We start from the raw sequence: 47,804 nt of genomic DNA, 5'->3' as shown, positions 1-47,804 counted from the left end.
CACGGGCCGCGAGACCGTCGTGGTCGAGGTCGGCGGCAAGCGCCTGGAAGTCTCCCTCCCCTCGTCGCTGGGCATGAGCCTGGCCCGCACCGGCCTCGCGGCCGGGGCCAAGCCCAAGCGGCGCGCGGCGAAGAAGTCCGGCCCCGTCGCCTCCGGCGACAGAGGGCCAGGAGGTCAAGGAAGGCGACCTGATCGTCGTCCTGGAAGCCATGAAGATGGAACAGCCCCTCAACGCCCACAAGACCGGCACCATCAAGGGCCTGACCGCCGAAGTCGGCGCCTCCCTCACCTCCGGCGCCCCCATCTGCGAGATCAAGGACTGACGGGACCGAGGCCGAGGCGCGGGGGAGCGGTCAGTTGGGTACCGCTCCCTCCAGGTCGATCAGGAGCGTGCGCAGATCGTCGTTGAGCCGCTGCTGGGTGGCGAGGTCGAGGGCGGACAGCACCCGCGCCTCCGTCTCCGTCTTGGTGCCGAAGACTTCGAGCGCCCGCTGCTCCCCCTCGTCCGTGAGGCAGACCAGCACCTGGCGGCGGTCACCGGCGTCGACCTCCCGGCGCACCCACCCCTTCTTCTCCAGGGCGGCCACGCGCTTGGTGACCGCGCCGGTGGTCAGCTGCATGATGTCCTGCAGCGAACCGGCGGTCACCTGGTGCGGCGGTCCGACCCGGCGCAGGGAGGCGAGCAGCTCGATCTCCCAGGGTTCGATGCCGAAGACGGCCAGTTCGCGGCGGAGCCGGGTCTCCAGATGATGGGCGACGCGTTGAATCCGCTGGCAGAGTTCCTTGGACGTCAGGTCGGGTGCCGTGGAGACCTGCGCGACTTGCTTCATGATCACGTCGACGCGATCGACGGCTTGCTGGCGATCACCCATGGGTCTACCCTAGCTGCTGCCATTATCTTCCTGGTCGTTTAACTACCAGGAAGCGACGCAGTCGAAGGAAGGTGCCTTGCCGATGACTCGTAGCGTCTCCGCATCCGGCCCGCTGGAGGGCAGGATCGCGCTGGTGACAGGCGGCAGCCGGGGGATCGGGGCCGCGACGGCCACCACTCTCGCCGGGCTCGGGGCCGACGTCGTGCTCACGTACCGAAGTTCGCTGGCCGAGGCAGAGGCCGTGGCGGCCACGTGTGAGGAAAAAGGTGTAAAGGCCACGTTACTCCGGGCGGACCTGGACGCGGCCGACGGCGCCGAGGAACTGGTCACCGCCGTGCGGGAGCGGGTGGACCACCTCGACATCGTCGTCAACAACGCGTGCGCCTCGTACCCGCGCGTGCCGCTGTCCGACATGGACCCGACCGCGCTCGGCGACAAGGTCCGCAACGACGTCGTCCTGCTGCACCGGCTCACCACCGCCTTCGTGCCCGCGATGTGCGAGCGGGGGTACGGGCGGCTTGTCGTCATCTCCAGCGGCTCGTCCTGGGGTCCGACCGCGCCCGGTCTCGCCGCGCACGGCGTGACGAAGGCCGCGCTGGAGGGCTATGTGCGCTACGCGGCCGACGAGTTCGGCGCCGGTGGCGTCACCGTCAACGGCCTGGCCCTGGGCTTTGTCCTCACGGACGCCTCCTCCGTGGTCCCGCAGCCGGCGCGCGACGCGCTGGCCAACGCGACGCCGGCCGGACGGCTCGGCACCCCGCAGGACATCGCCAATGCCGTGTCCCTGCTGGCCCGCCCCGAGTCCGAGTGGATCAACGGGGCGACCCTGCCCGTGACCGGCGGCCTCAACTACCCGCTGAACCTGTCCCGCGTCCGCGGGCACTGACACCGGCGCGCCACTCCGGCTTGCGCGCCGTTCACGCCCGTACGCCCGTACGCCCGTACGCCCGTACGCCCGTACGCCCGTGACGTTTTCGCGCCGCGCGCGGCCGCGTGCCACTCCCGTGCATACGCGCCGCGCGCGCTCGCATAACGGGGACCGGCTGCGCGCCGTGCGCGCCCCTACGCCCGCGCCGCTCACGCGCCGTGCGGGCCCGTACGGCGCTCTCGGCCCGCGTGCCCTGGCGTGCTTCTCTCCCCCCACCCCTCGCCCGTACCGCACCGGAATCCGTGATGCAGCGATCCTCCTCAGAAGCCGCGGCCCAAGCCGTGCCCCCCACCTCCGACTCGGGCGGATCCGGCCCCGGGGACGTACGGCGTCCCGGTCCGGCCGACGACCGGCCACCGGCCCGCTGGGCGCACCGGCCGGTGATCGCCTACCGGGTCGTCTCCGTGCTGTTCACCGTCAACACCCTCGTGCAGGCCGCGCTGGCCGGGCTGTTCGTCAACGGCGACGTGGGGCTGCTCACCGCCCACGACGTCAACGCGCACGTTCTCACGATGATGCTCGTGGCCGAGACGGTCGCCGCCACCGTCGCCTGGAGGGTGCGCGCGAACCGGGTCTGGCCCACGGTCCTCGGCGCCGTCCTCCTCGTGCTGATCGTCGTCCAGCAGATCGCCGGGTACTCACGCGACCTGCTGCTGCACATCCCGCTCGGTGTCGCCCTGTTCGGCGGCGCGTGCACGATGACGGTCTGGGCGTTCACCCTCACCCTGCCCGTCCGGACGCTCAAGGCGCTGCACCGATGACCGCCCCCGTACCCGCATCCGCCCCCTCCCGCCGCGGCTTCCTGCGGCTGGCGGCGCCGGCGCGGTTGCGCTCGGCGGGCTGGCCGGTTGCGGCACGGACCGCCCCTCGACCGGTGTCCTGCTCGCCAGCGACCCGGAGGTGGAACTGCCCCGCCCGTTCACCCTGCCGCTGACCGTGCCCGCCGTGGCGGAGCCCACGCACGGCACGCACGGCACGCACGGCACGGACGTGTACGAGGTGACCCAGCGGCGCGCCTCCGTGGAGATCCTGCCCGGCACCCGCACCGAGATCTGGTCGTACGACGGCACCTTCCCCGGCCCGACCTTCCGCGCCCGCTCCGGCCGCCCCGTCCGGCTCCGGATGACCAACACCCTCCCCACGCCGACCGCGACCCATCTGCACGGCGGTGTCACCCCGCCCGGCTCCGACGGCTACCCCACCGACCTGCTGCACCCGGCGGGGCACCGCGCGGACTCCGCGCACCCCATGCGGGGGATGGCGGGCACGCACGGCGGCACGATGTCCGAGGGCGAATCCGCCACCGGCACGCGCACCTACACGTACCCGCTCCAGCAGCGGGCCGCCACCCTCTGGTACCACGACCACCGCATGGACTTCAGCGGCCCGCAGGTCTGGCGCGGGCTCGCCGGGTTCTTCCTCGTGGACGACGACGAGGAGGACGCGCTGCCGCTGCCGAAGGGCGACCGCGACATCCCGCTGCTGCTCTGCGACCGCTCCTTCGACGCCGACGGCGCCTTCCGCTACCCGTCGCTCGACCCCACCCTCACCCGCACCCCCGGCGTCCGGTCCGGCTACATGGACGGCGTGCTCGGCGACGTACAACTGGTCAACGGCCGCCCCTGGCCGTACCTGGAAGTGAGCGCGGCCCGCTACCGGCTGCGGCTGCTGAACGCGGCCAACGCGCGCCGCTACCGGCTGGCGCTCACCACCTCCGACGGCCGCCGCCTGCCCTTCGTCCAGGTCGGCAGCGACCAGGGTCTGCTGGCCCGCCCGCAGACCCTCCACTCGCTCACCATGGCCCCGGCCGAGCGCTACGACGTCGTCGTCGACCTCTCCGGCTGCGCGCCGGACACCACCGTCACGCTCGTCAACACCCTGGCGGACGGGGCGATGCGCGACGTGATGCGGTTCCACGTCACCAGCCGGGGGCGTGGCCGCGACGACAGCAGGATCCCCACCCGCCTGTCACGGCCCGAGACGCTGCGCGCGGAACAGGCCGTGACCACCCGGCACTTCGACTTCCGGCTCGGCTCGGACGACATGTGGACCGTCAACGGCCATCCCTTCGACCCGGCGCGCACCTGGGCGACACCCCGCCTGGGCACCGTCGAACGATGGCGGCTGACCAGCGACTTCCACCACCCCGTCCATCTGCACCTGGCGCACTTCCAGGTGCTGTCACGAGCCGGCGGAGCCCCCGACGCGGGCGACCGCGGCTGGAAGGACACGGTCGACCTGCGCCCGTACGAGGTCGTGGAGATCCTCGCGCGGTTCGACGGATACCGGGGGCGCTACATGCTCCACTGCCACAACCTCGAACACGAGGACATGGCGATGATGGCGAATTTCCGCGTGGTGTAACGGAAAACGATCCGGAAGGACGTACGCAATGCGCAAGAAGCAGAGCACCACCACCATCGGCGGACCGACCGCGCGCCGCGCCGTGGGCGTGGCCCTGGCCGCCGGGTTCCTGACGCTGGCCGTGGCCGCACCGCAGCCCGCGCTGGCCCTGACCGCCGCCCCGACCGCGACGACGGCGAAGTCCGCGCCGGCGACGGAGTCCGTGACGGCCACGACACCCGGGACGGCCACCCCGGCCGCGACGGCCACCACCGTTCCCTCCCCGGTGGGCACCTGGTCGGTGACGACCCAGGAGTCCGACCACCCGGCCTCGACGGGCACCCTCTTCTTCTACGCCGACCACACCCTGCGGCTGGAGGCGCACCCCGGCCCCGACGGCAAGCCGGTGTTCATCGGCACCGGCGAGTGGCACAGCGGCTACGGCGGCACACTCCACTACGAGTTCACCCACCCGCTGCCGGGCACGCGCACCGGAACGGCCTACGTCGAGCTGGACGGCGTCCTCACCTCGTCGACCGGTTTCTCCGCCTGCGGTCTGACGAAGCGCGTCTACGACGACGGCGGGACCGAGACGGTGACCATCGTCATGACGGGCACCAAGACCGCCTGACGGGCACCGCGAGAAGAGGCCGAGGGGAGGCCGAGGGGCGCCGGAGCCGCTCGGCGCCCCTCGGGCCACGGAAGCCGGCGTCGGCGGGACGCGACACCGGCGGACGCGCCGCGCCGACGGGACACGGCGTCCGCCCGGTGCGGGCGCTTCCGGTCAGCGCCGGCTCATGGCGCGGCGGCCGGGCGGGACTCGACGGCCGAGCGGACTCGGCCCGCGAGCGGGACCCGGCGGCCGGCCGGGGAGGAGCCGGGCGCTGTTCACGTCGTCCATCGAAGCCGTCCCGCGCACCCCGGGCAAGCCGGAACGGGGACCCCTGACACATCCCTGACGCGCGTGTACGGCTCCTTGACGGCGAGTCGGCACGGTCACCCGGGGCCGCGCGCAACGGCTCCGGGGCGGTGTGCGCCGGCGTGGTGCCGGACGTACACCGCCCCGGAGCGGGACGCGTCAGCGGGGTGGCCGCTACTTCGGTTCGCGGGTGAAGAGCGAGGTGGACCAGACGTAGCCGAGCACCGCCAGTCCGACGCACCAGGCGACGGCCAGCCACCCGTTGTTGCCGATCTCGGTGCCGAGCAGCAGTCCGCGCAGGGTCTCGATGGCCGGCGTGAACGGCTGGTACTCGGCGATCGGCTGGAACCAGCCCGGCATCGCGTCGACCGGCACGAACGCGCTGGACAGCAGCGGCAGCACCATCAGCGGCAGGGCGTTGTTGCTGGCCGCCTCGGCGTTCGGGCTGGACAGGCCCATGCCGACCGCGATCCAGGTGAGCGCCACGGAGACGAGCGTCAGCAGGCCGACGGCCAGGAGCCAGTCCAGGGCGGTGGCGTCCGTGGCCCGGAATCCGATGGCCACCGCGACGGCCCCCACGAGCACCACGCTCATCACGCACTGGAGCACGCTGCCGACGACATGCCCGACGAGCACCGACCCGCGGTGGATCGCCATCGTGCGGAAGCGGGCGATGATGCCCTCGGTCATGTCGGTGGCCACGGACACGGCGCTGCCGATCGTGGTGCCGCCGATGGTCATCAGCAGGATGCCCGGGACGAGATAGGCGAGGTACGCGGACCGGCCCGTCCCGCCGTCGCCGATGCCCGCGCTCATCACGTCACCGAAGATGTAGACGAAGAGCAGCAGCAGGACGACCGGCGAGAGCAGCAGGTTCAGCGTCAGCGACGGGTAGCGGCGGGCGTGCAGCAGATTGCGGCGCAGCATCGTCGAGGAGTCGCGCACGGCGAGGGACAGGGAGCTCATCGGACATCCTCCGTGGACAGGGCCGGCTTCTCGGCGCCGGCGGTGAGGGCGAAGAACACGTCGTCGAGGTCGGGGGTGTGCACGGTCAGCTCGTCCGCCTCGACCCCGGCGGCCTCCAGCCAGTCGAGCAGGGAGCGCAGTTCGCGCTGGCTGCCGTCGCTGGGGATGCGCAGCGCCAGGGCCTCGTCGTCCGGTGTGGCCTCGCGCAGCGCGGAGGCGGCGGACCGGTACGCGGACGGGTCGGAGAAGCGGAGCCGTACATGGCCGCCGGGGACCAGGCGCTTGAGCTGGTCGGCGGTGCCCTCGGCGGCGATCTTCCCGCCGTTGAGCACGGCGATGCGGTCGGCGAGCTGGTCGGCCTCCTCCAGGTACTGCGTGGTGAGGAAGACGGTGACGCCGTCCGCGACCAGCTCGCGGACGATCTGCCACATGGTGTGCCGGGAGCGCGGGTCGAGGCCGGTGGTCGGCTCGTCGAGGAAGATGATCCGCGGGGCGCCGACGAGGGTCATGGCGATGTCCAGGCGGCGCTTCATGCCGCCGGAGTAGCTCTGGGCGGGCTTCTTGGCGGCCTCGGCCAGTCCGAACCGCTCCAGCAGCTCGGTGGCCACCCGCCGCCCCTCGCGCTTGGGCAGGTGGTGCAGGTCGGCCATGAGGAGCATGTTCTCCTCGCCGGTGATCAGGCCGTCGACGGCGGAGAACTGCCCGGTGACCCCGATCGCGGCGCGCACGGCCTGTGCTTCGGCGGCGAGATCGTGGCCCGCGACCGTGGCCTGCCCGGCGTCGGCGGTGACGAGCGTGGAGAGGATCTTCACGGTGGTGGTCTTGCCGGCGCCGTTCGGCCCGAGCAGCGCGAACACGGAGCCGGCGGGGATGTGCAGATCGATGCCGTCCAGGACGGTCTTGTCGCCGTAGGACTTGCGCAGCCCGGTGGCGGAGATGGCGGCGGCGGACCGCCCGGTGTGGGACGTGGGATTGGACGTGGGCATGACAGGCATGGCGGTGGAGCCCTCCCGTTCGAGTCGGGTAAGTAAGGGGGAAGCGGAGGTGTGGCGGCGGCGAGCGGGGAGGCCGGCGGGCCCGTGGCCCGGTGCTCAGCTCCGGGCGCGGCGGATGTCGATGTTGCCGTAGCGGGTGCGGGCGCGGACCTGGACGGTGTCCTCGGCCGTGTCCGGGGCGCCGGAGGCGGTGAGCGTGTTGCGCACCTGCCCGGCGCCGGAGCTGACGTCGAGCCAGGCGGCCGTGCCCTCGCGGATGCCGAGGTCGATGGCGCCGTAGGAGGTCTCCAGCTGGACGCTGCCGCGGGCCACGTCCCCCACGCGCACGGTGCCGTGGGCGGTGGTGGCGGTGACCGAGTCCTCCGCGCGCCGCACCTCGATGTCGCCGTTGGCGTTGCTCACCCGCAGTGCGCCGGTCGCGACGTCGACGGTCGTGCCGCCGTGCGAGTTCTTCAGCACGGCCGGGCCGTCGAGGAGGCCGACCCGCAGACTGCCGGTGCTGGTGCTGATCTCGGCCCGCCCCTCGACCCGGTCCACGGTGATCGAGCCGTGCGAGGCGGTCAGCTCCAGCGGGCCGGTCGCGTCCAGGCGGACATCGCCGGACGAGGTCTTCACCCGCACCTCACCGAGCCGGCCCTCGCCGAGCACCTGGGTCCAGGCCCCGGTCATGTCGACGCGGGAGCCGGCGGGCAGCTCGACCGTCACGTCCACGACGCCGGTGCGGCCGAACAGGTTGGACTTGGGCGTCCGGATGGTCAGCGTGCCACTCGCGCAGGAGACCTCGGTCTGGTCGGCCGTCCGTACGTCCAGGTCCTTCTTCGGGTTGCGGGGCCGCACCTCCACCACGGTGTCGGGGCGGTCGCTCGCGGTGAACTGGATGGACCCGGCGTCCACCCGCGCGGTGACCGAGATCGGTTCGGGAGTGTCGAAAGAAGGCATGGCTGTCCCGTCCTCGTGGGTCTTGGGAACGTCCCCGCAGGTGGGACGTGGTGTGAGTGAAGTGAGGTGAAGTGGAGCGAGGTGAAGGGGAGCGGGTGGGGCCCGGTTAGCGCACCCAGCCCGTGAAGCGCTGCCCGACGGTCTGGGTCTTCTCCGGCGTACGCGGCCGTGCGCCACCGTCCACCGCGGCCGACACGGCCCGCACCAGCCAGGCGTTGACCGACAGCCCCTCGCGGCTCGCGGCCTCCTCGGCCCGCGCCTTGAGCTGGGCGGGCAGCCGCAGATTGACGCGGGCGGTCCCGCCCTCGTCCCCTTCGGCCGGCGCCTTGAAGGTCTCGACGGGCACGGCCGCCGCCTCCGCGGGGCCCCCGGCGTCGACGGCCGGCAGCGCCACCACGAATTCCGGGTCGAGCCCGCGCAGCCGCACGTCCACCGACCCCGGGGCGAGCTCCCGGGTGACTTCGTCCATGGCGGCGGACAGCACGTTCAGCATGGTCAGCCGAGCCGCCGACTCCAGCGGAGCGGTCAGCCGCTCGGCCAACTCCCGGGCATTCTCCCCGCCGGCTTCGGCGGCCACCGCGAGTTCGCGGCGAAGGGTTTCGACGTAGGGCGTGAGGTCCATGACGCCATCATGGCACCATCGTGGTGCCATGGGCAACCCCGTGGCACCACGAGGGGTGCCACGCATGCCGGGTCCTCCGGATATCCCCAGGTCAGCCCCGTTGCGGAATGCTCCGAGAAATCTCGGCATCGACGCCAATCCGCCCTATGGGGTGGCGCGCCGCCACAACGCGGCGCCACGGTGACACCATCTGGCACTACCTGACGCCACCATGGCGCCAAGCGCACGGCAGCCCCAGCCGACGCACGGCTGGGGCTGCGGAAGGCGGTGACTCAAGGTGTCGGCGGACCACACCCGCCTAGCGACGGCGAGCACATGGGTCGGCGCGGGTCAGCGGGCTGATGTCGTTGGTCCAGCCGGCGCCGCTGTTGGCCTTGCCCGCGAAGGGGTTGCTCTCGGTGGCGGCCTGCGGGGTCCAGGACCCGCTCAGGCTGGAGGCGGTGAAGGAGCGGAAGTAGCGCCCGTTCGCCCCCAGGAAGTTCCCGATCGGCATGCTCGCCCGGTAGATCTTGCCGTTGTCACCGGCGAAGAACAGGTACATGTTCTTCTCGTCGGCGATCAGGGTCTGGTCGAGCGGGGCGCTGTCGGGGATGCCGCCGGTGAACAGCGGCTGCGGGGCGGACCAGCCGTCGGGGTCGGTGGGGTCGCTCGACGTGCGGTAGATGAAGGGCGAGGCACCCCACTGGGAGGCCAGCACCCAGATCTTCTTGGGCGCGAAGTAGAACAGCGTGGGCGCCACCGCGGACTGGCTCATCCCGGTCTGCCCGGCCGTAGCCATGTCCGGCCAGTTGGTGAAGGGACGGAACGCCATCGAGCCGTACGACGTCCCGCCCGACACGTTCGAGCCGTACACCAGGTGCTTGCCGTTGTACGTCACGGTGGTGAAGTCCTTCAGCGAGGTCCACCCGTACGCCGGCTGCGCCAGCGCACCGGTCGACGTCCACCGGTAGGCCGAGGGAAGCGCACAAGCCGACCTGTCCGCGCCGGAGGGCGGCTGGTTGGCTCCGCCGTGGCAGTCCCGGACCGACGAATTCGTGCCGTCGGCCTGGCCGGCGTCCGGCACGTCGGGACACCGGCCGGAACCGACGCCGCGCACGGTGCCACTGGTGGCCGCCTGAGCCGGGCCGGCGACGAGCAGCGCCGCCAAGGAGGCCAGGGCCGCGATCACGGCGGCGAACACCGCGGGCAGACGCCCGCGGCTGAACTTTCCTAAGTGCATGGGAACCTCGTCATCCATGAGCCGGCGATCCCGGCGTGTTCGCTATATCGAACAAGGGTCGAAGAGTCGAGCAAGCTGGATGATGAGAGAACCGGAGAACAGCGTCAATACCTCAAGCACTGTTCTCGGAGCGCATCGCGCCGGCGCCGGACCACGCACCGGCGCCATGTCGACCGGGCGACGCCATCGGCAGACGTCAGCCGTCGAGGAGACGCTGGAGTTCGTCCAGCGACAGACGCGCTTCCCGTGCGGCGGTGTCTCCGTCGAAGCGGACTCCCTCGGCGGCCAGGATGTCCGCCGGGGTGTCCGTACGCGTCGGGTCGGCCCAGCGGAAGTTGGAGCTGACACGTCCAGCGGCGTTGAGGACCCGCCAGGGACTGGGGCACCGGTCGCAGGTGGCCAGGTGGGTGCCGACGGGTTGGGCGTGGCTGCCGATGACGGTGGCCACGTCGCCGTACGTGGTCCAGCGTCCGGGAGGAACGGCTCTCAGCAGCGTGTGCAGGCTCGTCCAGTCCTTTCCCGCGCCGCGCAGCCGCCTGGCCAGGGACGCGAGATCGGTCCCCGCCAGTGTCGCCCACTCGTCCGGGTCGACGCTGTCCGGGACGTGGCCTGTGTCGACGTCCCACCAGGTCGTGCCCTGGATACCGTCGGCCTTCCTGCCGGTGACGGCGGTGAACACGTGCTCGGCCAGTCCGCTCGCCGAGTACGACGTGCCGTCGCCGTCCCAGATCAGGGGCTTGGCGGTGTTGTTGCTCCAGGTCGCTGTCGCGCGGCTGGGATCCTCGCCCACCCAGTCGACGATCGCCTCGCGGATGGACTCGGTCGTGCCGTGCCGTGGCGTCAGCCGCAGCCTGGTTCCGTCCGGCAGCAGCCCGGCGTCTCGACGAGTATGTGGACCGCATTGCGGGCCCGCGAGCGCTCCTCCAGCTTCTTGGCGGCGGCTTTCGCCTCGTCCCGGGCCGGCGCGAGGGTGAACTCCTCGACCTCCGGCGTCGGGTAGACCTTGGTGAAGCCGGCGACCAGGTGCCCTTCAACTTTCCACAGGCCGACCTGGACGAGGTCGATGTCCAGGTTCATCTCCGACAGCCACACGACGGTGTGGGTCACCTGCTTGGGGAAGCCGGCGGCGATGATGACCTGCCGGGGGCGCTGAAGCAGTTCCGGGCTCCACTCCCCGTCGACGTGGTCGAGGAGTCGCTGCCTGCACGCCTCCAGGCCGACGTCCTGCCCTCGGCCGGCGAGGAAGTCACGGTGTGCCTGGGCCAGGGTGCCGAGGTCGAAGCGGGACACCAGCGCGGCGTACGTGATCGCCTGAAGGTGGACGTCCCGGTCGGCGGTCCCCCGCTTCAGCTCGACCACCACGAGGCGGCCCGTGGCATCCAGCCCCAGCACGTCCAGCCGGTCCCGCGCCGGTATCCCGTCCGTGTCGGCCCACCGGTCGAACTCCGCGGTGATCACCAGCACCGACTCGCCCAGGATCTGCGGATTGCCGATCACCCACTCCTGAAGGTGCCGCCGCTCGAGCAACCCCTCCGCGGCCAGCCCGGTCGGTGAGACCGGCATCGCGGTCGCCCCCGAAACCGTGAAGAGATGATCCACCCTGCCCCCTCCTCCACCCGACGCCACAAGCCGAGCGATCAGAGCCTACGGCGAGCACGACTCCCGACACACTCATCCTTCAGGACGGCGGCCGGCTCTCCCGCGTGCAGGCAGCGTTCAGAACCGCTTATCACCTCCCGCGGGTCGGCTCCATCGCCGTGGGCACCGACGAACCGAACCACCTGGGGGAACTTGTTGGAGCGCTGGCGGGCCAGGTGGAGGAGCGGACCGTGCAGGAATACCGAAGGCTCCTCCGCGACCGCTCGGGTGATCAGTCCTCCTGAAGCTCCTCGATGACCTGCCCGGCCATGCGCCGCGCGGGCTCCAACCGGGGATCCTCCGGGTGCGCGTACGGCCCCAGGATCTTGGAGCAGACGAACAGCGTCATCAGCTTGCCGTCCCGGCTCTCGAAGTCCCGCCGACGCTCCTGCCGTACACGATCGGCCAGAGACGGGACGGCGAGCGAGCTCCTCCACAGGGAGGCGGAATCCAGCCCCTGTGGGGCGTTCCCCCAGTCCTCCCAGTCGAAGAGACTGAACACCGGCGCCGTCACGTTGGCCCAGTTCAGGTCGGCGTGGGCCGGCACCCAACGCTGGACGGTCGTATCGAAGTCGCCGGAGAAGACAGCTCGGATGGACTCGGTGACCGACGCCTGGGTGATGGTCTCGGTGTCAGGGGTGGCGACTCGCCTCGTCTGGTGCGCTGCCAGCGCGTCCAGAGAGGCGTTCAACCCATCCCACCACTCGTCCGGGAGTTCCGGGGCCTCGCTCAGAATGGCGTTTCCGACGGGCGCGGCCGGCAGGAGGTCGGTTTCGTCGGCTCGCCACATGACCGGTTCGTTCGTGTCCCGCCAGACGACGCACCCCCGCCATGTCGGCTGGGCGACGCCATCCAAGCGGGCGGCGCATTCCGCGCCGTTCCATCCTTGATCGGTGATCTTGCCGAGCAGGCGTCGCTCGATGCGGACCCAGGTCTCGCGGTCTGTCCGGGCTCCCACGGACCGGCGCTTGCGTACCACCGTACCCGGGAGGAATCGCACCTGCAGAGACCGCGCGACGCGATCCAGAACCTCGTCAACCGGCTGTTCGCGTAGGTCAACAGCCTGACTCGTGCAGACCGAGAGCGTCATACACGCGACCGTAGCAGCGGGGCAGCGAGAGGTAGTCCAACAGGAGGCACCAACGATTACGGTCCGACTCCGGGCTCGTCTGCGGAAACCACTCAGGGGCCTGATCCACTAACTGGATCAGGCCCCTGACCTGGTACTACGGCGTCGGGGTGGCGGGATTTGAACCCACGACCTCTTCGTCCCGAATGAGGTTCGGTTGGGGAGACTGCCAGCAGCGACGGCATTTCCGCAGGTCAGATGGGTGGGATCGGTTGGTGTCGGGTGGCCTGGAAGGGGTTCGGGGAGCGGGTTGGCTCCCAGATGGCTCCCAGGCAGGGGGGTAGCCCTGGCGCCAGGGCGGGGCGACCCCCGTGCCTACGCGTTGCCCGTGGCGCGACGCCGAAGGTCGTCAATGTAGTCGGGACGGAGAATGTGGCGGCATCGCGGACGCTTCCCCGCGTTGATGTCCCTCACGTACTTGGCGAGACGCTCTGGGTTCTCGCCCGACCACCCATGCGCGAGAGCCCACCCCTGCATGGCTTCACCGTCCATCCGGATGCCGGCGTCGTGCAGAGCCAGAAGACTGCTCACGACCACGTCCTTATCGCGGCCGGCAGAGATCGTGTTGTTGTGGTTGACGGTCAGCGTTAGGCTCTTCAGCGCTTCGACGACGATCGGGTCGAGTGCCGGCGTCAAGTCTTCCCACGCCGAACCGTCGCCAAGGATTGATGGCCTGACGGCTGTCACCCACGGCCGGATCTCGTCTTCGTTCCACGTGATCACGCAAAGCGCGCGAATGCGGCTGCCACCGTGCTGAACCAATTTGCCGATGTCCGTCATGTCTGGCCAGGCCATGAGTACTGGACCGTTTCCACGGACGGACCCACCGCCCCGGCCGGTAACGTGCTCGACGTTGGGGTGCCGGGCCACAAGCTGTTCCAATTCGGAGCAGTTCCTCAGGTTGGACCTGAGGCTGGTCCAGACAGTGAGTCTGTCGCCGTCCTCCATGTGCTCGTAGCACCAGTCGACTGCCGCGTCCACACCTTCGGCGTCATAGCTGGCGACAGCGCATGGAAAGTTCACGTCGCGATCGAACATCCCTGCTCCCTGCTTCTCGGGCCGGACAGGGCTCACGCTACGCGCGGGCACTGACAAACGCTCACTTTCCCCAAGGCTCAAGTGCGGGGTCCTGGCAGCCTCCGTTGGCTGGCTGGACGGCGGACGTCACCTGGTTTGGGTCGCCAGCCGACGGTGTCACCGCTTCTCCGTTATTGGGCTACAGGGTTCCGTGCTCCAGGATGTCGTCGAGGGCGTCGCTCTGACGGCGGATTACAACTCGTCCGTCACCGTCGCTGTACACAACGACGGCGGTTCCCGGATCCAAGCCGGCCTCGGCGAGTACGCCCAAGGGGATCTCAACGGCACCGGCTTCGGACACGACCGTTTCGGCTGGCTCCCTAATCATTCCGCCAGTCTGCCACCCTGGGTGCGGCCGTCGTCGTGTCACCCTCACGACCTGGTAGCACTTGGGTGCTTCCGCGAGGGAGAGATGCCTCGTCAGCTCACTCGCCGACCATGGGCGGGTCGGTTTCTACGAAACCCGCTGGATCCGCCTCGGGTACGTCCTCGATGCGCTGACCACCGCGGTAGTACCGCCAGGCGCTCTTGTAAGTTCGAGGACTGTCGTCATACATGATCACGTATCCCATGAGAGCGGTGATCTGCCACTGGTCCGGTATCTCCGCGGAGATCAGTTGGAAGACCTGGTCAGCGGTCATTGACTCCGAGGGGACAGTCACATATCGACTCTTGAAGCCGTCATGCTTCCCATAGCGGAAGTTGTAGGGCAAACCGACCTTAACCGCTTCCAGGAGCTCCTGCAGTGTCGTTTCCCCGGCTCGTAGGCCCTCGACCGGTCGGTCGAGGTCGATGGGGAATAGCACGTCAAAGTGATTCCGCTTTAGTACGGTGCTGTCCCGCTGGCGCCCGGGGTCCTTATTGCCGAACCCGTTGTTGTTCCAGGGAATGTCTCCCATGCCCTTGTGGTGGCTGATCAGGAGCTGTTCGGGGGCGAGTGCCGAGAAGTCTTCGGCCACGTAGAGACAGGAGAAGGCCATCTCGTCGAGCGAAATCCTCCGACGCCCCGAGATCTTGCGCTTATGGTTGCGGAGCCGCGCGGGCAACGACCTATCAGCCTTGCCGACGTAGACGAAGCTGCCGTTCAAGTAGAGCTGGTAGACGCCGGGCTTTTCCTTGAGGGCCGCGATGCTCCGGTCCGTCAGGGGGGCCCTGTCTAGCCCGTCCAGAGCCGCTGCCAGCTGGTCACCGAGCGCCTTCGTGATGCTGAGAGTGAAGTCCTTGTGGTACTGCGTGCCATCGTCGGGGCTCACCACCGGCGCCATCCGTCCCGCTCCCCTTGGTCGACCTGATCCCCCGCAGACCCTATCGGTGCCCCTGCCATGACAGGAAACCTCCTCCCTGATATGGCTTGATGATCGCTAACTCCGCGGTATGCTTTTGGAATGGCTGAGCTGCAAGAAGGATCTAAGAGGGATCGCACGGGCGTTGAGCTGTTCGCTGGCGCTGGCGGTCTGGCCATGGCCGTTCACCGCGCGGGCTTCCGTCCGCTGCTCTTCAACGAGTTCGCCAAGCGGGCGTGCGAGACCCTGGAGGCGAACGTTGCCGTGCGGGTGCCCGCCAGTGAGAGGCCGGCTGTGCCTGGCCCCGGGGAGAGGGTCCCTCTTGTCGCGGGGGACGTCCAAGAGCTGGACATGAGGTATCTGGCGGGCCGGGTCGACGTGCTCGCTGGAGGGCCGCCCTGTCAGCCGTTCAGCCTCGGTGGTGTCGCCAAGGGCGACGAGGACAAGCGGAACATGTTCCCGCAGATGTTCAGGGCTGTGCGCCAGATCCGCCCGAAGGCGGTCATCTGCGAGAACGTGCGAGGTTTGCTCAGGCCGTCCTTTAAGCCCTATTTCGACTATATTATGCGGGAGTTGGAGCTCCCCTTCGAGGAGCGGGCAAAAGGGGCTACCTGGCAGCAGCACGACGCTTACCTGCTGGAACGACTCAAGCGGGAGCCTGATGACCCGACGGAGCGCTACGACATCGTGATGATGCCGGTCAATGCTGCGGACTATGGGGTTCCCCAGATCCGCAACCGCGTGATCATCGTCGCCTTCCGTCGGGACCTGAAGGTCGACCTGGCACTGTTCAGGCGACTCGTTCAGCCGACGCACTCGGAGACTGCCCTGATGCGGTCCATGGCGGACGGCGGTTATTGGGAACGGCATTCGGATGTTCCTGACCATGTGCGAGAGCGGGTCATGGCCCGTCTCCCGGCGACCCTGCCCATGGGCGACGGTCTGCGGCCCTGGCACACTCTGCGAGACGCGATCGCGGGCATCGGCGACAACAAGCCTCTGCCTGAGGTCCCTGACGAGTGGTTGGATCGGACCGAGCACCTTCTTGGCGGCTTCACGGAACACATCGGATGGCCCGGAGCTCGCATCTACGATGGGCATACGCCCAACGAACTCGACCGCCCCGCGAAGACCGTAAAGGCTGGCGTGCATGGTGTTCCGGGTGGTGAGTCGGTGATGCTCCTGGATGAGTTGGTCGCCGACAGGGATGCCCCCGACGGAGTCAGGTATAAGCACCGGTACATGACTGTGCGGGAGACGGCGCGAGTCATGACATTTCCCGACTCCTGGATCCTGAAAGGTCCCCGCGGGGAAAAGATGCGCCAACTGGGCAATGCCGTACCCGTTGCCCTTGGGGAAGTCTTCGCGAGAGCTGTAGCCTCTGTGTTGGATGAAGCGGAGGAGCGTAAAAAGTGACTGGGCCCACAAAAAGGGCGCAGAGTGGCTGGAACCAAGCTCTACCCTCCGACCGGGCTTGGAAAGGGCGCCCAAGCAGAAGCCGGACGGCTGTCGCGGCGGAACAGGACCGGGCCGCCGGCGGACGCCATCGACGATTGGTAGACCTCGGCCAGGGCCGAGTTGCTCGGGCCTCTGTGGAGTTGAAGGTCCTTCCGGGTACTCGACGTATTCGCGCGTACCTGCGTTGGTCTGACAGTGGGAAGTCGCCAGCCCGCTACCTCGGACAAGTCGAGCACGAAACCCGCGCCGAAAACCTCGCCGAGGGCTGGAGGATGGCCCGGGAAAAGGGATTGCTTACTGAGGAACCGGTCGCAGAGGGATCGTGGGCTTCTTCGTCTGCGGTTCGGGCCTCAATGCGAGGTAATCGGAACAAGGACACTAAACCTGAGCTGCGGCTACGGTCATTGCTCCACCAACAAGGTCTTCGCTACCGCGTCGCGACCCGGCCCCTACCCGATCTGCGGCGTACGGCCGATATCGTCTTTTCTAAGGCGAAAGTCGCGGTATTCGTTGATGGCTGTTACTGGCACGGCTGCCCGCAGCACTTGCGTCCCGCGACCGTGAACGCCGGATTCTGGAGCGCGAAGATCGAGGGTAACCGGGCCAGGGACGCGGAGACGGACCGGCTGCTGCGAGAGGCTGGGTGGACGGTCGTGCGTGTGTGGGAGCACGAGGACCCAGTGCAAGCTGCTGCTCGCGTAGCCGGGATTGTGCGAGGTGCGCCTGGTCCAGCCGCCTGAGTCCTCAGGCGGACGTGGAGGTGGCTTCGTCACGTGGACGACGCCCCCCGGTCCGCTCTCGGCTGGGGAGGCCACGATGCGAGGCCGGCCTGTCCACCGCGGGTGAGTATCATCCCGCGCATGGCACCTAGCCCCGACGACAAGACACCCACGCACTTCAACCCTCTGGACATCGATCTCCTCAGCCGGAACCTCCGGGAGGAAATGGACGGACGGCCAAGAGTCTCCTTGGACTCGGTCAAGCCGTTCCCCGGGGCAGGGCTATACGCGCTCTATTACACCGGCGACCTCAAGATCTACGAGCGCTTGAGAGACGCCGATGTTCCCATCTACGTGGGTAGGGCCCAGGCCGGGAGCAGTAGTTACGGAGAGCCTCCGAACGAGTCAGAACCGAAGCTATACAAGCGCATAACCAACCACCGCAAAAGTATCAACGAGGCGGAAAATCTCAGCGCCTCTGACTTTGACGTCAGGTATCTCGTCCTTGATGATGTATGGGTCATCTTGGGCGAGCGGGCTCTGTTGCGCACATATAGGCCAGTTCTGTGGAATAGTTTGATGACTGGCTTCGGTTCCAATCATCCCGGGGGAGGGCGTAAGAACGGTCGTTCTGTCTGGGATTCCATCCACCCAGGCCGCAAGCGTGCCGCAGCGCTTCTGTGCAATCGCAGGTATAGTCGTCCCGAAATGGATCAGCTCATCGCGGATGCGATTGATATCTCTTTCCAAGAAGAAGGAGATCAGCGTGAGCTGGCGTTGACGGAGTTGAGGAATCGGCCAGTTAAGACCATCTGGCGGCAGCCTGATGAGGGCGGAGACCCTATTCTCGTATTTCGGGAAAACGCCTTTGTGGAAGAAAATGAGCGTTTCGGGGTTGACATCAGCGGCATCGAATGGGTTCACGCCGACAACGTGGAGATCACGACGACTGAGATGGCGACATCCGACGCCTCCGAGGACTGACTTCCGACACCTTGCCAAGCTCTAAAGTCACGCAGCGAATCGCTCACCGCTCGGCAATGTATCGGCCGGCGAGGTCGGCGAGGTGCAGCTGGGCCGGGAGGCGGGTCGGGACGGTGGTGTGCAGGTGGGCGGTGCGCAGCGAGTGGACGTACAGAGCCCAGGCAGCCGCGTCGGTGTCTTCTGGTTGAAGGAAGGGCAGGGCGATTTCGAGGGCTCCGGGGTTCCAGGCTCGTTTGGCGGCGGCGCGGGGTTGGGCGGGGTCGAACTTGTCGAGACCGATGGGTGCCTTGGCCTGGACTGGTTTGGGCGCCAGGGCGTAGTAGAGCCGCTCGTGGATCTCGAAGAGCCCCGAGGTGATTCCGTAGGGGCGGTCGTCGTCCTGGGCGAAGACGTGCGGTACTTCGCGAGCGCTGTCTCGGGGGATGACGCGGGCGATCCGGAGGCCCGGGCACTTGCTGGGCAGGCGTACGCCGAGTCGGGCCAGTGGCTGCTGCACCGCCATGTCCTCCACGGTCAGGTCTGCGCTCTCGCGGGGGTCCGCGCCGGGCAGGACTAGGACGTCGCGCCGCATGTGCTGGGTCTGGAGCCAGGCCCAGCCGCGGCTTCGCAGGTTCCGGCCGCCGACGAGCAGGAGCCTAGGTGTGGGGTCGTCGAGGATCAGGGCTCGGCGCAGGAAGTCGGTGTACTCGCTGTCGGCTCCCTTGCCTCTGGGAAGCCGTCCACGGCCGGTGGCGAGTGACAGGTGCAGGGCGCTGTAGGGCATGGGGGGCATGCCGGGAAGGAGGGTGGTGAGAGTGCCGTCAGGGCGGTGGCGGAGCAGGATGGGGATGGCGCCCCCGCGGACGGGTTCGTACCACAGTGCCCAGACCTCGATCGGTACGCCGGCTGGGGAGGTGTGCGGCGCCGGGACGTGGCCCAGTTGGCGCAGGGCGTCCCGGATGGCGTTGGCAGCTCGGGGCAGGTCGCGGTCGGCGGGTGTCTCCTCGGTCTCCTCCGGTGGGAGCTGGATGTCGAGGTCCAAGTCGTCGTCCGCGGCCTGGGCGGCGTTGACCACGTCATCCGCGTCGAGGAGCTCCTCGTCGTTGATCTCCTCGCTGGCCGCGGTGTTCGTGGCGGTGACAGGCCGGAGGAACTGGGTGACACGGTCGCCGTGAGCGAAGCCCTTTCGCAAGGTGGTCTTCGGGTCGGCGATGTCCTTGCCGGTGAACGCCCGGGGACCGTCAAGTTCGATGAGGGCCGCCGTATGCCCTGTGCAGGGAGGAGCGCTTGGCGTATCGCGGTGTGGCAGGGCCGCGAGGCGGGTCCGGATCTTCTCAAGGCGCTGTTGAGCCGCGATGGCCGTCCGGGCGGCTTTGCTTTCCTGCCCGTCGGGCAGGCGCAGAGCGGCGGCCAGTTCGCCGATGTCGTGGAAGCTGACCGACAGGGCCAGTGATCCGTCGTTGAAGGACCGAGTGGGGCCTTCGGCTGTTGGTGCTGGGGTCAGCGCGAGGCCGTGTTTGTTGTCCTGGAGGGCATTGAGCAGCATTCGGCGGGTAGTGTCCGTCTGGTTCCAGAACTCCAGCTGGTAGCGGCGCCCTTCCGGGGCAAGGCGCGGACTGGTGCTCCGGCCACGTGGCCGCCGACGTGAGTAGGTCTGGGTGGGGGTCACGCCAACGGGAGCGAGCGCGTTGGTGACGGCCTCGAAGAGCTGGTGGTGGTTGATTGGCATGAAGCCCGGGTTCACGGGGTGATCACACGTCTTGGCGTTCTGCCGGCGGCCGTCAGGAGGTGGCGGGGTTTCAGCGCGGAGCATCCGCATGCCGCTCTGATACTGGATGGCAGCGTAGGGCAACCGATCGCCTTCACCGTCAGAAGCGCTGTTCGGCTCGCTAGAAGCGCTGTTCGGCTCGCTGTCGTGGGGCAGGTACCGGAGCGGGTCGCCGAGGACGTCAGGGAGTGCGGGGTGCGGGAGCTGGCCCAGGCGGGTGAGGAGTTGTTCGAGGCCGTTGGACCACGTCCAGCGGCCGCGCCAGGTGCCAGGGACGCGCAGGAAGGTGGGGCGCTCGCTGGGACGAAGGATGCCCCCGGGGCTCAGCAGCCAGGCGTGCAGGTTCAAGTTGGGGGAGTAGCTGAGCGGCAGGTGGAGCCAGCGGTGCAGGACGAGATCGATATGGATGCGCGGCTCGGACTCCTGCCAGGCGGTTTGGGCGCCGATCCGTACGCCGAGCGACCAGGGGGCGTCACCGTTGCGGTCGGGCATCCACCGCGGTGGCCACTCCACAGCCTCTCGGGGGCCGTCGAGCGTGGGGCCGAGCACCAGGTGCCGCGGGGACGACTCGGGGTGCAGCAGGGGCAGGCCGGCCTCGGCGAGGTGCGCCGCGAGCATGCCCGGCAGAACTTGGAAGAAGCCGCGCGTGGGTGCCGCTGTTCCGTTGGGCGCGACCGTCCAGGCGGTGACGGGGACGTCCTCCGTGTCGCGGGTGCGTTCGAGGTCGTCGGGGTCCAGGAGCTGGTACCAGTCGATGTGCGGACGGTCGGCGGTGACGAAGACACCGGCCCAGGTCGCGACGACAGTGTGGACGACGACCGTGGGTACGGCCTCGGTGGAGGCGATCCAGTACTTGTCCTGGTCGTCCAGCCCCCAGTTGGCCACGTCCACGATGTTGCGGTCAACGGCGCGCAGGAGGTCGGCGAGAGCGCGGACTGGCAGGTCGTCCCGCGTGTGGCGCGGGCGGTACTGGCTTCGTAGCAGCCGCAGCCAGCGGGAGGGAAAGCGCAGCGTGTCCAGCCGTCGTGGTGGCAGCGTGCCCTGCTCGATGGTGCAGGTCATGCAGGCGATGCGGGGGTAGGGTTGCGGCTTCGTCGTGACGGTCACTGTTCCCAGTCCATGTTCTCCAGGCACTGCAGCATCAGCTCGTAGAGCACCTCGGCGGCAGCGCGATCACGTTCGTCGACCGGCTCGCTGGGCCGGATCTTGTCGCGCAGGGCGCGTTCCATGGCAACGAGGATGCTCGTGTTCGCGGTATCCGCAGCGGTGTCGTGGCGCGCGTGTCGCGGCGCGAAGGCGGGATCACAGAAGTACACCTCGACCGGTTGGCCACCGCGGATGCACCGGCAGATCGTCTGCCACATCGAGGTGATCGAGTTCCACACGAACGCGCGATGGGCCCGGCCGCGCAGGCGGCGGAAGACCACCGGCCGGCCCACAAGGAGGTGCCAGTCCATGCGGCTCTCTTTGCGCAGTTCCGCGGCTGCTCGGGCGATCGACGCGGGCGCGAGGGCGGGATGGAGTAGCTGGGCCATTGAGGAGCGGTTGGACAGGCCCATGGCCAAGTCCAGCTCGTCGGGTGGCGGATGCTGCCGGCTGAGGAAGAACTCGGCGCCGAAGGCGGCCACACCGTCGGCGTTGAGCACGTTGACGGCGCGTTCGATCGACAGCTGGGCGGCCGTGAGGACGTCGTGCTCGCTCAGTCCGAAGCGGTGGACGTCACGACGCTGGATGCCGTGTGGTCCCGGCGTCTCCGCGTCCTTCACGACGTGCTGGGCGGTGAAGGCGGTGCCGCGCACCAGGTACTCGGCCGTGGTGCGCGCGTCGTTGCCGCTCTGAGCGACCAGCAGGGCCTTACGGCGTTGCTGGGGTAGCCGTTCCAGCACGCTGCCGAGCAGTCCTTCCCGGCCGCCGGGCGGGGCGACGGAGGCTGCGACGCCTCGTACGGCTTCCTGACGCTCGTCGCCGAGGCGTCCCGAGGGTGAGACCAGCCGTCCGTCCGGGGTCCGGGCGGGGCGGAAGTAGAAGTGGCTGCGTGCGATCGCCTCGCGGTCCTCGTCGGGCTCACGCAGCAGGAAGTCGACGGGAACGTCGACGTGGTAGGTGGCCGAGTCTCCCGCCCAGCTCGTCGCCGAGAGCAGGAGAACGTTGGGTCCCTCGATGCCTTCGGCGGCCAGCAGGTCGTGCATGTGGTGTAGCAGCCAACGGCCCACACCGCGGACCCAGAAGATACGCAGGTCGCCGCTGCCGACCCGGTTGTCCAGCCACTGGAAGGCGAGCATGTTGCCTTGCAGGGCCTCGGGCACGAAGGCGTCGTAGTCGCTCGGCGGCCGGCTGCTCCAGAACTCCTCGTCCCGCGAAAGCCCCAGCAACGGCTCCACCGCTGGGCGGATGGTCGCCATCCTGAGATACGAGCTTCCCAGAAGCGAGGTGTGATAGGCGGCGCGCAGCAGGTGGCGCGCGAACGGCAGGTTTCTTCCCAGCTTGCTCTCCGCTTCGGGGCCGCCCGCCGCCCTCGCGTGCTCGATCAGCCAGGCATCGACGCGCTTGCGCAGCTCTTCGTCCGAGAGCGCCGGGTTCTCCAGGTCGGGGATGATGGCCTGGAGAGGACCCGTCACCGGGTCAAAGGTGTGGAAGACGAACGTCTCGAAGTTCTTCCGGTAATAGTCCAGCGCCTTCTCTTCCTGCGCCTGCGGTCCTTCGCCGTTGGGGCTGAGGCCGTGGAGCAGCCGCGCGAGGTCGTTGAAGAGGGAGTGGCCGGAGAAGTAGGTCTCGTGCAGGTGTTTGCGCAGTCGGGCGCTGCCGCCGCCCTTGTCGGGCTCCAGCAGGGTGTTGTACAGCAGATTGACCTCGTCGTCCGCCTTGCCCTTGAACCGGTAGTACTCCATCGCGCGGCGGTCTTCCAGGGGTCGGCGGCCGGTCGCGCGTAGACTGTTCTGAGCCGTGATGACCTCCTGGTCCCACCAGCTCCCGCCCTGTGCCACCAGCACCTGGCTCTGTAGGAACTCGTCATCCAGGGTCTGCTGGACCTTGTCCGCCTCGTCCACGATCAAAAGGTCGGCCCAGTGCTGCACCGCCTCCAGCCAGCGCAGACGCGCGTGGACGGGTTGGGCCCAGCTGACCAGCAGCGCCTGCGGGGTCGTCAGCCACACGTCCGCGCCAGCCATTTCCTGCTCGGCCCGGTGGACCGGACAGATAGCCAGCAGTGGGCAGTTGTACTGCTTGTCCTCCGCGTCGAGCAGCTTCTCCCGGCAGGGGAAATCCTTGACCGGTAGCGGCGGGCGCTTGCCACCCGGCGCGTCGCGGAACGGCTCCAGGAGACAGTTGCACGACACGTAGTCCGCGGCGACATCGACGACACTCGGGAAGGCAGGCGCGTGGTCGGCGAGCACCCCGCGCCAGTATCCCGACGCGTGCGTGAAGCGGCTTCCCGCTCCGAAGATCGGAACGGCCTTGACGCCGAGGGCCCGGAAGAGGGCCGTCTTCTGCAGACAGTCGCTCACCGATGGCAGTACGAGGACCACGGTGTGCCCCCGCCTGACCGCGGCGTACGTACCGATCAGCGCGTAGCTCGTCTTGCCGCTGTTCGGCAGGCCGATACCGTGCACCAAACCGCGCACGCTGCAGCCGGTGGGCTTGGTGCGGAACCTCGACATCTCAGGCGACCACGGCTGGAAGGCGACCTTCCGCAACCGACCCGCGAAGTTGCGTTCAGGGATGTCCAGCCGGTTCGCCAGCACGCGATCCATCCTCTGTGCCGCTTGACGCAGCATCCTCGGCGTCAGGCGCACCGGGCGTCGCCGTCGTGCGGTGAGCAGAGGCAGCGAGCGAAGCTCTACCGGGATCTCGAACTTCGGGATGGCGACCACTTCATCGGAGCCCGTGAAGGAGTTCGTGAACCGGTACACCTCCCCGGGCTCTGCAGCCCGGGTGACTCGCGGAGGCGCGTAGGGCACAGGCCGGTCGAGCACCGCTCTGTATAGCTCGAAGCGGGTGGCGAGCGCCGCGGGATCCCGCATCCGGTACCGGACCGCTGCCGCCTCTCCGTCTTCGCTCTGGCCGCGTATCGGCAGCCTCCGGAAGGCACGCAGCCGTTCCGACAGCTTGTCGTACTCCCCGAGGCTTCGCAGCCAGCGGCTCCCCGACCGGTACCGTCCCAGCAGCAAGCCCAGGCGGTGCAGCCGGCCGGCCATCACGGGGTCGCCGGGGCGCGGGACGATGTAGTGGGACAGCATCGACCACAGACAGTCCACTGGCTCGTCGGGGAAGTGATCCGCCATGAAGGTCAGAGCGAGCTCGACGTCGAAGAACTCGCGTTTCTGCAGCGGCCGGACGGCGTCCTGCGAGATGCCCTCGGCTTTCGACAGGTCTTCGTACCAACCCGTCACCTCGCGCATGAGCCACCGCCTTGCCGAGCCAGTGCGCGCCTGATCTCCGTCAGCAGCTGCTTCTCGGTGACCACCTTGAAGGGGCGTGCTGGATCCGTGCGGCCGGCGAGCTCCGTGCGCAGGTCCGTCAGGTAGCCGGGGACCTGGGCGCGGTGCTCCGGCACCACGAGAAACCGCCGATCACATTCGGGCTCGATGGGCCACTTGAACGACCTGGCCAGAAGAACCGGGCTGGCCCAGTCCTTCTCGTCGGTGCCCCACAGCTCGCTTCGCTTCCCTCGTGGGACGCGAAAGGACACATCCAGCGCGTCGGGCTGGTCCGTGCCCAGCCACAACTCCGGCTCCAGCCCCAGCGCGCGTACCTTCTCGTAGACGCGCAGTTCGAACACGCCGGGGTCATGGACGAACCGACGGGCACCGCGGTGGAGCACCCAATGGAAGCCCAGCGTGGGCAGATGCAGGATCTTGGGGCTGGTGTCACAGTTCGGTGTGCCGCAGCTGTGGCTCCGGCTCCCCCCGCCAGGGGGCAATGGAATGCCGCACTGCGCGCACACGGTCAGCGTCACGCCGTTCTCGGCCGGCCGCCGCTCATATGCTGTGCGCACGAAGTCCATCACATACGGTTCGCCGGCCGTCGGCCCTGCCGGTAGTTCCTGCTGCAGCGCCCGTACCTCCAGGTCGCTGATCACCGGCCGCTCGATCACCAGGCGGCGCATTCGCACGTAGATCCGCCAGGTGTCGCGTCCTTCGCGGGCATTGGCCTCCGCCACGAGCAGTAGCGCTTGGTGCACGCGCTGCTCGGCGATGTGAGCCTCTGGATCACCCCAGGCGCCCCGCACAGCCTCCTCGGCGAACTCGCTCGGCTCGTCGTCATCCAGCAGACACACGTCGGCGTCGGCCGACGAGAGAGTCATCCGCAGCGGCCACCGGCCCAGCGGTACCCGGCACAGCTCTAGCACTGCGTAGTCGTTGCGCGGTGGCTCAAGCCCTGCCCAGAAGAACCGCCACCACAGACGAGTGACCGCCTCCTGCCAAGCTCCTGGCAGACCGGTGTCCCGCCTCTCCGCCCGGGACAAGGAATGACGTGGCTCTCCGAGGCTCGCCAGCCGCCGCTTCATCTCGACGAGGCCGTGAGAGAGCAACGCGAGCAGGATGTAGTCGTCCTCCCACACGGCCGCGCCGCGCTCTGGGCCGACTTCGTCCACGCTCAACGCAGGCACGGAAACCCCCTACCGCCAACACGTCAAGTAACATCATTGTCGCAAAGAGTGGCAAACCCCGTTGCGGTCGTCCGGAACTCCTCCCAAAGGGTGACGCGGGCCCTGAGTTCATCGTGCGTCCCACTCCCCGCTTTTCGCACGCCCACAGCCTCATCGCGCGGCGGCGGAGGCAACACCAGGCCAGCCGAGCTTTCGCGGTGCAGTACGGCCGAAAAACGTTGGCGCGGCGGCGCGGAGAGTGGTCCGAGGCGTAGGTCCGGCGTCGGTACCCTGGAGCGCATGTCTACTGCCCCGGTTCGCGTTCGTTTCGCCCCGTCCCCGACCGGCATGTTCCATGTCGGTGGTGCACGGTCCGCTCTCTACAACTGGGCGGTGGCGCGACAGTCCGGCGGCAGGTTCGTGCTGCGGATCGAGGACACCGACGCGGCCCGGAACAAGCCGGAGTGGACCGAGGGCATCATCAGCGCGCTCGCGGCGATCGGTATCCATGGCGAGGATGCGGCTTTCGAGGGGCCGTACTTCCAGTCGCACAATGCCGAGCGGCACCGGGAAGCGGCTCAGCAGCTCTTCGCGGCCGGCCGGGCGTACTACTGCGACTGCACCCGGGAGCGGCTGAAGGAGCGCACGGGGTCGGAGCACCTCGGGTACGACGGGTTCTGCCGGGACCGGGGGCTGGCCTTCGAGGAGGGGCGGGCGCTGCGGTTCCGGACGCCGGACGAGGGGGAGACCGTCGTGGTCGACCTGGTCCGCGGGGAGCCGGCGTTCCCGAACAGCGCGATCGAGGACTTCGTGATCGCCCGTGGTGACGGGTCCCCGGTCTTTCTGATCGCCAACGTCGTGGACGACCTGGACGAGGGAATCACGCAGGTCATCCGAGGCGAGGAGCACCTGTCGAACACCCCGAAGCAGCAGCTCCTGTGGGAGGCGCTCGGTGCCAAGCCGCCCGTGTGGGCGCACCTGCCTGTGATCGTGAACGAGAAGCGGCAGAAGCTGTCGAAGCGCCGGGACAAGGTGGCGCTGGAGGACTACCTCGCCGAGGGCTTCCTGCCCGAGGCGATGGTGAACTACCTCATGCTTCTCGGCTGGGGCCCGGGTGACGACCGGGAGATCAGGCCGTACGAGGAGCTGGAGCAGCTCTTCCGGATCGAGGACGTCAACACCGCGCCAGCCTTCTTCGACGTGAAGAAGCTGACGGCGTTCAACGGCGAGTACATCCGCGCCCTGTCGCCGGAGCAGTTCGCCGCCGCCTGCGCGCCGTGGCTCGTCGCCCCGTACGCGCCGTGGCGGCCGGAGGCGTTCGACAAGGACGTCTTCGAGGCGGCGGCTTCCCTGGCCCAGACCCGGCTGGCGCTGCTTTCCGAGATCACCAGCTATGTGGACTTCCTGTTCCTCGACGAGCCGGTCGAGGACGAGGCGTCGTGGAACAAGGCGATGAAGGCAGGCGCCGGCGACATCCTGTCGGACGCCCGCGCCGAGCTGGCCGACGTCGCGGACTGGAAGGCGGACGACCTGAAGGCCGTCCTGCTCGCCGTCGGGGAGAAGCACGGGCTGAAGCTGGGCAAGGCCCAGGCGCCCATCCGGGTCGCGGTCACCGGCCGGACGATCGGACTCCCGCTGTTCGAGTCCATGGAGCTGCTCGGCCGGGCCCGCGTGCTGGCCCGTCTGGAAGCTGCCAGCAAGAAGCTGGTCGCGCAGGCTTAGCCGCTGGTCAGGCGACCTGCGTCAGGAGGTTGCCCCAGGCGTCGCCGAAGTAGTTCAGATCGAACCGGGCCAGGGCCTCGTACCCCGCCTTGGCCTCGGTGTGGCGTGCCGCCGCACGCTCCCGGACCTGTGCCGGGAGACGGCGGAGGTCCGGGGCCGGCTGGCCGGCCAGTGCGGCGAGGTCGCCCAGGCCGGCCACCGGACGGATGAGGCAGGGCAGGCCGAGGAGTAAAGCCTCGGCGGCGCAACGGCTCCAGCCCTCCCGCATCCGTGGAAGGAAGACACCGACGTCACAGGCGCGCAGCAGACGCAGGTACCGCTCGCGTTCGACGTCGTAGTGCGCGCTGTCGAGGCCGATGGTGTTGCTGCCGCTGGTGATCACCCGCAGTCCGGGAACGCCGGCCAGTGCTGCGGAGACCTCCTCGGCCCCCTTCCAGTGCACGGCCTTGCCCGCGTAGACGCCGATCACGTCGGGTTGTAGGCCGAACTCGGCGCGGCACTCGGCCCGGTCGTAACCGCGTGCCTGCTCTACTTCGGCCATGTCGAAGGCGTTGTAGATCACCCGTACGTTGCGGACGCCTCGGGCGCGAAGCTGGTCGGCCCAGTACGGGGCGACGCACACGACGGCGGCGCACTGCGGCAGAACGCGGAACAGCCGCTCCCAGAGCATGGCCTCGATGGGGGCGGAGTCATGTTGGAGCGGCTCGTAGTGGTGCAGGAGGAACACCGTGCGGGCGCGCATCTCGGGCGTGAACAGCAGCAGGCTGAGGTCGTCCCACACGAAGGTGCCGGTGGTGCCGTGCAGCGCCCGTATGGAAGGTGCCAGGCGGGCGAGGTGGCGGAGCTTTCGCCAGCGGCGGACCCGGTAGGTCCGCTTGTGGTCCGGGACCGTGCGCCATTCCACGTCGTCGGCCGTCACCTCGTGGAGCATCCGTAGGTAGACCCGGCCGCCGGTCCGGCCGACCGGCTCCATCGAGTAGACGACCCGTTTCACGGACGTACCTCCTGTATGTGGTGGACGTACTCGGCGTGCAGGCGCGCGTGCATGGTCTCCAGATGGGGGCCGAGGTCGCGGGCGGCGTCGGCGAGGGGGAGGTGGAAATCGCCCAGGGTCTGGAGAAACCGTCGGCGTCGGTCGAGGTTCGGGGACGCGGCGAGGTCGCGCAGGTTGTGCAGGCGGTCGGCGAGCCGGACGAGGAGCTCCTCGGGCGGGAGCGCGGCCTGCTTCGCGCGCCAGCGGGTCTCGTCGCCGACGGACTTCGTGCGCTGTTCGAGGCGGTGGTCGGCCGTCATGGCACGCAGGCGAGCGGTGAACGGGCCGCCGAGGTGATGGACGAGCAGTGCCTCCGACTCAGGGGACACCTCCAAGGCGTCATGGAGGAGAGCGAGGAGGAGGGTTTCGGGGCGCCGGATGCCGATCTCCGTTCGCAGAAGCCTGACGACCGCCAGCGGGTGCTTCAGGTAAGGCGTGCCCTGGTCGCGGGTGTGGCCGTCGTAGACCGTGAGAGCGAGGCCGGCGGCCACGCGGGCGCGGGACTGCTCGTTCAGGCTCCACGCCGCGGCACCGAGCACGGTCAGGACGTGGTCGAGATCGATGGGATCCATCCGCCTCACCTCGTACGAAGGGACGCGGCACGGGGATCGGGGACGTGGTCGGCGAGCAGCAGGGTGTCCCCGACGGCGAGGGCGTCAAGGCGCAGCTCCACCGTCGCCGCCACGGCCTGCTCAGCGGTCCGCAGGATCGGGGCGCCTTTGCGGTTGAAGGATGTGTTCAGCAGCAGCGGCAGTCCAGTGAGGTCGCGGAACTGCTCAAGGAGATCGCGCAGGCCCTGGTGGTCGGCGGCGACGGACTGGACGCGGGCGGTGCGGTCGTGGTGGGTGACCGCCGCGACTCGGTCGGCTCGGCACCGTCGGACGGTGGCGACACGGTTCATGAACGGGTCGCCCGCCGACATGAACCATTCCGTGGCGTGCTCGGCGAGGACGGCCGGCGCGAACGGGCGGTACGCGGCTCGCTTCTTGATCGCGTTGAGTCGGTCCCTCGTGGCGGCGTGACCGGGGTGGGCGAGGATCGAGCGATGGCCGAGGGCACGCGGCCCGAATTCGAGCTGCCCCTGCACCCAGCCGACGATGCGGTGCTCGGCGAGCAGTGCCGCCACTGTGGCCGGCAGTCCGAGCCCGAGGTGGGGCAAGGCGTGATAGCCGGGCGGCACCGTTATCGTTGGCAGCGCGCCCGGGTTCGGGCCCCAGGCCGCGTCGGTCGGCGCCGGCAGGCGCTCCTGCCCGAGCTGGTAGTGCCAGCCGTAGAGCGCGGCACCAACGGCTGTGCCGGCGTCGTGCGGGGCGGGTGCGACGAAGAGGGTGTCGAAGCCGCTGTCGGCGGCCAGCTGGCCGTTGAGGTGGGAGTTCAGGGCGCATCCGCCGGAGAACACCAACGTTGAGGCCCGGGTGAGTCGTTGCAGGTGGCGGGCGATGTGGACGACCGATTCGGCGAAGATCTCCTGGACGGCGGCGGCCAGGTCGGCACGCTTGTGTTCCGGCTGTTCCGCGACGTTGTCGGCGGTCCAGGCCCGGCCATCGAGCAGCAGCGGTGTGCTGCTGTCCGCCGAACCCCACGGATGATCGATGCGGACCTCGCCCTCGTCTCCGAGCCGGACCAGTTCGCGGACGTGTGCGCCGTAGCGCTGGGGATCGCCGAAAGCGGCGAGCGCCATCATGCTGCCCTCGGGCTCGTCGTCGGGTGGGATCACCCGCCGGGCGAGGTTCCGGTAGAAGTGCCCGAGGGAGGAGTGGACGCGCCGAGGCCCGACCGGGCCCGGCACGACGGTCGGCATGCCTTGGTGGAGGCGGTCGATGCGATCAGGCCACAGGTCGTACCCCGTGATGCGCTCCCGGCCAGGGCCGAAGTCGGATCCCAGGGAGGAGCCGCCGGCGTCGATGACGAGGCCCGCGGCGTGCTCGTGCCCGGAGAGCAGGTAGCCGGAGAGAACGTGGGCCGTGTGGTGGGAGAGGAGGCGGAGGTTTTCGCCGAGCGGGGCGGGCAGGAGGGCGGCGAGTTCCTCCCGCTCCTCGGCCAGCCACCAGCCGGCTGCGGGGTTGGGACGCATGGAGGCCGCCCAGACGGCGTCCACGTCCTTCGGTTCGATGCCGGCGGCCTCCAGGCACCACTGGAGTGCGCGGGTAGGGGTGGTGAGTGTGCCCTTGCGGGTGGGGTGGTTGTGCTTGACGCCGCTCCAGCGCTCCTCTTCGGCCGCGTAGATGCGGCCGTCGACGACTAACGCGGCGGCCGTGTCGTGGTGGAAGTTCAGTCCGAGGACTGCGGGCATGGTGGTGTACCTCCCGATCAGACGGTGAGGGCGGGGACGAGTGCGGCGCCGGAGTCGGTGTACTCGTGGCAGCGCAGGCAGAACCGGAAGTGGTGCCTCCGGGGCGCGAACACCTTGGCCGCGAAGTCCTCGTCCCAGATGCTGAACTCGCTGTCGTCCTTCGCCATGGCGTTGAAGCAGCGGTAGCAGGATCCGTCCATCTCGATCATCAGGTGCTGGTCGAGGTAGCGGTCGCAGAGGCCGCGCAGCGCGTTCGCGGGCTGGCCGACGTCGACGTGGTGCACGTGGTTGGTGACATGGATGGCGCCGTACTTCTCGCACAGCGTCCCGAGCTGCGTGAGCCGCGTGGAACTGATGCCTTCCAGGACGCTGTTGACGACCACGGTCTTGCCGGCTTCGCGGAGGCGGGGGACGACGGCGTGCACCTCGTCGTAGTTCCCGTGTTCGTCGTCGCAGCCGATGAGGATCTGGTCGTAGGAGCGGAGGGTCGCTTCCATGATCGGCTGGTTGCGGGCCAGGGTGATGGCGTTCGTGCCCAGGACCATGACTTTGTCCGGCAGTCGCGTGCGGGCGGCGTCGCTGAGCGCCGGGAAGTCCCGGTGCACGGTGGGTTCGCCGCCGTTGATGTGCAGCTGTTGGAAGGGGATGGTCTCCAGTCGGGTCAGAATGGTGGAGAACAGGTCCAGGGGCATGTTCTCGCCCTGGGCGCCGTCGGCGAAGATGCAGAAGTCGCAGTGCCGGTTGCACTTCGTGGTGATCTTGACCTTGGCCGTTTTGAGGGTGCGGGGCACCGGCGCACGCGGGGTCATTGGCGAGACTCCTTGGGTCAGAGGTGGACGTCGTCGGGGGTGAGGCTGAGGAAGTCCTGGACGGTGGACTTCTGCTGGTGCCAGCGCGCGAGGGCCGCGCGCAGGGTGTCGGCGGTGGTCGGTCCAGTGGGGATCAGCGCCGCCATCCGGGCGGCCAGCTGCTGGGCCGCAGTCGCCTCGTCTGCCGCGAGCGCGGTCAGCGTTTGCGTGGCGGAGTGGAGTTCCTTCGCCTCCCGCCGGATCAAGTACTCGGTCGCTACCCCGGGTGGTGGATCGAGGTAGTACAGCCAGCGGGCGATGCGTACACGGAGCATGCCGGCCGTCATCACCCAGTCGGTACGGGCGTGATCTTGGCCTTGGCCCCCTGGGCGGTCCCCGCTGGGAACGCGGTGCATGGCCGCCTCCAGGGCGACATGGGCCGCGCGGAGCAAGTGGCGCAGACTCCGTGGTCGGACATCGGAGCGGTTCTCCGAGTGCCGAAGGAACAGCTCGGCATATCCGTCCAGTCCCTCCGGCCGCCACTGGGTGAGGGCCGCCGTCTTTCCGGGGCAGCGGGTCCGGGTCGCGAGTGCGGCGGCAGCGAACCAGCACGGTGCGAGGTAGTGCCACGCCACGCAGTGGCGCCGGTACGCGGCGATGCCCTCGACCACGTTGTCCGTGCTGTCCGCAGCCAGCTGGTATCGGCCGCCCATCCGGGCCTGGAGGATTCCCCGATAGAAGCGCTCGTCCACCGCGCACCAGGGCGCCATCTGGGCCCGGGACTTCCAGCGTTGGAAGTCCCGCGCGCTGCCGCTGATCAGTGACCAGGTCGCGAGTTCGGGCGCGGACACGAGCCGCCCGTCCGCCTCGGTCACGGTGAACACGAAGCCGGGCGGGTGCTCCAGGAGGCGTCGATGGGAGACTTCCCGGTCGACTGCGGCGGCGTGTGCGGCGGCTAGGCGGTGGTTCCACTCTTCCCAGTCCGCAGGCGCCTGGCGCAGGATGACGCGTACGTCGATGTCGGAGTGCGGAGCCAGCAGGTCGGCCGGCTGCCACTTATGGGTGAGCATCACGGCCCCGACGCCGTGAGCGTCCAGCTCGCCATCGTACAGAGCGCCGAGCTCCTGGTAGAGAGGCGGCGCGTCGACCACGACCATCACCGCTCCCCGGTGGAGGCGCGGGCGCAGGAGGGGCCGGCCGCTCCCGTGGGGAGGACGGGGAGCAGGGGTAGGACCGGAGTTCCTTCGGGGCGCTCCATCCGGTCCCAGCGCAGGTCGTAGTCGACGTAGTGGAAGCCCTGCCAGGCGTCGTTGGTGTTGCGGTCGAGCATGGCCTGGAAGAGGTGGGCGAAGGCGTCGCCGAGGGTGCCGTCGGCGAGGTGGGGCTTCAGGGGGATGTCGCGGTTGTGCAGGATGCAGGGTCGCGCCACTCCGGTGGGCGTGATTTTGATCCGGTTGGCGTCGGAGCAGGTGGCGCAGCTGGAGTTGGAGATGAAGCCGATCGACCCCGCCCAGCCGTCGGGGCGGAGGTACTGCCCGGGGCTGCGGACGCCCAGCTGGTCCCGGGGGACTTCGCCGGCGTTGGTGAACCACTGGTGGAGGCGGTCGCGGACCTCTGCCTCGGTGATGAACTCGGTGTCGAAGAGCGCCTGGGCGGGGCCGATGTTCTGGAGTTCGATCAGGCGGACGGCGATGGGCAGGTCGCGGGCGAGTTCGGCCACGGCGAAGGCGTCGTCCAGGTAGGTGCGCTGGAGAACACAGTTGATCTTCACTCGCAGGCCGAGGGAGAGGGCGGTGTCGAGGGTGCTCCGGGTGGTGCGCGGGTCGCCGCCGCCCATGATCGTGGCGGACCGCGCCGGGTCGAGGCTGTGGAGGCTGAGGTTGAGGTAGGTCAGGCCGGCGTCGTGGAGCTGTTCGACGCTCAGTCCCCGGCGCAGGTTGCCGTGGCTGGTCATGCCGATCGCGGCGTCGGGCCCGAGGCCGTCGGCGAGGCCCGCGATGACGTCGAGGATGTCGGCTCGGAGGGTCGGTTCACCGCCGGAGCAGTGTGCCTTCCTGATCTTCCAGGCCCCGGCCTCGGTGGCGATGGCCGCGTAGTCGGAGGCGGTCAGGGGCCGGTCCTTGTGCCCGTAGTCCGGCATGCACCGGGGCTTGCAGAACACGCAGTCCAGGTTGCACAGCGAGTTCAGGGTGAAGGCCAGGTAGGGGTGGTTGCGGCCTGCGGCGGCGAAGGCGGCGGCCAGGTCGTCGTGGTCTGCGGTGGGCATTGGTCAGCCTCTTACGAGTGGAGAGCGGGTGGCGGGCGCCTCGGCCAGGCCGTTGAGGGGCTGGCCCGAGAGGTAGCGGTGCAGGTTGTCGGCGAAGAACGCCACCGCCTCGTCCATGTACGCGCGGCAGAACACCGAGCTTTTCGGGGTGAGTACGACCCGGGGGTGGAGCCGAAGCGGATGGCGGGCGGGCAGCGGTTTCGGATCGAACACGTCCAGGGCCGCCCCGCGCAGGTGGCCGGTGTCGAGGGAGGCCAGGAGGGCCGACTGGTCGACGGTTGCCGCGCGGCCGAGGTTGAGGAAGAGAGAGCGGGGCTTGCACGCCGAGAAGAGGTCGTGGTCGAAGTAGCGGTGCGTGCCAGGGGTCGCGGGCAGCAGATTGACCACGACGTCGGCGACGGATACCGCCTGGTGCACTGCCGTCGTGTGCACCCATGTGATCCCGTCCTCGGAAGCCGCAGGTGGTGTCCGGCGCACTCCGATGACGTTCATGCCGAAGGCCCGGGCGGCCTGGGCGAGGTGGCGTCCGACGCTGCCGCAGCCGACGATGGTCATCGTCGCCCCCGCCAGGTCGAAGAACTCCTCGGCCAGGTCGTCCTTCCACCAGCCACGGTTCCGCTGGACGCGCTGGCTGATGAACAACCCGCGGGAGAAACCCAGGACCAGGCCCATTGCATGCTCGGCCATGGGCCTGCCGTGGAAGCCGTACGAGCGGGTCAGGGCCACGCCGACGGAGTGCGCCTCGGCGACGGGCAGATGGTCGGTGCCGGCGGCCGGGGAAGCGATCCACTTCAGATGTGGCGCGGCGAACAGCCACGAGGGCGCGAATCGCCATCCGAAGTAGACGTGTGCGTCGGCCAGCTGGTGCGGCACGGCCCCCTCGGTCGCCCTGCGGAACTCGACGCCTGGGAAGGCGGCGGACAGCGCACACTCGTGCTCGGAGGACAGCCGCCAGAAGGAGTGCGGGGACTCCAGGCTGATCAGCACCACCGGCTGGTTCATCGCGCGCGGCCCTCCACGGTGGCTGACCGCGCCAGCGCCCAAGGGGCGATGCGGTCCATGACGGAACCGATGCTGGCCTCGTAGTCGTGGCGGGAGCGCACCAGGGCCGCCCCGGTGCTCCGGAGTCGATCGCGTTGTCGGGGCAGGACGGTCAGGGCCCGGTGCAGGGCGGATGCCAGGGATCTGGGGTCCTGCGGTGCGGCCGTGAAGCCGGTCTCGCCGTCGATGACGGTCTGAGCCAGGCCGCCGGCCGTGGTTGCGACCACCGGGCCCGCACCGGCTGCGAACGCCTCCAGGGGTATCCGGCCGAAGGGCTCCTCGCGAGAGGGAACGATGACCGCGCGTAGGGCCGGGCTGTGCAGCCAGGCACGGATCGCGGGGGTGAAGCGAGTGATCAGAGTCGCGTCCAGATCGTGCGCGCGGATGTGTACCGCCAGGTCCTGCTGGTACGAGGAGGGGTGCTTGTGTTCCTCCGAGGTCACGGCAGCCAGCAGCAGGTGAGGAACGGGGACACCGCGTTCCTTCAGCAGGCGCAACGCCTCCAGGAGGTCTTCGAAGCCTTTCGTCGGGACTGCGCGGCCCATGGCGAGAAGGAATCCGGCGCGGGCCTTGAAAGGCAGCGGCAGAGCCGTGGTCGGCCTGACCATCTCCTCACGGATCAGTCCGTTCGGGATGCTCACGATGCTTGACCGAGGGACGGCGTAGTTGACGACGAGGTGGCCTCGCATGTGGGAGGAGATAGCCCCGACGCGCGCACCTCGGAGTGTCGCCGCTCGCAGGGCGTCTCGCTCCCAGCGGACGCGGGAGACATCGTTGGGCCGCGTCAGCGCGGTCGTGGAGCGGGGCACGAGCAGCAGGTCCGTGGTCGGCGACGTGTAGGGCGCGAGCCCGAGGAACGGGATGTCGAGGCCGACGAGGAGGCACCGGCTCGCCCGCGCGGCGATGCGTATGGCCGCCTCGCCCGCCAGGTCGCACAGCTGAACCGAGCCGCGGACCGAGTCCGGCGGCGCGTTGACCTTCGGGATCGTGATGACCTCGGCTGCGGCCTGCCGCAGCATCTGCCGCACCTCGCCGGCCCACCGCTGATCGTGCGCTCCCGCGGCCTCGGGCACGTGCGGGGTGATCACTGAGAGGCGGCCTGCCGGCAGGAGCCGGGCCAGTGCCGTGAGGAAGGCGCGGTTGCTGAAGCCGGTGCCCGACTCCGCGCCGTAGAAGCCCTCGTGGAGAGCGACGACGACCCTGGGCTGGCGAGCGGCCTCCGGCACAGCCGTGAGTGAGGGTGGGGAAGTCGCATGGTCGATGCGCACTGTGTGGTGCCTCCTTGGAGGACGGGTTTGGGCAGGCGTGGACATCAGGCGCCGGCAGACGAAGGGCACGGCCTGTGGGTGAGTCGGCACCAGGCACGAGAGCCGTTGGCGCCAGTCGTCAGCGACCAGGCATCGGCCAAGGCATCGACGATGACCAGTCCCCGTCCTGATTCGGCCTGCTCGTCGGGAGCGGTAGGAGAAGCGGGTGCCGGGCGGGAACAGCCGCCGTCGGTGACGGTGATCTCGATCTCCAGGCCGCCGCTGGCCAGACTCCTGCGGTCGACGCACAGAACCAACGGAGGACTGCCCGAGACGAAGGCGTTCGTCGCGAGCTCCGACCCGATCAGGCGGGCGTCAGCAAGTACGTCCGTCTCAGTGCCACGCAGCGCCAGCGTCACGGCGCCCCGGGCGACCTCGGCCGCTTCCGGTCCGTACGGCAGATCCGTGATCAGGGTGGTCGTGCCGTCGCCAGCGACGAGCCCGCGTCCGGGGGCGGAGGTTGGTCGTCCGACGTCACGGTCCAGCACATCGCCCGGTCGGCCTGGGGAGGTGCTCGTGTGCTGTCTCAAGGCCCACCTCTTTCTCCGTCGGCTCGGAAGACGGGCGCCTCCGCCGGGATCCAAGAACACAGGAGGGGGACGGTCAGGCAGGACCCGATCAGTGGGTCAACTCGGTCAACTTCCATGCGGCGGTGGTGAATCGTCCGTCCAGGGGCATCACCATTGGGCTCGCGAAGTGATGGACGAACCACTGGAGCGAAGGGTGGTCGCACGTGGCACCGCAGACAGGCGAGCCCAACGCCGTACTGGCGGAGTGCCTCGACGAACTCGGGTGGAGCCCGAAGGCGCTCGCTCGCAAGCTCAACCGGGTCTTCGGCGCGGGGACGGTGGCCGAGTCGGCGCCGTACCACTGGAGGGACGCCGGCTCCCTGCCGCGCTCGCCGTTGCCGATGATGGCCGCCTACGTGCTCACCCAGGAGCTGGGTAGGAATGTCTCGGTGGCCGAACTGTGGCAGGGCCGTGTGGGCGACTCGTCAGCGCTGGTCCCCGCGGACACGGATCTCGCGCGGCCTTGGACCGCGCAGGGCATGGAGGCGATCGTGGAGGACTGGGTGATGGGAGGGCTTGTCGACCGTCGCCGGTTCCTCGCGATCTCGGGCGCGGGACTCCTCGCGATCGTCGCCCAGTACCTCGACGGCACCGCGGGACGCGGCCAGTACACGCCTCGAATGACGTCGTCGCTCGGCACCGATCCACTCGTGGACCAAGTGGAGCAGCATCTCCCCATGCTCCAGTTGCTCGATGACGAGCACGGAGGGGCACGTCATCTGCCCTACGTTGGAGCGCAGTTCCGGGCTGTCGGACTGCTGATTCGCGAAGGCGGCCACCCTCCGGCTGTCGCGAGCCGTCTGATCCGCGCGCTCGCGGAGATCGGTCAGCTGGCCGGCTGGATGGCCTTCGACGCGGCCGACCACGGACTGGCGCAGCGCTACTTCGTCACGGCGCTTCGGGCCGCGCATCAGGTCAATGATCTCCCTCTGTGTGCCCACATCCTGGGCGACCTGTCCTTCCAGGCGGCGAGTCGAGGACACCCCGCGGACGCCATCGCCCTCGGTGAGGCCGCCCGCCGTGCGAGCGACGCCGCCCCGCTGGCCGTCCGGGCGTCCGTCCTGTCCCGGCTCGCCTACGCGTACGCCGCCGCCGGCCGTGACAACGACTTCGCCCACACTCGTGGCGCTGCCCGTGAACTGATCGCAAGCCGGGACGGCCGCCAAGAAGAGCCCCGCTGGATGTACTTCCTCACCGACAACCACCTGGACTGCCAGGCTGGTTACGGCCTCATCCAGATGGGTCGTGCACAGCAGAAGGCGGAGAGCGGAAAGAAGAGCCGTCGCTTCCTCGCCCAGGGGACCGAGATGCTCAGGTCCGGGGCGTACGACGTGCCGCGCGGCGACCCAAGCCAGCGCCGAGCCATGTTCGAGGGAGCCTGGCTGGCCCTGGGACACAGCGCGCACGGGGACCTGGAGGCAGCCTGCGAGATCGGCCAGATCGCCGCCGACCGCCTCAATGTCGTCCGCTCGCCTCGCAGCGCGGCGCTGCTCCACCAACTTGCCGCCGACCTCCGTCGCCGACAGCGCAACCCTCATGTGCGCGGCTTCCTGCCAGCCCTGGAGAACGCCCTCGCCCAACACGCCCCATCGAGGCAACCCGGCCGTTAGGGTCAGGTTCATGACCGCAGGGGAGCGCGCTGTCGTTGTCGGGGCTGGGGTGGCTGGACTCACCACGGCCGTTGTTCTCGCCGAGGCCGGGGCTTCGGTGCACGTGATCGCCCAGCAGGTGCCGGGGGTCACGTCGCTGGCGGCCGGGGCGATGTGGGGGCCTTACTTGGTCGAACCGAAGGACAAGGTCGACCAGTGGGGACAACGGTCCCTGGAGATCTTCCGCGAGCTGGCCCAGGACCCGGCGACGGGCGTCCGGCTCACCAGTGGCATCGAGGCGTCCCGCACGGCCGAGGCCGCGCCGGACTGGGCCACCACTTTGCCGGGTTTCCGACCGTGCGAGCGGGCCGAACTACCGGCCGGGTTCACGGCGGGTTACCGGTTCACCGTGCCACTGATCGACATGCCCACCTACCTCGACCACCTCCTGCGCCGACTCCGCGACGCCGGAGGTGTGGTCGAGCAGCGACGGCTGACCTCGTTCACGGACGCCGGTCCCGCTTCGGCAATCGTCAACTGCGCGGGCCTCGGGGCACGCGACCTGGTCCCGGACCCTGACCTCCGGCCCATCCGCGGTCAGCACGTCGTCGTCACCAACCCCGGGCTGACCGAGTTCTTCTCCGAGGACACCGGCCTCTCCCCGGACCTCCTGTGCTTCTACCCCCACGGCGACACCGTCGTCCTGGGCGGCACAGCGATCGACGGCGAAGGCGATCTGGCCCCCGACGACAAGGCGGCTGCCGGCATCCTCGCCCGCTGTGCCGAGGTCGAGCCCCGCCTCGCCGAGGCCCGTGTCCTGGAGCATCGGATCGGCGCTCGACCGACCCGCGCCACGATCCGTGTGGAGAGCGACCGGTGGGAAGACGGCACCGTGGTCGTGCACAACTACGGGCACGGGGGTGCCGGCGTCACGCTGTCGTGGGGATGCGCCGAGGAGGCTCGGGCGTTGCTCTCCGCCAAGTGATCTGCATGTGGAAGAACAGACGTTGCGATGTCCGCAGCGCGGGATCGCTCAGGGCGCCCCGACACGCTTGTAGCCGAACCACAACCGGCCACCGGTCTGTCCGAGCACCTCGTCCACGACGGCCACGAGGGTCTCTGCTCTCCCGTCTAGTACCTCCTGTAGGCCGTGGTGGAGGCGTGTGCTGAGCCCTGGCGCGGTCGTCTCAAGACGGCGTGCCAGCCACTTCCCACCGCCACCCCACGACCCGCCAACGGCCAGTGCCAGCTCACCGGTGCGTCGGACCAGTTCGGTCGCGATGAACAGACGCTCGCTCTGGTCGTTGGTTCCCGCTAGGTCGTCGAGGAGGTCGGTGATCGCGTAGCGGCGGTCGTCGATCTCTTCCGCCAGCACCGGGGCGGTCCCGCGGCGGTCAGCTTCCGGGCCTGTGCGGCGAGGCGGGCTCCGAGTCCGTCGGTGTCGAAGAGCAGGAGCCCGTCGGCACACATCCACAGCAGCGGTGATCTGCGCTTGCGTAGTTCCCGTTCGGCGTAGGCGTGCCACGTCGCCTCGGTGTGCACGAACATCTCCACCGGCCAGTCGGCGTACTGGAGGCTAGCGCGGTAGGGGGCGGGGGTTCCGTGGAGCAGGGCCACGATGTCGAGGTCCGATGTGGCCGTTCGGCGGCCGGTCACGACGCTGCCGCCCAGGAACGCGGCGCGCGCTTCGGGGTGCTGTTCATCTACGACGGCGCGTGCGGCATCGATCGCATCCATGCGGCAACTATCAGCACTGCCCCCACCGCGCGCACGCAGTTTTCCGCAGTTGGACCGTGATGTCGGGCGCTCTGAATCTTTAGTTCGCCGGGGGCAGACAGCAAAGATCCACGAATGACTGGTCAACGCCGCAGCGGCATGTGAACCTGGACGACCTTCTCGTAAGACGGACCAGGTCAGAGAGGTGATTGGCTGTGACTGCGGCACCCCAGGGTCCCGGATTCTCCACCACGGTAGAGGCCCTGCGGCTGCGTGAGTGGCTGCTCGGCCCGGGCCAGGCCACGGTCGTGATGGATCAGTTTTCCGCCGACGACTTCCACCTGGTCGTCGACGACCGCGCGGACGTACACGTCAACTCGAAGGATGGATCCTTCTATCTCGGTTGGTTTCCATCTGGCCGCCCTGGTACCGACGGCGAGGGTTGGAAGATCGCCGTCACCGGTACGGCCAAGGTGCGCGGCTACCAGATCTCCTTCGACACCGAGACGCCGGCGGACGTCGTCGCCGCCGCAGTCGCTCGTGTGCTGGAGACGTCCCAGCGGGTGTGACAGCCAGAGGCTCGAGTCAGCGCTCTTGGGGGAGCCCGTCGTCTGATCTGTCTGTTGAGGGAGAGACGGGCGGCCCGGTCGTCTGCCACCCGAGGCCGCCGCGAAGCCGGCCCGACACCTCCATCCAGTCGCACGCACCGCTGGCGGCATCAAGCCTCCGGCCCCCAACCTCTTGGAGGCGTACCTGCATTCCGATTTCCCGATCGATCCACCTGCTCTGGCTGGTGTCCCGTCCGCGTACTGGGTCGGTCCCCGGCACCTGGCCGGTGACGACGGCCGCCTGTACGACGCCGTCGCTGACACGCTCGCCGGCCTGGGTTGGACGAGCCTGACGATCGTCCGCGGGCGCCAGGAGCCGGACGAGGCGCCGGAGGACCGCCAGGTCCTGCGCAGCACCGTCCTGCACATCAGCCCCGACTCCCTGCGGTGGGCGCAGTGGGGCCTGCCGGACGAGCCATTCCACCTGGGGAACCTGCCGATCGCCTGGCAAGTGTCCGCTCGTACGGACCCGAGCAGCCCGCTCGCCCAGTGGTCGGCCTACTTCACCCCCGAGGTCCCGGGGGAGATCATCGCCGGCTTCCTTGCCGCGCTCGACGCCCGCGATCGGCCCGCCCTGCCGTGCGGTGGGCCCGAGCTGGTCCTCGACGCTGTTTCGGCGCACGGGTGGCTGCGCGACGTCGACCAGCCCGGCACAGGCGCGGTGGATCCAACGTTCGCCTCCCACGTCCGCCTCGGTGAGGTGCCGCCCCTCATCCAGGACGGCAACCTCCTGGGGCTGGTGGCTGAGGCTGACGAGGCGGCCTTGGCCGGGTGGCAGGCGTGGGCCGAGCCGGTGCTCGGCGCGGGCTACCTGTGGGCCGCGTCGTTCAGCAGCAGCGTGCCGCACGACCTCGTCGCCGCCTTCGCCGACTCCCTCAGCTCCAGCGCACCGGTCCTGCGGCGGGTGCTGCCCGAGAGCACACGCGACCGGCTCCTGCGCGCTCCAGCCAACTGAGGGCCATCCAACGCATGGAAGCCGGGCCTCCCCTCGGGGAGGCCCGGCTACGTGCTGCTGTGCCGTGGCTGGCGTCACCGTGGCGCCACGGTCCGCGGTTACAGGGAGCGGTTCGTCACTGCGCGCCCCGTGCTTCATTCGCGGCAGCGCGTTGGGCCGGCTACCGCCTGAACTCCCATGGCTCTGTGTGTCAGAGGCTGGCTCCGTCTTGGGAGCGGAGCACCGCCATGTTGGTCCTGTGAACCCTGGCTAGAAGGTGTACGGGGCGAAGGGATGGACTGGTTCGACGATGAGCCCGAGGAGGTGATCGAGCTCGGCTCGCTCCTCCTCGTTCATGAGCTCGACGGCGTTGCCAAGCTTCTTCTCGGTGAGCCGCTCCATGAATGGGGCCAGGAAGCGCTCCAGAGCATCCGGAGCTTCGTCCATCGTGCGCCGGTACTCCCGGTATCGCTTGAACTGCTCCTGAATCTCTTCGAACTCGACGCGGGTGGCACTGAGGACCAGGGCCCGTTCCTCCTTACTGAACGGGCGCCCGTCGAGGTGGTTCCACGTGTTGGCTTCACGCTTGCGCTTGATGTCCGCGTCGCAGAGCAGGACGACGATCTCGGGCCGGGCTTGCATTGTGGGCATACGGGTGCTCCTCACAGGAGTGGGGTGGGTGGAGGCATCAATGATCCGGAGAATCGGCGGTTTGCCCAACCGGCGATCGTCGGCTATGTTCCGCCGGCTTTTCGCTGGTCAGCGCCGACGGCTGGGGTCGTTCAGGCCGCCCTGCGTCGGCAACGCGCGGGGCGCCGAGGACCCTTGGCGCCGACTGCCTCGCGCGGGTGTGTCGTGCGGGGACTCGGGCAGGGCGGGCAGGTAAGCGCTGCGCCGCAGACGCCATACCAGGACGTCGCTGATGGAGGTGGCGGTGTCGAGCTCGCGCCGTCCGGCGGCCTCGGTCAGCAGGGCTGCCGGGTCATGGCCGGCCTTCCGGGCGTCGTCGAGGGTGGCGGCAAGGGCGGGCCAGCCGGGCTCCGCCTGGACCCGTGCGGCCAGATCCGGCAGCACCTCATGCAGGAGGTCGGCTTGCCGCTGCCGAGCACGCAGGGCCAGACGTTGGCCTCGCTGGCGGAGGACGGCCATGGACTCGGCCGCAGCGGCTTGGTAGGCGGCGCGCAGGTGTTCGGCCGCCTGCTGGGCCGCTGCGGCCTGCTGGCTGTGATGCTTCTTCGCGTGCCAGTTCGCCGCGGCGATCGCGAGGAAGAAGGCCATGTCGATGAGCATGGCGGTGGTGGCGCCGTCTTCCCCGCGGCCCAGGGCGGGTCCGCTGTGGACGAGGTCGCGGGCGGCCTGACGCAGGGCGCGGTCGTGCCCGCGTACAGCCTTCACGTGGGAGCGGCTGGCACGCTCGAACACGAACGCCGCCTCGCGCAGCTCAGCGCGGGTGTGGGCGGCGGAGGTCTTGGCCAGCGCGTCCAGGACCTCACCCGCCGCGGCGATCTGGGCCGCTGCTGCACCGTCGTCACCGTTATCGATGATCAGCAGCGCCTGCCAGGTAGCGGCGGTGGCCCGACGCCGCGCGAACGCGGGACCTGTCACGTCCGGCAGGACCGGCTGCTCCGGCCGCGAACCGTCCGCCGAGGCTGCGGCCTCCCCGGGCAGGGTCCAGCGTTCGCGGATGCGGGGCAGGGACAGATCGGCTGCGAGCGTGGAACCCGCGTAGAACACCGGCTCCTTCTCACCGTTGCGGTCATCGGGCAGCGCGACCTTGTAGCCGAGCAGATCACCTGAGGGCGCGACGCGCTTGCGGATCAGCAGACCGGCGGCGGCCAGGCGGTCGAAGAACTCCTCCTCGCTGCTCGCGCCGGCCACCGCGCGCCGTACGGTCTCCCGCAGCTCCTCGCGTGCAGGGCGCTCCCTGCCCTGTCGTTCGGCCTTGTGCCGTTCCGCGCTGGTGGCCCGCTTGGCGGCGGTGCCGTCCCCGGGCGCGACTTGGTGCAGGCCGAGTTCCTTTTCGATCAGGCGGCACTCGGCCTGGGCGCGTTTGCCGGAGCGGTGGTGGTCGGGGCGGCGGCCGTCCTCGCGGACGAGGGTCGCGATGATGTGGATGTGGTCGTCGGCGTGACGGACGGCTGCCCAGCGGCAGCCGGCGCCGTCGCCGGGGTCGATGCCGGTGGCGGCGACCATACGGCGGGCGATGTCGCCCCACTGCTCGTCGGACAGGATCGGATCGTCAGGCGCGGCGCGCACCGAGCAGTGCCAGACGTACTTGTCGGGACGCCGGTCCGCGTCGAGCAGGGACAGCGTTTGGTCGAGGAGGTGCTGGAGGTCCTTCTTCGTGACCGAGGGGTCGCGGCCGGGGTCGGGGGCCATGCCGTCGAAGGAAGCGACAAGGTGCGGATCGATGTGCTCCTCGTGGGTGCCCTTGCCGTACAGGTAGTGCAGGAGCCCGAGGGCGTTGCTGCCCTGCTGGTGGATCCGAGGGATCAAGCCGCCTCGCCCTCCTGCCCGTTGGCAACCCTGTCGGCTGCCCGCTGGACGGCCTGTGCGGCACGCTGCAGATCGTCGAGGGCAGCGGCGAAGTGCGGTGCGTCGGCACCGGAGTTGAGGGCCTTGGCGATCTGGTTGACGTTGCCACCCGCCCAGCCGAGCTGACGGCGCACACCGAACAGGGCAGTCAGGATGTCCCGCTCGGTGGCGATGGCCGCTGCGGTGCGGGACTGGTCGCGGGCAGCGGCCAGCGCGGAGTGGGCCATGAACCCGGCCACGCTCATGCCGACGTGGTCGGCGCCGGACTGGATGATGGCGAGTTCTAGCTCGTTGAGGCGGACGCTGTGAGCGGGGCGCTGCTTCTTGTCACGCGGACGCGACTTCCCCCTCCTGGCCTTGCCCTTGCGGCTGGCCTTGCCTGGCTGCGGTCCGCCCCCGGTCGCAGCCTTCCCGTCCGGCGCCCCCTGGCGCCGGACGGGCCCCGCCACCCCCGGGGCGGGGTCAGGCTCGGGCGCTCCCCCTGCGGGGGAGTGTCCGGACCTCCAACTTGCTCCGCCTGGGGCAGGGGTGATCGGCAGCGATTCACCGTGGGTGGTGGGGTCTTCGTGGTGAGGGGTGTGCATGGGGCCTTTCGGGTCGGGGTCTGGTCGGGAGTGCTGGTGCTGCGGGGATCAGCGGGACGCAGTACCGGCTACGGCTTTGAGGTGGGCCTTGAACTCGCGGACGACTCGTCCGACGCCGTCGCTGGAGACGGTGTAGCCGACGGCGCGCAGGGCGTCCTCGACCCGGTCGCGTCCGACGCTGCCGGTCTCCTCGTAGATGCGGCGAGCGTGCTTGAGGATGACCTCGTCGGAGGCACGGGCTTTGCCGACGTCACGTTTCTTCCGGGCAGCCGCCTTCCGTTCACGCCTGCCCGACCCGTTGCCCGCGCTGTTGCCCGTCGGTGCTGGGCTGTCTTCGGCTTCTGCGCGGGCGGGCAGCCCGGGAACCGGGCGGGCAGGCTGCGGGCGGGCAGCCGGAGGGAGCTCGTCGTCACCCGGATCTGACGGGTGCGGGCGGGCAGTTTCCTCTGCCCGCGGCAGTTGTGCCGTGCGGCCGGAGCGCAGGCTGCTGTGCCCGGATTCCCGGGCGGGGTTGGAGGCCGGGACTTCCCAGCGCGGCGGGAGCGCGATGGAAGCGAGGCCGAGGGCCTGCTTGCGGGTGGCGAGCTTGCGCAGCAGCAGCTTGTCCTGGAGCGGGTCGCTGTCGACGTCGGCCCGCTCCAGGGCCTCGTGCAGGCGCTCTGTCAGACGTCGGCCCCGTCGCTTGCCGCGCTGGCGGTCGGTCATCGACTCGGCGCGCAGGATCAGGGCGACGGCTTCGCTCAGCGCGCGGTCGCGGATGAGGCGGGCGGCATCGGCGTCCTGGTCGGCGATGCCGAGCCGGGCCAGGAGGCGTTCGCGAGCCTGGCGAACGAGGATGGCGGCCAGGCCGCGTGAGGCGGCGTCGGGGGCGCGGTGGCGCAGCTCGATGCCCATGGCCAGGTGCCACAGCATCGCAGCCATGACCGGGCCGACGAAGGCTCGCACGGTGCCGCCGACCAGTCCGGACTCGGCGTAGGCGGGCAGAACCTGGACTGCGGTGATGACCCAGGTGAGGGTGCCGGGCAGGCCGGGAGCCTGTTTCGGGCCGTTGAGGTTCTGCCGGGCCATCAGGGCGGTGGCGAACAGGGCCAGCTCGGCGGCGGCGAACATCGCGACGCGCTCGGCGGTGCCGCCCATGTCGAGGTAGTCGGCGGCGAACCGCCAGCTGGTGTCCGCGCTGTAGGCGGTGCAGCCGAGGGCGGCCACGGCCGCGACCGGCACCGCGACAGTCCCGCGCCAGCGGTTGGTCTGATGCTGCCGGCGGCGCTGCTGGCGGATCAGCCACACGGCGAGCAGGACGAGCAGCACGGGCGGGATGAGGAGCGCCACGGTCATCACCGGGGAGGTGGCCCAGTCAGGGAGGAGCGGCGTGCCGCTGATCCGTATGGCGAGGTGGACGGGGCTGTGAGGAGGCAGGAGGGGGCTCCAAGGCGTCAAGGATTGAGGGCGAAGGGCGAATCGACGGAGCGTTGAGCACCGCCTGCGCGAGTGGCTGGCGCGGGCAGGGCTGGTGTGAGCGCGGGTGATGCGGCGGGGTCGGCCAGGAGAGGGCGCTGAGGCGGCCAGTCAGGCGGCGGGCGCTGTGCGGCGTCGTCGGTCGGGGCCGTCGAGGATGACGCGCTCCGTCATCTCGGCGAGGCGGGAGGCGACGCGGTCACCGAGGGTGACGCGCAGCTGCTCCATCGGAAGGTTGGTGGTGATGAGGGTTGGGAGCATGTGCTCGTACCGGTGGTTGATGAGCCGGTAGGTCAGCTCCTCGGTCCATTCGCTGGTCTTGGCCGCGCCGAGGTCGTCCAGGAACAGCAGCGGACAGCGCGCCAGGGTCTGTAGGTCACGTTCGGCGTCGTGACCGGCGCGGGGGCGCAGGCGCGCGTGGAAGTCGGCGGTGGTGGTCGCTTCCCAGCGCAGACGGACCCCTCGGGCGAGCAGGGTGCGGATGGCGCCGTACGCCTGGTACGTCTTGCCGGTGCCCGTGGGGCCGGCGATCAGCAGCGACGGGCCTTCGGCGATGCCCGGCCCGCCGGGGCCGGGGCGTCCGGCGCGGGCGATCTCGTCGGCCCAGGCGGTGACCTTCGAGTGGTCGGCCAGGGCTCGGCGGTAGCGGGCGGGGATCCTGGCGTCGGCGAGTTCCAGCGCGGTGACGGGCTCGGCGTGCCCTTCCTCGACGGCGGCGGTGGCGAGGTCGATGCCGCGACTGGCAAGGATGCCGTTGAGCCGGTCGGCGAGCGGGCCGACCCGGTGGGGCTCGCGTGTGAGGGTGGCGGTCAGAGGTCACCTCCGTAGGCGGCTTCGACATCGGCGGGGTTTGTCCACGACCTGTGGACAACCGGCACGGTGGGGGTCGCGTTCATGGCCTCGTGCACGAGGCTCGGCAGCGTGCTGGGATGCAGGCCCTTGGCACGGTGCCGTTCCAGGCCGGCCCGGATGTGGGCGGGGGCGATGCCCTCGCCGAGCAGCTTGCGCACCTCGCGAGCGAGATGGCCGAGGACGTCCTTGGGCGGACGGTGTGTGCAAGCGGCGGCGTACTCGGCGATGAGCTCGTTGGCCGAGACGGCGTGGGGTGCGGGGGCGCTTGCGCCCCCCGAAGGGGTATTTCCTAGATCCATGATCCTAGGTCCTAGATCCGGACGCTGAGGAGTCACCGCTCCCTCACTGAGCCCTCCTCGCTGCCTCACGGAGGGCTCACTGAAATCGCCCTGACCTGCTGTTTCGTCATCGGTGACCGGATTCACCGCAGGCTCGCGTATTCGCCTGGAGCCCTCACGGAGGGCTCCGTGAGGCTGCGGTGCGGGCTCCGTGACGCCCACTCCTGCAGCCGACGCATCGACGCCAGGCGCGGTGCGAGCCTGCGTGTCGTGGTGCGGGCAGGCTGGAAGACGGCTCGCGCTGGGGCGATTGATCTTCTGATGCTGCCGCCAAGTGACGATGTGCAGGTAGCGCTTGTCGCCCGGACCCTTGTAGCGGCATATCAGCCCAGCGTCGGCGAGCTGGGCGAGGTCCTGCTCGACAGCGCCAGGCGTGTGTTCCGGGCGCAGAACCCACAGCTGCCCGGCGATGATCGCGGCGTGGTCGCGGTGGCGCCCCTGGTCGTCAGCCTGGGTGAGCAGGCCGAAGAAGGTGCGCTCGGCGGTCAGGGAGACGGCGGCCAGGGACTCGGAGACGAAGGCTTCCGGCTTGATGGTGCGGATTCGTGCCAAGAGGGGCGGTCCTCACTCGGTGACCGGTGGGCTGGGTGCCCACGGTTCACCGTCGGTCGGGGGCGGGTCGGGCGTGAAGGGCGGGGATGTCGGGCCGTTGACGCGGGAGCGTTGATGGCCGCTTGCGCTTTCCGAGGTGTCGTCAACATAGCCACACCCACAGCGCGCAAGTCCAGCCCTATCTGGCGCAATCTCTC

At 69.5% G+C, this 47,804-nt stretch carries 40 protein-coding genes and 3 pseudogenes; 13 read left to right on the top strand and 30 right to left on the bottom strand.

Translation table 11 applies throughout. From position 1 onward, the window contains the following. Positions 1-323, top strand: a pseudogene (locus IH25_RS39275) (biotin/lipoyl-containing protein); the annotation flags it as partial. 30 nt (positions 324-353) lie between these two features. Here IH25_RS39275 and IH25_RS0110735 read toward each other — a convergent pair. Then, positions 354-872: a MarR family winged helix-turn-helix transcriptional regulator gene (locus IH25_RS0110735; RefSeq protein ID WP_030606538.1), complete on the bottom strand. Its 519-nt coding sequence runs from the start codon at positions 870-872 to the stop codon at positions 354-356. An 82-nt stretch (positions 873-954) separates the two neighbouring features. Here IH25_RS0110735 and IH25_RS0110730 point away from each other — a divergent pair, with 82 nt between their 5' ends. From IH25_RS0110730 to IH25_RS0110715, 4 genes are all read left to right on the top strand, one after another. Continuing rightward, positions 955-1,758 (top strand): SDR family oxidoreductase, encoded by an 804-nt coding sequence (locus tag IH25_RS0110730; protein WP_051753871.1) that lies wholly within the window; start codon positions 955-957, stop codon positions 1,756-1,758. A 323-nt stretch (positions 1,759-2,081) separates the two neighbouring features. Next, a complete protein-coding gene (locus IH25_RS0110725; RefSeq protein WP_051753870.1) occupies positions 2,082-2,561 on the top strand; it encodes a hypothetical protein in 480 nt (159 codons plus the stop codon). Between the two features lie 139 nt (positions 2,562-2,700). After that, on the top strand, positions 2,701-4,164 hold the full coding sequence (locus IH25_RS0110720) for a multicopper oxidase family protein (RefSeq protein WP_245172751.1): 1,464 nt from the start codon (positions 2,701-2,703) through the stop codon (positions 4,162-4,164). Positions 4,165-4,192: 28 nt separating this feature from the next. Continuing rightward, positions 4,193-4,774, top strand: a complete 582-nt coding sequence (locus IH25_RS0110715; RefSeq protein WP_030606526.1) for a hypothetical protein — start codon at positions 4,193-4,195, stop codon at positions 4,772-4,774. A gap of 462 nt (positions 4,775-5,236) precedes the next feature. On the opposite strand, the gene IH25_RS0110710 is transcribed toward IH25_RS0110715, so the two are convergent. From IH25_RS0110710 to IH25_RS0110660, 10 genes and pseudogenes are all read right to left on the bottom strand, one after another. Then, positions 5,237-6,028, bottom strand: a complete 792-nt coding sequence (locus IH25_RS0110710) for an ABC transporter permease (RefSeq protein ID WP_030606523.1) — start codon at positions 6,026-6,028, stop codon at positions 5,237-5,239. Continuing rightward, positions 6,025-7,014 (bottom strand): daunorubicin resistance protein DrrA family ABC transporter ATP-binding protein, encoded by a 990-nt coding sequence (locus tag IH25_RS0110705; RefSeq protein ID WP_030606520.1) that lies wholly within the window; start codon positions 7,012-7,014, stop codon positions 6,025-6,027. The genes IH25_RS0110710 and IH25_RS0110705 overlap by 4 nt, the downstream gene beginning before the upstream one ends. Before the next feature lie 105 nt (positions 7,015-7,119). Then, positions 7,120-7,962 (bottom strand): DUF4097 family beta strand repeat-containing protein, encoded by an 843-nt coding sequence (locus IH25_RS0110700; protein WP_030606517.1) that lies wholly within the window; start codon positions 7,960-7,962, stop codon positions 7,120-7,122. Positions 7,963-8,068: 106 nt separating this feature from the next. After that, positions 8,069-8,584, bottom strand: coding sequence for a toxin-antitoxin system HicB family antitoxin (locus IH25_RS0110695; RefSeq protein ID WP_030606514.1), 516 nt, complete (start codon positions 8,582-8,584; stop codon positions 8,069-8,071). 316 nt (positions 8,585-8,900) lie between these two features. After that, a pseudogene (locus IH25_RS0110690) lies at positions 8,901-9,803 on the bottom strand (non-reducing end alpha-L-arabinofuranosidase family hydrolase); the annotation flags it as partial. A 196-nt stretch (positions 9,804-9,999) separates the two neighbouring features. Further along, the gene (locus IH25_RS42225; RefSeq protein ID WP_245172750.1) at positions 10,000-10,593 is read right to left on the bottom strand and encodes an MGMT family protein; all 594 of its coding nucleotides are present in this window, start codon (positions 10,591-10,593) and stop codon (positions 10,000-10,002) included. 50 nt (positions 10,594-10,643) lie between these two features. Further along, a complete protein-coding gene (locus IH25_RS42220; protein WP_245172749.1) occupies positions 10,644-11,402 on the bottom strand; it encodes a PDDEXK family nuclease in 759 nt (252 codons plus the stop codon). Between the two features lie 271 nt (positions 11,403-11,673). Then, a complete protein-coding gene (locus IH25_RS0110675) occupies positions 11,674-12,531 on the bottom strand; it encodes a hypothetical protein (RefSeq protein ID WP_030606504.1) in 858 nt (285 codons plus the stop codon). A 354-nt stretch (positions 12,532-12,885) separates the two neighbouring features. Further along, positions 12,886-13,608, bottom strand: coding sequence for a hypothetical protein (locus IH25_RS0110670; RefSeq protein WP_030606501.1), 723 nt, complete (start codon positions 13,606-13,608; stop codon positions 12,886-12,888). 464 nt (positions 13,609-14,072) lie between these two features. Next, positions 14,073-14,912, bottom strand: a complete 840-nt coding sequence (locus tag IH25_RS0110660) for a GIY-YIG nuclease family protein (protein WP_030606495.1) — start codon at positions 14,910-14,912, stop codon at positions 14,073-14,075. Between the two features lie 120 nt (positions 14,913-15,032). On the opposite strand from IH25_RS0110660, the gene IH25_RS0110655 reads away from it, so the two are divergent. From IH25_RS0110655 to IH25_RS39265, 3 genes are all read left to right on the top strand, one after another. Beyond that, positions 15,033-16,346, top strand: a complete 1,314-nt coding sequence (locus tag IH25_RS0110655; RefSeq protein ID WP_030606490.1) for a DNA cytosine methyltransferase — start codon at positions 15,033-15,035, stop codon at positions 16,344-16,346. Between the two features lie 314 nt (positions 16,347-16,660). After that, entirely contained in the window at positions 16,661-17,128 is a 468-nt protein-coding gene (locus tag IH25_RS39270) for a very short patch repair endonuclease (RefSeq protein ID WP_342447345.1), read from the top strand. A 120-nt stretch (positions 17,129-17,248) separates the two neighbouring features. Beyond that, positions 17,249-18,091, top strand: a complete 843-nt coding sequence (locus IH25_RS39265) for an Eco29kI family restriction endonuclease (RefSeq protein WP_157846965.1) — start codon at positions 17,249-17,251, stop codon at positions 18,089-18,091. A 43-nt stretch (positions 18,092-18,134) separates the two neighbouring features. Here IH25_RS39265 and IH25_RS0110645 read toward each other — a convergent pair whose 3' ends face one another. The 3 genes from IH25_RS0110645 to IH25_RS0110635 are packed head-to-tail and all read right to left on the bottom strand — an operon-like array spanning position 18,135 to position 25,431. Continuing rightward, complete coding sequence (locus tag IH25_RS0110645) at positions 18,135-20,900, bottom strand: pPIWI_RE module domain-containing protein (RefSeq protein WP_157846964.1); 2,766 nt, start codon at positions 20,898-20,900, stop codon at positions 18,135-18,137. A gap of 41 nt (positions 20,901-20,941) precedes the next feature. Continuing rightward, a complete protein-coding gene (locus IH25_RS0110640) occupies positions 20,942-24,235 on the bottom strand; it encodes a pPIWI_RE_Z domain-containing protein (RefSeq protein WP_030606481.1) in 3,294 nt (1,097 codons plus the stop codon). Beyond that, entirely contained in the window at positions 24,223-25,431 is a 1,209-nt protein-coding gene (locus IH25_RS0110635; RefSeq protein ID WP_245172756.1) for a restriction endonuclease-related protein, read from the bottom strand. The genes IH25_RS0110640 and IH25_RS0110635 overlap by 13 nt, the downstream gene beginning before the upstream one ends. Before the next feature lie 342 nt (positions 25,432-25,773). On the opposite strand from IH25_RS0110635, the gene gltX reads away from it, so the two are divergent. Further along, complete coding sequence (gene gltX / locus IH25_RS0110630; RefSeq protein WP_030606476.1) at positions 25,774-27,147, top strand: glutamate--tRNA ligase; 1,374 nt, start codon at positions 25,774-25,776, stop codon at positions 27,145-27,147. A 7-nt stretch (positions 27,148-27,154) separates the two neighbouring features. Here gltX and IH25_RS0110625 read toward each other — a convergent pair whose 3' ends face one another. The 9 genes from IH25_RS0110625 to IH25_RS39260 are packed head-to-tail and all read right to left on the bottom strand — an operon-like array spanning position 27,155 to position 36,405. After that, complete coding sequence (locus IH25_RS0110625; RefSeq protein ID WP_030606473.1) at positions 27,155-28,141, bottom strand: glycosyltransferase; 987 nt, start codon at positions 28,139-28,141, stop codon at positions 27,155-27,157. Next, positions 28,138-28,752 (bottom strand): HD domain-containing protein, encoded by a 615-nt coding sequence (locus IH25_RS0110620; protein WP_030606470.1) that lies wholly within the window; start codon positions 28,750-28,752, stop codon positions 28,138-28,140. The genes IH25_RS0110625 and IH25_RS0110620 overlap by 4 nt, the downstream gene beginning before the upstream one ends. Before the next feature lie 5 nt (positions 28,753-28,757). Next, positions 28,758-30,473, bottom strand: coding sequence for a carbamoyltransferase family protein (locus IH25_RS0110615; protein WP_030606467.1), 1,716 nt, complete (start codon positions 30,471-30,473; stop codon positions 28,758-28,760). A 17-nt stretch (positions 30,474-30,490) separates the two neighbouring features. Beyond that, entirely contained in the window at positions 30,491-31,282 is a 792-nt protein-coding gene (locus IH25_RS0110610; RefSeq protein WP_030606464.1) for a radical SAM protein, read from the bottom strand. A gap of 17 nt (positions 31,283-31,299) precedes the next feature. After that, complete coding sequence (locus IH25_RS0110605; RefSeq protein WP_030606461.1) at positions 31,300-32,418, bottom strand: hypothetical protein; 1,119 nt, start codon at positions 32,416-32,418, stop codon at positions 31,300-31,302. After that, positions 32,418-33,527 carry a radical SAM protein gene (locus tag IH25_RS0110600; RefSeq protein ID WP_030606458.1) on the bottom strand — a complete coding sequence of 370 codons (1,110 nt, stop codon included), beginning with the start codon at positions 33,525-33,527 and terminating at the stop codon, positions 32,418-32,420. The genes IH25_RS0110605 and IH25_RS0110600 overlap by 1 nt, the downstream gene beginning before the upstream one ends. 3 nt (positions 33,528-33,530) lie before the next feature. Next, entirely contained in the window at positions 33,531-34,529 is a 999-nt protein-coding gene (locus IH25_RS0110595; RefSeq protein WP_030606454.1) for a D-2-hydroxyacid dehydrogenase, read from the bottom strand. Continuing rightward, entirely contained in the window at positions 34,526-35,836 is a 1,311-nt protein-coding gene (locus tag IH25_RS0110590) for a glycosyltransferase family 4 protein (RefSeq protein WP_030606451.1), read from the bottom strand. Before IH25_RS0110590 ends, IH25_RS0110595 begins: the two co-directional genes overlap by 4 nt. 44 nt (positions 35,837-35,880) lie before the next feature. Further along, on the bottom strand, positions 35,881-36,405 hold the full coding sequence (locus tag IH25_RS39260) for an ATP-binding protein (protein ID WP_107058359.1): 525 nt from the start codon (positions 36,403-36,405) through the stop codon (positions 35,881-35,883). A gap of 203 nt (positions 36,406-36,608) precedes the next feature. Here IH25_RS39260 and IH25_RS0110585 point away from each other — a divergent pair, with 203 nt between their 5' ends. After that, positions 36,609-38,054: a carph-isopro domain-containing protein gene (locus tag IH25_RS0110585; RefSeq protein ID WP_030606448.1), complete on the top strand. Its 1,446-nt coding sequence runs from the start codon at positions 36,609-36,611 to the stop codon at positions 38,052-38,054. A gap of 10 nt (positions 38,055-38,064) precedes the next feature. Further along, entirely contained in the window at positions 38,065-39,018 is a 954-nt protein-coding gene (locus tag IH25_RS0110580; RefSeq protein ID WP_030606446.1) for an FAD-dependent oxidoreductase, read from the top strand. Positions 39,019-39,066: 48 nt separating this feature from the next. Here the strand turns inward: IH25_RS0110580 and IH25_RS41580 are convergent. Further along, positions 39,067-39,770 (bottom strand): annotated as a pseudogene (locus tag IH25_RS41580) (nucleotidyltransferase domain-containing protein). A 194-nt stretch (positions 39,771-39,964) separates the two neighbouring features. Here IH25_RS41580 and IH25_RS0110570 point away from each other — a divergent pair. Both IH25_RS0110570 and IH25_RS0110565 read left to right on the top strand, forming a co-directional pair. Further along, positions 39,965-40,318, top strand: coding sequence for an SPDY domain-containing protein (locus tag IH25_RS0110570; RefSeq protein ID WP_030606443.1), 354 nt, complete (start codon positions 39,965-39,967; stop codon positions 40,316-40,318). Positions 40,319-40,490: 172 nt separating this feature from the next. Next, positions 40,491-41,312 (top strand): SPDY domain-containing protein, encoded by an 822-nt coding sequence (locus IH25_RS0110565; RefSeq protein ID WP_030606440.1) that lies wholly within the window; start codon positions 40,491-40,493, stop codon positions 41,310-41,312. Positions 41,313-41,561: 249 nt separating this feature from the next. Here the strand turns inward: IH25_RS0110565 and IH25_RS0110560 are convergent, their stop codons facing one another. From IH25_RS0110560 to IH25_RS0110535, 6 genes are all read right to left on the bottom strand, one after another. Next, positions 41,562-41,942 carry a hypothetical protein gene (locus IH25_RS0110560; RefSeq protein ID WP_030606437.1) on the bottom strand — a complete coding sequence of 127 codons (381 nt, stop codon included), beginning with the start codon at positions 41,940-41,942 and terminating at the stop codon, positions 41,562-41,564. A gap of 108 nt (positions 41,943-42,050) precedes the next feature. Next, entirely contained in the window at positions 42,051-43,787 is a 1,737-nt protein-coding gene (locus tag IH25_RS0110555) for a relaxase/mobilization nuclease domain-containing protein (protein WP_030606434.1), read from the bottom strand. Then, positions 43,784-44,410 carry a plasmid mobilization protein gene (locus tag IH25_RS0110550; protein WP_394298424.1) on the bottom strand — a complete coding sequence of 209 codons (627 nt, stop codon included), beginning with the start codon at positions 44,408-44,410 and terminating at the stop codon, positions 43,784-43,786. Before IH25_RS0110550 ends, IH25_RS0110555 begins: the two co-directional genes overlap by 4 nt. A gap of 48 nt (positions 44,411-44,458) precedes the next feature. Next, positions 44,459-45,745 carry a hypothetical protein gene (locus IH25_RS0110545; protein ID WP_209445300.1) on the bottom strand — a complete coding sequence of 429 codons (1,287 nt, stop codon included), beginning with the start codon at positions 45,743-45,745 and terminating at the stop codon, positions 44,459-44,461. Positions 45,746-45,976: 231 nt separating this feature from the next. After that, on the bottom strand, positions 45,977-46,678 hold the full coding sequence (locus tag IH25_RS0110540) for an ATP-binding protein (RefSeq protein ID WP_030606423.1): 702 nt from the start codon (positions 46,676-46,678) through the stop codon (positions 45,977-45,979). Beyond that, entirely contained in the window at positions 46,675-47,607 is a 933-nt protein-coding gene (locus IH25_RS0110535) for a hypothetical protein (protein WP_030606421.1), read from the bottom strand. Before IH25_RS0110535 ends, IH25_RS0110540 begins: the two co-directional genes overlap by 4 nt. Positions 47,608-47,804 lie beyond the last annotated feature (197 nt).

It is taken from the genome of Streptomyces achromogenes subsp. achromogenes, from assembly GCF_000720835.1.
Taxonomy (GTDB): Bacteria; Actinomycetota; Actinomycetes; order Streptomycetales; family Streptomycetaceae; genus Streptomyces; species Streptomyces achromogenes.
The sequence above is the reverse complement of the archived record's forward strand: the minus strand, read 5'-3'. Positions and strand labels throughout refer to the sequence as shown.

Excerpts from the sequence above, each read along its gene's own strand:
- IH25_RS0110735 (WP_030606538.1), bottom strand. The coding sequence starts at position 872 with ATGGGTGATCGCCAGCAAGCCGTCGATCGCGTCGACGTGATCATGAAG.
- IH25_RS0110730 (WP_051753871.1), top strand. The coding sequence starts at position 955 with ATGACTCGTAGCGTCTCCGCATCCGGCCCGCTGGAGGGCAGGATCGCG.
- IH25_RS0110715 (WP_030606526.1), top strand. The coding sequence starts at position 4,193 with ATGCGCAAGAAGCAGAGCACCACCACCATCGGCGGACCGACCGCGCGC.
- IH25_RS0110710 (WP_030606523.1), bottom strand. The coding sequence starts at position 6,028 with ATGAGCTCCCTGTCCCTCGCCGTGCGCGACTCCTCGACGATGCTGCGC.
- IH25_RS0110705 (WP_030606520.1), bottom strand. The coding sequence starts at position 7,014 with ATGCCCACGTCCAATCCCACGTCCCACACCGGGCGGTCCGCCGCCGCC.
- IH25_RS0110700 (WP_030606517.1), bottom strand. The coding sequence starts at position 7,962 with ATGCCTTCTTTCGACACTCCCGAACCGATCTCGGTCACCGCGCGGGTG.
- IH25_RS0110695 (WP_030606514.1), bottom strand. The coding sequence starts at position 8,584 with ATGGACCTCACGCCCTACGTCGAAACCCTTCGCCGCGAACTCGCGGTG.
- IH25_RS0110675 (WP_030606504.1), bottom strand. The coding sequence starts at position 12,531 with ATGACGCTCTCGGTCTGCACGAGTCAGGCTGTTGACCTACGCGAACAG.
- IH25_RS0110670 (WP_030606501.1), bottom strand. The coding sequence starts at position 13,608 with ATGTTCGATCGCGACGTGAACTTTCCATGCGCTGTCGCCAGCTATGAC.
- IH25_RS0110660 (WP_030606495.1), bottom strand. The coding sequence starts at position 14,912 with ATGGCGCCGGTGGTGAGCCCCGACGATGGCACGCAGTACCACAAGGAC.
- IH25_RS0110655 (WP_030606490.1), top strand. The coding sequence starts at position 15,033 with ATGGCTGAGCTGCAAGAAGGATCTAAGAGGGATCGCACGGGCGTTGAG.
- IH25_RS39270 (WP_342447345.1), top strand. The coding sequence starts at position 16,661 with ATGGCCCGGGAAAAGGGATTGCTTACTGAGGAACCGGTCGCAGAGGGA.
- IH25_RS39265 (WP_157846965.1), top strand. The coding sequence starts at position 17,249 with ATGGCACCTAGCCCCGACGACAAGACACCCACGCACTTCAACCCTCTG.
- IH25_RS0110645 (WP_157846964.1), bottom strand. The coding sequence starts at position 20,900 with ATGACCTGCACCATCGAGCAGGGCACGCTGCCACCACGACGGCTGGAC.
- IH25_RS0110640 (WP_030606481.1), bottom strand. The coding sequence starts at position 24,235 with ATGCGCGAGGTGACGGGTTGGTACGAAGACCTGTCGAAAGCCGAGGGC.
- gltX (WP_030606476.1), top strand. The coding sequence starts at position 25,774 with ATGTTCCATGTCGGTGGTGCACGGTCCGCTCTCTACAACTGGGCGGTG.
- IH25_RS0110620 (WP_030606470.1), bottom strand. The coding sequence starts at position 28,752 with ATGGATCCCATCGATCTCGACCACGTCCTGACCGTGCTCGGTGCCGCG.
- IH25_RS0110615 (WP_030606467.1), bottom strand. The coding sequence starts at position 30,473 with ATGCCCGCAGTCCTCGGACTGAACTTCCACCACGACACGGCCGCCGCG.
- IH25_RS0110610 (WP_030606464.1), bottom strand. The coding sequence starts at position 31,282 with ATGACCCCGCGTGCGCCGGTGCCCCGCACCCTCAAAACGGCCAAGGTC.
- IH25_RS0110605 (WP_030606461.1), bottom strand. The coding sequence starts at position 32,418 with ATGGTCGTGGTCGACGCGCCGCCTCTCTACCAGGAGCTCGGCGCTCTG.
- IH25_RS0110600 (WP_030606458.1), bottom strand. The coding sequence starts at position 33,527 with ATGCCCACCGCAGACCACGACGACCTGGCCGCCGCCTTCGCCGCCGCA.
- IH25_RS0110595 (WP_030606454.1), bottom strand. The coding sequence starts at position 34,529 with ATGAACCAGCCGGTGGTGCTGATCAGCCTGGAGTCCCCGCACTCCTTC.
- IH25_RS0110580 (WP_030606446.1), top strand. The coding sequence starts at position 38,065 with ATGACCGCAGGGGAGCGCGCTGTCGTTGTCGGGGCTGGGGTGGCTGGA.
- IH25_RS0110560 (WP_030606437.1), bottom strand. The coding sequence starts at position 41,942 with ATGCCCACAATGCAAGCCCGGCCCGAGATCGTCGTCCTGCTCTGCGAC.
- IH25_RS0110550 (WP_394298424.1), bottom strand. The coding sequence starts at position 44,410 with ATGCACACCCCTCACCACGAAGACCCCACCACCCACGGTGAATCGCTG.
- IH25_RS0110545 (WP_209445300.1), bottom strand. The coding sequence starts at position 45,745 with ATGACCGTGGCGCTCCTCATCCCGCCCGTGCTGCTCGTCCTGCTCGCC.